Source organism: Pseudoduganella plicata (genome assembly GCF_004421005.1).
GTDB lineage: Bacteria > Pseudomonadota > Gammaproteobacteria > Burkholderiales > Burkholderiaceae_D > Rugamonas > Rugamonas plicata.
On sequence record NZ_CP038026.1, the window covers coordinates 1,665,588 to 1,723,086 of the forward strand.

General features: G+C 65.6%; 48 protein-coding genes, 1 pseudogene and 1 riboswitch (2 of these 50 only partly in view). Of the genes and pseudogenes, 26 read left to right on the top strand and 23 right to left on the bottom strand.

Annotated features, from left to right (window positions below):
* Positions 1-1,878, bottom strand: partial view of a flagellar assembly protein A gene (locus tag E1742_RS07290; protein ID WP_229466607.1) — the 5' portion only. Its footprint begins 15 nt before the window's first position; 1,878 of the gene's 1,893 nt are visible here — the first part of the coding sequence; it begins with the start codon at positions 1,876-1,878; its stop codon lies off the left edge, out of view.
* Positions 1,879-2,050: 172 nt separating this feature from the next.
* Entirely contained in the window at positions 2,051-2,371 is a 321-nt protein-coding gene (locus E1742_RS07295; protein WP_229466609.1) for a hypothetical protein, read from the bottom strand.
* 362 nt (positions 2,372-2,733) lie between these two features.
* Here E1742_RS07295 and ompR point away from each other — a divergent pair.
* The 7 genes and pseudogenes from ompR (at position 2,734) to E1742_RS07330 (ending at position 9,797) form a co-directional block, all read left to right on the top strand.
* Positions 2,734-3,434: pseudogene (ompR, locus tag E1742_RS07300) on the top strand (osmolarity response regulator transcription factor OmpR).
* A 7-nt stretch (positions 3,435-3,441) separates the two neighbouring features.
* Entirely contained in the window at positions 3,442-4,800 is a 1,359-nt protein-coding gene (locus E1742_RS07305) for an ATP-binding protein (RefSeq protein WP_229466611.1), read from the top strand.
* A 174-nt stretch (positions 4,801-4,974) separates the two neighbouring features.
* On the top strand, positions 4,975-5,475 hold the full coding sequence (locus tag E1742_RS07310; protein ID WP_229466613.1) for a VOC family protein: 501 nt from the start codon (positions 4,975-4,977) through the stop codon (positions 5,473-5,475).
* Positions 5,476-5,485: 10 nt separating this feature from the next.
* Complete coding sequence (locus E1742_RS07315) at positions 5,486-5,902, top strand: YciI family protein (protein WP_134384232.1); 417 nt, start codon at positions 5,486-5,488, stop codon at positions 5,900-5,902.
* Between the two features lie 21 nt (positions 5,903-5,923).
* Positions 5,924-6,628, top strand: coding sequence for a YciI family protein (locus E1742_RS07320; RefSeq protein WP_134384233.1), 705 nt, complete (start codon positions 5,924-5,926; stop codon positions 6,626-6,628).
* Positions 6,625-7,920 carry an RNA polymerase sigma factor gene (locus E1742_RS07325; RefSeq protein ID WP_134384235.1) on the top strand — a complete coding sequence of 432 codons (1,296 nt, stop codon included), beginning with the start codon at positions 6,625-6,627 and terminating at the stop codon, positions 7,918-7,920. The genes E1742_RS07320 and E1742_RS07325 overlap by 4 nt, the downstream gene beginning before the upstream one ends.
* 98 nt (positions 7,921-8,018) lie before the next feature.
* Entirely contained in the window at positions 8,019-9,797 is a 1,779-nt protein-coding gene (locus tag E1742_RS07330; protein ID WP_166793441.1) for a serine hydrolase domain-containing protein, read from the top strand.
* 12 nt (positions 9,798-9,809) lie between these two features.
* Here E1742_RS07330 and E1742_RS07335 read toward each other — a convergent pair whose 3' ends face one another.
* From E1742_RS07335 to E1742_RS07345, 3 genes are all read right to left on the bottom strand, one after another.
* Positions 9,810-10,223, bottom strand: a complete 414-nt coding sequence (locus E1742_RS07335; protein WP_134384239.1) for a GFA family protein — start codon at positions 10,221-10,223, stop codon at positions 9,810-9,812.
* Positions 10,224-10,236: 13 nt separating this feature from the next.
* Positions 10,237-10,698 carry an Imm26 family immunity protein gene (locus E1742_RS07340; protein ID WP_134384241.1) on the bottom strand — a complete coding sequence of 154 codons (462 nt, stop codon included), beginning with the start codon at positions 10,696-10,698 and terminating at the stop codon, positions 10,237-10,239.
* Between the two features lie 137 nt (positions 10,699-10,835).
* Positions 10,836-11,147, bottom strand: a complete 312-nt coding sequence (locus tag E1742_RS07345; protein ID WP_134384243.1) for a ferritin family protein — start codon at positions 11,145-11,147, stop codon at positions 10,836-10,838.
* Positions 11,148-11,284: 137 nt separating this feature from the next.
* Positions 11,285-11,383, top strand: a riboswitch (TPP riboswitch).
* Between the two features lie 54 nt (positions 11,384-11,437).
* On the opposite strand from E1742_RS07345, the gene E1742_RS07350 reads away from it, so the two are divergent.
* Positions 11,438-13,528 (top strand): TonB-dependent siderophore receptor, encoded by a 2,091-nt coding sequence (locus E1742_RS07350; protein ID WP_134384245.1) that lies wholly within the window; start codon positions 11,438-11,440, stop codon positions 13,526-13,528.
* Between the two features lie 36 nt (positions 13,529-13,564).
* Here E1742_RS07350 and E1742_RS07355 read toward each other — a convergent pair whose 3' ends face one another.
* A complete protein-coding gene (locus E1742_RS07355) occupies positions 13,565-14,083 on the bottom strand; it encodes an AAA family ATPase (RefSeq protein WP_134384246.1) in 519 nt (172 codons plus the stop codon).
* The gene (gene pnuC / locus E1742_RS07360) at positions 14,080-14,703 is read right to left on the bottom strand and encodes a nicotinamide riboside transporter PnuC (RefSeq protein ID WP_134384248.1); all 624 of its coding nucleotides are present in this window, start codon (positions 14,701-14,703) and stop codon (positions 14,080-14,082) included. Before pnuC ends, E1742_RS07355 begins: the two co-directional genes overlap by 4 nt.
* 167 nt (positions 14,704-14,870) lie before the next feature.
* Between pnuC and E1742_RS07365 the strand changes: the two genes are divergently transcribed.
* The 3 genes from E1742_RS07365 (at position 14,871) to E1742_RS07375 (ending at position 17,747) form a co-directional block, all read left to right on the top strand.
* Positions 14,871-15,311 (top strand): DUF1810 domain-containing protein, encoded by a 441-nt coding sequence (locus E1742_RS07365; protein WP_134384250.1) that lies wholly within the window; start codon positions 14,871-14,873, stop codon positions 15,309-15,311.
* 113 nt (positions 15,312-15,424) lie between these two features.
* On the top strand, positions 15,425-15,607 hold the full coding sequence (locus E1742_RS07370; protein WP_134384252.1) for a hypothetical protein: 183 nt from the start codon (positions 15,425-15,427) through the stop codon (positions 15,605-15,607).
* A 73-nt stretch (positions 15,608-15,680) separates the two neighbouring features.
* Positions 15,681-17,747: a LamG-like jellyroll fold domain-containing protein gene (locus E1742_RS07375; protein WP_229466617.1), complete on the top strand. Its 2,067-nt coding sequence runs from the start codon at positions 15,681-15,683 to the stop codon at positions 17,745-17,747.
* A 406-nt stretch (positions 17,748-18,153) separates the two neighbouring features.
* Here the strand turns inward: E1742_RS07375 and E1742_RS07380 are convergent, their stop codons facing one another.
* The 7 genes from E1742_RS07380 to E1742_RS07410 all read right to left on the bottom strand — a co-directional run bounded on the left by E1742_RS07380 (position 18,154) and on the right by E1742_RS07410 (position 31,898).
* A complete protein-coding gene (locus E1742_RS07380) occupies positions 18,154-19,020 on the bottom strand; it encodes a GAF domain-containing sensor histidine kinase (protein ID WP_134384256.1) in 867 nt (288 codons plus the stop codon).
* Complete coding sequence (locus E1742_RS07385) at positions 18,993-20,219, bottom strand: PAS domain-containing protein (RefSeq protein ID WP_166793442.1); 1,227 nt, start codon at positions 20,217-20,219, stop codon at positions 18,993-18,995. Before E1742_RS07385 ends, E1742_RS07380 begins: the two co-directional genes overlap by 28 nt.
* Before the next feature lie 174 nt (positions 20,220-20,393).
* On the bottom strand, positions 20,394-22,526 hold the full coding sequence (locus E1742_RS07390) for a S46 family peptidase (RefSeq protein ID WP_259772432.1): 2,133 nt from the start codon (positions 22,524-22,526) through the stop codon (positions 20,394-20,396).
* Positions 22,527-22,637: 111 nt separating this feature from the next.
* The gene (locus E1742_RS07395) at positions 22,638-24,029 is read right to left on the bottom strand and encodes an efflux transporter outer membrane subunit (RefSeq protein WP_134384260.1); all 1,392 of its coding nucleotides are present in this window, start codon (positions 24,027-24,029) and stop codon (positions 22,638-22,640) included.
* Complete coding sequence (locus tag E1742_RS07400; protein ID WP_134384262.1) at positions 24,026-27,283, bottom strand: efflux RND transporter permease subunit; 3,258 nt, start codon at positions 27,281-27,283, stop codon at positions 24,026-24,028. The genes E1742_RS07395 and E1742_RS07400 overlap by 4 nt, the downstream gene beginning before the upstream one ends.
* Positions 27,280-30,375 (bottom strand): efflux RND transporter permease subunit, encoded by a 3,096-nt coding sequence (locus E1742_RS07405; protein ID WP_134384264.1) that lies wholly within the window; start codon positions 30,373-30,375, stop codon positions 27,280-27,282. Before E1742_RS07405 ends, E1742_RS07400 begins: the two co-directional genes overlap by 4 nt.
* Complete coding sequence (locus E1742_RS07410) at positions 30,372-31,898, bottom strand: efflux RND transporter periplasmic adaptor subunit (RefSeq protein WP_134384266.1); 1,527 nt, start codon at positions 31,896-31,898, stop codon at positions 30,372-30,374. Before E1742_RS07410 ends, E1742_RS07405 begins: the two co-directional genes overlap by 4 nt.
* A gap of 445 nt (positions 31,899-32,343) precedes the next feature.
* On the opposite strand from E1742_RS07410, the gene E1742_RS07415 reads away from it, so the two are divergent.
* Both E1742_RS07415 and E1742_RS07420 read left to right on the top strand, forming a co-directional pair.
* Positions 32,344-33,411, top strand: a complete 1,068-nt coding sequence (locus E1742_RS07415) for a UDP-galactopyranose/dTDP-fucopyranose mutase family protein (RefSeq protein WP_276528548.1) — start codon at positions 32,344-32,346, stop codon at positions 33,409-33,411.
* 451 nt (positions 33,412-33,862) lie between these two features.
* Positions 33,863-34,072 carry a cold-shock protein gene (locus tag E1742_RS07420; RefSeq protein WP_134384269.1) on the top strand — a complete coding sequence of 70 codons (210 nt, stop codon included), beginning with the start codon at positions 33,863-33,865 and terminating at the stop codon, positions 34,070-34,072.
* 204 nt (positions 34,073-34,276) lie between these two features.
* Here E1742_RS07420 and E1742_RS07425 read toward each other — a convergent pair whose 3' ends face one another.
* From E1742_RS07425 to E1742_RS07435, 3 genes are all read right to left on the bottom strand, one after another.
* On the bottom strand, positions 34,277-34,945 hold the full coding sequence (locus E1742_RS07425) for a glutathione S-transferase family protein (protein WP_134384271.1): 669 nt from the start codon (positions 34,943-34,945) through the stop codon (positions 34,277-34,279).
* 222 nt (positions 34,946-35,167) lie between these two features.
* Positions 35,168-37,042: a signal peptide peptidase SppA gene (gene sppA / locus E1742_RS07430; RefSeq protein WP_134384273.1), complete on the bottom strand. Its 1,875-nt coding sequence runs from the start codon at positions 37,040-37,042 to the stop codon at positions 35,168-35,170.
* Positions 37,043-37,098: 56 nt separating this feature from the next.
* The gene (locus tag E1742_RS07435; protein WP_134384275.1) at positions 37,099-38,571 is read right to left on the bottom strand and encodes a sodium:solute symporter; all 1,473 of its coding nucleotides are present in this window, start codon (positions 38,569-38,571) and stop codon (positions 37,099-37,101) included.
* A 115-nt stretch (positions 38,572-38,686) separates the two neighbouring features.
* Here E1742_RS07435 and dgt point away from each other — a divergent pair, with 115 nt between their 5' ends.
* From dgt to E1742_RS07450, 3 genes are all read left to right on the top strand, one after another.
* Complete coding sequence (dgt, locus tag E1742_RS07440; RefSeq protein WP_134384277.1) at positions 38,687-39,913, top strand: dGTP triphosphohydrolase; 1,227 nt, start codon at positions 38,687-38,689, stop codon at positions 39,911-39,913.
* The gene (locus E1742_RS07445) at positions 39,910-40,962 is read left to right on the top strand and encodes an acyl-CoA dehydrogenase family protein (protein ID WP_134384279.1); all 1,053 of its coding nucleotides are present in this window, start codon (positions 39,910-39,912) and stop codon (positions 40,960-40,962) included. Before dgt ends, E1742_RS07445 begins: the two co-directional genes overlap by 4 nt.
* Before the next feature lie 63 nt (positions 40,963-41,025).
* The gene (locus E1742_RS07450) at positions 41,026-41,340 is read left to right on the top strand and encodes a DUF3861 domain-containing protein (RefSeq protein ID WP_134384281.1); all 315 of its coding nucleotides are present in this window, start codon (positions 41,026-41,028) and stop codon (positions 41,338-41,340) included.
* A gap of 1 nt (position 41,341) precedes the next feature.
* Here E1742_RS07450 and E1742_RS07455 read toward each other — a convergent pair whose 3' ends face one another.
* Positions 41,342-42,547 carry an MFS transporter gene (locus E1742_RS07455; RefSeq protein ID WP_134384283.1) on the bottom strand — a complete coding sequence of 402 codons (1,206 nt, stop codon included), beginning with the start codon at positions 42,545-42,547 and terminating at the stop codon, positions 41,342-41,344.
* 101 nt (positions 42,548-42,648) lie between these two features.
* Between E1742_RS07455 and E1742_RS07460 the strand changes: the two genes are divergently transcribed.
* Complete coding sequence (locus tag E1742_RS07460; RefSeq protein ID WP_134384285.1) at positions 42,649-42,867, top strand: DUF3820 family protein; 219 nt, start codon at positions 42,649-42,651, stop codon at positions 42,865-42,867.
* On the opposite strand, the gene E1742_RS07465 is transcribed toward E1742_RS07460, so the two are convergent.
* Positions 42,864-43,259 (bottom strand): PPC domain-containing DNA-binding protein, encoded by a 396-nt coding sequence (locus tag E1742_RS07465; RefSeq protein ID WP_134384287.1) that lies wholly within the window; start codon positions 43,257-43,259, stop codon positions 42,864-42,866. The genes E1742_RS07460 and E1742_RS07465 overlap by 4 nt on opposite strands.
* A gap of 289 nt (positions 43,260-43,548) precedes the next feature.
* On the opposite strand from E1742_RS07465, the gene E1742_RS07470 reads away from it, so the two are divergent.
* Positions 43,549-43,908 carry a KGG domain-containing protein gene (locus E1742_RS07470; protein WP_134384288.1) on the top strand — a complete coding sequence of 120 codons (360 nt, stop codon included), beginning with the start codon at positions 43,549-43,551 and terminating at the stop codon, positions 43,906-43,908.
* 160 nt (positions 43,909-44,068) lie between these two features.
* Here E1742_RS07470 and E1742_RS07475 read toward each other — a convergent pair whose 3' ends face one another.
* The 3 genes from E1742_RS07475 to E1742_RS07485 form a co-directional block, all read right to left on the bottom strand.
* Positions 44,069-46,204 (bottom strand): putative bifunctional diguanylate cyclase/phosphodiesterase, encoded by a 2,136-nt coding sequence (locus E1742_RS07475; RefSeq protein WP_134384290.1) that lies wholly within the window; start codon positions 46,202-46,204, stop codon positions 44,069-44,071.
* The gene (locus E1742_RS07480) at positions 46,197-47,177 is read right to left on the bottom strand and encodes an EAL and HDOD domain-containing protein (RefSeq protein WP_134384292.1); all 981 of its coding nucleotides are present in this window, start codon (positions 47,175-47,177) and stop codon (positions 46,197-46,199) included. The genes E1742_RS07475 and E1742_RS07480 overlap by 8 nt, the downstream gene beginning before the upstream one ends.
* A gap of 81 nt (positions 47,178-47,258) precedes the next feature.
* Positions 47,259-48,224 carry a LysR substrate-binding domain-containing protein gene (locus E1742_RS07485; protein WP_134384294.1) on the bottom strand — a complete coding sequence of 322 codons (966 nt, stop codon included), beginning with the start codon at positions 48,222-48,224 and terminating at the stop codon, positions 47,259-47,261.
* Positions 48,225-48,384: 160 nt separating this feature from the next.
* On the opposite strand from E1742_RS07485, the gene E1742_RS07490 reads away from it, so the two are divergent.
* Together E1742_RS07490 and ribA are read left to right on the top strand one after the other, a co-directional pair.
* Positions 48,385-49,086 (top strand): pirin family protein, encoded by a 702-nt coding sequence (locus E1742_RS07490; RefSeq protein WP_134384296.1) that lies wholly within the window; start codon positions 48,385-48,387, stop codon positions 49,084-49,086.
* Between the two features lie 111 nt (positions 49,087-49,197).
* On the top strand, positions 49,198-49,848 hold the full coding sequence (gene ribA / locus E1742_RS07495) for a GTP cyclohydrolase II (protein WP_134384298.1): 651 nt from the start codon (positions 49,198-49,200) through the stop codon (positions 49,846-49,848).
* A 60-nt stretch (positions 49,849-49,908) separates the two neighbouring features.
* Here the strand turns inward: ribA and E1742_RS07500 are convergent, their stop codons facing one another.
* A complete protein-coding gene (locus E1742_RS07500; RefSeq protein ID WP_134384300.1) occupies positions 49,909-50,490 on the bottom strand; it encodes a hypothetical protein in 582 nt (193 codons plus the stop codon).
* 249 nt (positions 50,491-50,739) lie between these two features.
* Between E1742_RS07500 and E1742_RS07505 the strand changes: the two genes are divergently transcribed.
* From E1742_RS07505 to E1742_RS07530, 6 genes are all read left to right on the top strand, one after another.
* The gene (locus E1742_RS07505; protein ID WP_134384302.1) at positions 50,740-51,348 is read left to right on the top strand and encodes a hypothetical protein; all 609 of its coding nucleotides are present in this window, start codon (positions 50,740-50,742) and stop codon (positions 51,346-51,348) included.
* Positions 51,349-51,419: 71 nt separating this feature from the next.
* The gene (locus E1742_RS07510; RefSeq protein ID WP_166793443.1) at positions 51,420-52,655 is read left to right on the top strand and encodes a cyanophycinase; all 1,236 of its coding nucleotides are present in this window, start codon (positions 51,420-51,422) and stop codon (positions 52,653-52,655) included.
* A 207-nt stretch (positions 52,656-52,862) separates the two neighbouring features.
* Positions 52,863-53,297 carry a TonB-dependent receptor plug domain-containing protein gene (locus E1742_RS07515; protein ID WP_134384304.1) on the top strand — a complete coding sequence of 145 codons (435 nt, stop codon included), beginning with the start codon at positions 52,863-52,865 and terminating at the stop codon, positions 53,295-53,297.
* A gap of 35 nt (positions 53,298-53,332) precedes the next feature.
* A complete protein-coding gene (locus E1742_RS07520) occupies positions 53,333-55,564 on the top strand; it encodes a TonB-dependent receptor domain-containing protein (protein ID WP_134384305.1) in 2,232 nt (743 codons plus the stop codon).
* A gap of 170 nt (positions 55,565-55,734) precedes the next feature.
* Positions 55,735-57,114, top strand: a complete 1,380-nt coding sequence (locus tag E1742_RS07525) for a S1 family peptidase (protein WP_134384306.1) — start codon at positions 55,735-55,737, stop codon at positions 57,112-57,114.
* Positions 57,111-57,499, top strand: the start of a protein-coding gene (locus E1742_RS07530; protein WP_229466619.1) for an FHA domain-containing protein. 616 nt of this gene lie beyond the right edge of the window; 389 of the gene's 1,005 nt are visible here — the first part of the coding sequence; it begins with the start codon at positions 57,111-57,113; its stop codon lies off the right edge, out of view. Before E1742_RS07525 ends, E1742_RS07530 begins: the two co-directional genes overlap by 4 nt.

The window sequence follows — 57,499 nt, forward strand, 5'->3', positions numbered from 1 at the left end:
CCCTTGTCGTTCGCGCGCGGCGGGCGGCCACGCCAGCGTGCCCGTGCTGCCGCTCCAGACGGGCGCACGCGTCTGCGCTTCCGCCCGCAATCGTGTCCGCACGTCCCTGGCCGGCAAGTCGTAGGCAGCGCCATGCTCCGGGTTGTACGGCATTGCGCGCATGACGGTCTCGCCGGCCAGCAGCCGTACGCGGCAGCTGGCGGCACCGGCCAGCGCATCCTTGCGCGCCTGCGCCGCGCGCGCACCCTCCTGCATCAACGCCTGCTGCGTTTGCGCCTGCCGCGCTGCAAGCGACAGCTGCGCCACTTCCTGCAGCGCCGGGCCGACCTGGAGGCGGATTTTCTGGAACGCGCGCAGCTGCTCCGGTGTCAGGACCACTTCGCGCTGGCGCACCCGCTGTGCCAGCGCCAGGTAGGCGCTGACCTCCCGGCGGCCTGTGATGACGTCGATGGCGTCCCGGTGACGCTGAGTCAGCCGCGCGTAGGACTGGCCGCGCGCAGCAAGGTCGGCGATCTCGTCATCGATCCGCGAGGTATCGGCCACCAGTGCGAACAGCATCATCTCGCCATGCTTGTGCGGCCCGGCACTCTCGATGACGATGCTGCGCGCCGCGATGGCGCAGCCGCTCGCGCTGCCGATGACTACTTCGTCCGCCATGATTTCGCAATTGATCGCAACGCCGATGCGCACACGGGTGCCGGTGATGATGCAGCTCTGGGCGCGCTGCACGGCGACCTCGCCGGCTCTCGTCTGCAGCACGGCGTTGGCCGCCACGCCCGCCACGCGGATGGCGCCGTCCGCATTGATGGCGGTGCCCCCCATCAGGTTATGGCGCAGGACGATCGTGCCGCCGCGCGAGACAATGCGGCCGAACACGTCGCCGTGAATCGTGATGTTGCCGCCTTCGACGACGCGGTTCTCCTGCACTTCGCCGAATTCCTCGTACTCGCCCGTCAGTTGCAGGTTGCCCGTCGTGCGCACGCTGACGCCCTCCCGGCTGACGATCCTGGGGCCGATGGAGATGCGGCGGCTGCGGCGGTCGACGTTGACGAAGCCCTGCACCGCGGCGACGAGGAAGTCGGTGCCGTCGAGGTGCTCGATGACGGTGCCGGTGCCGGCTACCGACGTCAGTTCCACGTCCTTCGGCACGGGCGCCTCGATGGGAATGCCGGACAGCTCGTAGCCGCGGATCCCAGGGACGGGCAGCATCTTCTTCAGAAGCCGCGTGCGTGCGCTCACCTGCGGAAAGCGGTTCTGGAAGGTGTGCAGGTCCAGCTTGCCGTTGGCGCCCTCGCGCGGTGCGTTGGATCGGTGCAGCGCTTCCGTCACTTCGACAATGGCCCCGTCCCGGCCCGGCACCGCGTCGCGCCGCCGCGCTACCAGACAGCGCCCGGGCTTGCCGTTGCCGATGGCGGCGCGCACGGCCACGGCGTCGATGCCGAAGCGGATGCCCTTCTGCCACATGTCCGCCACGAACTCGTCGAAGCGCAGCGTCTCGCCCTGGTTTGCATCCTGGGTTGCGGCGCCGGCATCCAGGAAGACGGGCTCGAAGTAATAATCGGCCTCGCCAAGGACGATCTTGACGGACTTGTACAGCGCGCGCCGCGCCAGCGCTAACGGCTCGACGGTGTCAGCGAACCGGACCGGCTCGTCCGCCTCGCCGGACGATGCGTCGTACAGCAGGTGCAGGAACAGGTCGTAGTCGAGCCCGGAAAAATACGCGCCGGAGAGGAACGTCTGGCCCACCGCGGCCTGCCGCTCGGCAGCGGTACTGGACGCACGGAAGAACACACCGTCGTCGCGCCGTTGCAGCACCGGCTCCGGCGTTGCGCCGACGGGTGCCGCTGGCGACACGCTGCTGAATGGCTGATTGCCCAAGATGCCCCCGACTTCGTTTAGATTCCATATGGAAACTATAGAAGTCCTGGCGCGACGCTGTTTAAGCCAAAACAAACAAGGACGAAACGGGACGAAGACTGCCCGCGCGATGTCCAAAAACAACGGGGCCGTTCCTGCAAACGGCCCCATGCAAAAAATTAAATACTTTCGGTTAGCGGCGCGGCGTCACGGAATACACTTCCTGTCCCGCCTCGTTGATCTGGCGCCGCAGATCGCGCCGCTCGTCCGCCGTCATCCGGCTCATGCGGCGATTCATCTCCGCATTGTTGGCGTTTTCCTGCATGATGCGGCGCTGCTCCTCGGCGCGCGCTTCGAACGAGCGCTGGTCGGCCGCGTCGCCCCAGCGGCTGTCGCGGAAATCGCGGCGGTTCTGCTGGGCTTGCTGGCTGCGGTCGTCGCGCCGCGGCGGCCCGTCGTTGGGGTTGGCCTGGGCGATGCCTGCCAGCAGGCTGACCGCGGTAGCCGCGAGCATGGCCGCAAGCAAACCGGCGGCACGCGGGCGCATCGCTGCGCCGCTCGCCCTGCTCCGATTGTTTGCCCGATCGCTCATGCTGTACCCCTCTCCTTCGGTCTTGATCATCTGCTAAACTGCACCGGATATCCGTATTGATACTGCATCCGATGGTCAAAGTGTATGCCCCTTTCCTGCCGGGGGTAAGGGGGATAGGGTAAAGAATGTAACACTTTGTAATGGGTGGTCGTCGCGACGCCCCGTCGCGCATTATGACGTTACCATAGCGACATGGTTCTGACAATTCCGACAGCCTTATGACTACCACAACCACTGACTCCGGCAACACTCCCGTTAACAGCAATGGCCACCAGGCCAAGATCATGGTAGTGGACGACGACGTCCGCCTGCGCGATCTGCTGCGCCGCTACCTGACCGAACAGGGCTTCAATGTTTTCACCGCCGAGAACGCCACGGCGATGAACAAGCTGTGGCTGCGCGAGCGCTACGACCTGCTCGTGCTGGACCTGATGCTGCCCGGCGAGGACGGGCTGTCGATCTGCCGCCGCCTGCGCGGCGCGGGGACCAGACCCCGATCATCATGCTGACCGCGAAAGGCGAGGACGTGGACCGCATCGTCGGCCTTGAAATGGGGGCGGACGATTACCTGCCCAAACCATTCAATCCGCGCGAGCTGGTGGCCCGTATCGGCGCAGTGCTGCGCCGCAAGGCGCCGGACGAGATTCCGGGCGCGCCTTCGGAAACCCCGCAGACGTTCGAGTTCGGCCAGTTCGTGCTGGACCTGGGCACCCGCACGCTGAAGAAGAATGGCGAAACGGTGCCGCTGACCACCGGCGAATTTTCCGTGCTGAAAGTGTTTGCCCGTCATGCGCGCCAGCCGCTGTCGCGCGAGAAGCTGATGGAGCTGGCGCGCGGGCGCGAATACGAAGTGTTCGACCGCAGCCTGGACGTGCAGATCTCGCGCCTGCGCAAGCTGATCGAACCGGACCCGTCGAGCCCCCTCTACATCCAGACCGTCTGGGGCCTGGGCTATGTGTTCATCCCGGAGGGACAGCCGCGCTGATCCCCGCATGAAGCGACCTTCCCTGAGCCGTCTGAGGAACGGCCTCAAAAGCGGGCTGTTCTGGCGTACCTTCCTGCTGCTCGGTGTATTGACCACGCTGTCCATGGCATCATGGATCGGCATGATCAGCTTCGTCCAGCGCGGGCCGCAGGCCCAGCAGCTGGCCGCCCAGGTCATCTCCGTGGTGACGATCACGCGCGCCGCGCTGACCCACTCCGCCCCGGAGTTGCGTACCGAGCTGCTGTTCGAGCTCGTCTCGAACGAAGGCATCCGTGTGTTCCTGCTCGAGGACGATGACGAAGTCGATCCGCCGCCGGACAACGGCCTGATGCCGGACATCGAAAAACTCGTCAAGGCCAAGCTGGGCGCGGACACGCGATTTTCCTCGCGCGTCAACGGCATGCGCGGCTTCTGGGTCAGCTTCCGCATCGACGACGACTCGTACTGGCTGATGCTGGAACGCGAACGCATCACCCGGCTGACCAGCATCCAGTGGCTGGGCTGGGCCGGCGTCGTCTCGCTCGTCTCGCTGGTCGGCGCCGCGCTGCTGTCCAGCCTGATCAATGCGCCGCTGCGCCGGCTGACGGTGGCCACCCGCGCCATCGCGCAAGGCCGCCGTCCCGATCCGCTGCCGGAAAAAGGGCCGAAGGAGATCCGGCTGGCCAACCGCAGCTTCAACCAGATGGTCGAGGACCTGCAGCAGGTGGAATCGGACCGCGCCGTCATCCTGGCCGGCATCTCGCACGACCTGCGCACGCCGCTCACGCGGATGCAGCTGGAAGTGGAGATGGCCGACCTGTCGCGCGAGGCGCGCGAAGGCATCCAGTCCGACATCGCGCAGATGGACGCGATCATCGCCCAGTTCCTCGACTACGCCAAGCCGACCGAATCGTCGTCGTTCGTCAACGTCGATGTCAGCGCGATGCTGGCGGAAGTGGCGCACGAAGTGGGCCGCCTGCCCGACGTGCGCGTGGTGACCGACATCGCGCCGGACGCCCGCGCGCTGGGCAATGCCACCGACCTGAAACGAGTCATCCACAACCTGATCGAGAACGCGCGCCGCTACGGCAAAACGCCGGGTACGGACATGGCCGAGATCGCCATCCGCTGCACCACGCGCGGCATGCACGCGGCAAAGAAGGTCGTCATCGACGTGCAGGACCACGGCGTCGGCGTGCCGGCCGAACGCATCGGCGAGCTGCTCAAGCCATTCACGCGGCTGGACACGGCACGCGGCCAGGCCAACGGCGCCGGGCTGGGTCTGGCCATCGTCGAGCGCGTGCTGCAGCGCCACCATGCCGAGTTCCAGCTGAGTAACCGGGACGGCGGCGGGCTGGTCATCCATATCGAGCTGGACGCACTGTAGTTTGGGGCGGCGCCGCGGCGCCTGTCCCGAGTTGCCGCATCCGGCGTCCGTCGCGTTCGCGCCGACGCTGTCGCCAGAATATTTTTTTTTCGCTTGTCGATCTGGCTTTTTCCCGTTCGTCGTCGATCATGAGAGCAGCGCTCTTGCAGTCCAACCACGACATAGGAGATGATCATGAACGACGCCATGCACGACGGCAATAAAATCCCCCCGGTGACCGGCATCCTGACCCCGCATCTGGTCTGCAACGACGCCAGCGCCGCCATCGCGTTCTACCAGAAGGCGTTCGGCGCCGTGGAGCAGGTGCGCATGCCCGCGCAGGACGGCAGCGGCAAGCTGATGCACGCCATGATCCGGATCGGCGACGCCAGCCTCATGCTGGCCGACGAGTTCCCCGAATGGGGCAGCGTGGGGCCGCTGACGTTGAAGGGAACGCCTGTCACCTTGCACCTGAACGTGCCGGATGTCGACAGCGCCTTCCAGCGCGCGCTCGATGCGGGCGCCACGACCAAGATGCCGGTCACCGACATGTTCTGGGGCGACCGCTACGGCGTGCTGACCGATCCGTTCGGGCACGACTGGTCGATGGCGACGCACCTGCGCGACGTGACCGTCGAGGAAGCCATTGAAGCGTCGAAACAGCAGATGTGCGGCGAAGCCGCTGTCGCGCAGTAAGGGGGCCGCGATGCGCTTCATGATCATCGTCAAGGCCAGCGCCGATTCCGAGGCCGGCAGGATGCCGTCCACCGAACTCTTGAGCGCCATGGGCAAGTACAACGAGGAACTCGTCAACGCCGGCGTGCTGCTGGCCGGCGAAGGGCTGCACCCCAGTGCCCGCGGCGCGCGCGTACGCTTTCATGGCGGCGGCCGCACTGTCGTCGACGGCCCCTTCGCCGGGACGAAGGAGCTGATTGCGGGGTTCTGGCTGATTCAGGTAAAGTCGATGGACGAAGCCGTCGAGTGGGTCAAGCGGGCCCCGATGCCCGATGGCGACGAGATCGAAATCCGCCAGGTCTTCGAGGCCGAGGATTTCGGTGCCGAACTGACGCCGGCACTGCGCGAGCAGGAGGAACGCCTGCGCGCGCAGACAGCTGCCGCCTGACATTTTCACGGGGGAGACGGGATGCAATTCATGGTGATACGGCGAGCCGACAGCGGCTCGGAAACGCCCGGCTTCCCGCCGGTCCAGCTGACCGGCGCGGTTCCTGCCGGCCGCTGGCTGCGGCCCAGCGCCAGCGGCGTGCGGCTGCGTTGTACCGGCGGCCAGTGGTCGATCCACGACGGGCCCTTCCCCGCCGACGAAACGATAGCGGGCTTCGCGCTGATCGACGTGCCGACACGGGAAGCCGCGCTGCAATGGGCGCGCGCATGGCCCGGTGCGGACGGTGAAGGCCATGTCGAGCTGGAGGTACGCGAGACGGGCTGCTCGGGCGGCTGCCACAATGTCGACACGGGCGAAGCTCCGCGGTTGACGCCGTATATGGTTCTGCTGAGGTCCGACGCCACGACGGAGCTGGACGTGATCCCGCCTCCGGAAATCATCGACAACATGAACCGGCATAACGCCGCGGGCGTGCGCGCCGGGACGGTGCTCGCAGGCGCCGGATTGCAACCCACGTCCAAAGGCGCGCGCGTGCGCTTCAAAGGCGGCCGCGCCACCGTCGTCGACGGCCCGTTCACGGAGATCAAGGAACTGATCGCCGGCTTCTGGCTGATCCAGACAGCCACGCGGCAGGAAGCGTATGACTGGATCATGACGTATCCGTTCCCCACGCTGCCCGACGTGACCGTGGAGCTGCGCGAAGTGGCCTTGCCCGCGCGGGCATGACCGCAAGCGCCGTACAACGCACGGTCGAAGCGGTCTGGCGCATCGAATCGGCGCGCATCATCGCGGTATTGACGCGGATGCTGCGCGACGTCGGCCTGGCCGAGGAGATGGCCCAGGAAGCGCTTGTCAGCGCGCTGGAGACGTGGCCGGTCCGCGGCACGCCGGACAACCCGGCCGCCTGGCTGATGACGGCGGCAAAGCACCGCGCGCTCGACTGGCTGCGCCATCGTAAGCTGGAACGGGAGCGCGAGCCGGCGCTGACCTGCGAAATCGAAGGGCTGTTGCAGGACGCGGCGCCGGACCTGGAGCGGGCCGTCGAGGACAAGATCGGCGACGACCTGCTGCGCCTCGTCTTCATCGCCTGCCATCCTGTCCTGCCGACGGAAGGCAGGGTCGCGCTGACCTTGCGCCTGCTGGGCGGCCTGACGACCGAGGAAATCGCCCGCGCCTTCCTCGTTCCCGAGCCCACGGTGGCCCAGCGCATCGTGCGCGCCAAGCGCACGTTGGCGGAGGCGCGCGTGCCGTTCGAGGTGCCGTCGGGCCACGAGCTGGTGCAGCGGCTGGAATCGGTGCTGCAGGTGATCTACCTGATCTACAACGAGGGCTATGCCGCCAGCGCGGGGGCGGACTGGATGCGGCCCGCGTTGTGCGACGAGGCGCTGAGGCTGGGCCGCATCCTGGCGGGCCTGGCGCCGCGCGAACCGGAGGTACACGGTCTGGTGGCGCTGATGGAAATCCAGTCGTCGCGCGCCCGCGCCCGCACGGACGCGAAAGGTGTCCCCGTGCTGCTGCTGGAACAGGACCGCTCGCGCTGGGACCAGCTGTTGATCCGCCGGGGTCTGGCCGCGCTGGCGCGTGCCGACGAGCTGTGCCGCGACCACGGCCGCACCCTGGGGCCGTACGCGCTGCAGGCAGCCATCGCCGCCTGCCACGCGCGCGCCCGCAAGGCCGAGGACACGGACTGGCACCGCATCGCCGCGCTGTACGACGCGCTGGCGCAGATCGCGCCGTCGCCCGTCATTGAACTGAACCGGGCTGTCGCCGTCGCCATGGCATTCGGCCCCGCCGCAGGCCTGGAAATCGCCGACGCCCTGCGGGACGAGCCGGCGCTGCGCCACTACCATCTGCTGCCGAGCGTACGGGGCGATTTGCTGGCCAAGCTGGGCCGGCTCGACGAAGCCCGAGCCGAATTCGCGCGTGCCGCCACGCTGACGCAGAACGAGCGCGAACAGGCCCTGCTGCTGGGGCGCGCAGCCGCTTGCCTGGAAGGCGTCGCCGCCCTGCGCCGCTGACCGTTACGGGCCCTGCCGCCAACGCGCGCCGGGATTTCACCGCGATTTCACCCCGTGTGCGTCATGCTGGCGCATTCTTCACCAGCGCGGGACCCATCTTGAAATACCTGATCCGATTCCTTTGTTTGCTGCTGGCGGCGGCGCCGTCGCTGGCAGGCGCCGATCCGGCACCGCACATCGCCGCGCTGCTGCAGGCACAGGGCCTTGCCGGTGCCGTCTGGAGCACGCCCGGCGGGGTCGGCGCCGCCGGCCTGAGCGCCGTGCGGCGTGGTGCGCGGATGCGAACCGACCAGCGCGTGCACGTCGGTTCTGTGGCCAAGACGGTGCTGGCGACGGGCATCCTGCGCCTGGTCAGCGAGCGGCGGCTGACGCTGGACACGCCGGTCGCCGCCTTGCTGCCCGGCATGGCATTCGACAATCCGTGGGCGGACCGCGACCCGGTACGCGTGCGCCACCTGATCGACCACACGGCGGGGCTGGACGATGTGCGCTTCTGGCACGTCTTCACGCTGCAAGCCGGCCCGGACGTGCCGCTGGCCGCCGCCTTCCCCGCTGGCCACGGCCTGCTGCGCGTGCGCAGCAAACCCGGCATGCGCTTTTCGTATTCAAACCTCGGCTATACGCTGCTCGGCATGGTCATCGAAACGGTCACGCGGCAGCGCTACGAGCGCTACCTGGATACGGCACTGCTCGCACCGCTCGGCATGCATGACAGCACGTTCGCCTTCGTCACGCAGGCCCGGGATGCCCGGCTCGCGATGGGGCATTTCGAGCGCGGCGCGCCGCATCCCGCCGTGCCGTCCTTTGTGCGCCCGGCCGGCCAGTTCACGACGACGGCAGCCGACATGGGGCGCTTCGCACAGTTCCTGATGAGCGACGGCCGCATCGACGGCCGGCCATTCATCGATGCCGCGCTGCTGCGCCGGATGGGCGAGCCGACGACGACGGAGGCCAGGCACGCCGGGCTGGCTGTGGGTTATGGCCTGGGCCTGCGCCGGATCGATCGCCACGGTGTCGTGGCGCTGTGCCATGCCGGCAACGGCATCGGCTTTCGCGCCAACCTGTGCCTGCTCCCGGCCACTCGGCAGGCAGTCTTCGTTGCGGTGAACATGGACAGCGAGACGGCCGACTACCAGCGGCTGGACGAGCTTTTGCTGCGCGAGCTGGCGGCGGCAGCCCCTGCGCCGAGTTGCACCGCCATGGGCGGCAGTCCGGCGCCGGGCGCGTGGGCAGGCATCTATGTTCCAGCGCCGAACCGGTTCCACAGCCTGCGTTTGCTCGATACGCTGCTCGACGCAGTGCACGTGTCCGGCAGCGGCCCGTTGCTGCGCCTGCGTTCGCCGCAGGCCGCCACGCTCGAACTGCGCCATGCCGGCGGCGCGCTGTGGCAGGCGCCCGGCAAGCTGCTGCCATCGCACGTGTTGCTGCGCTCGACCGGGGGCCGCAGGGTGCTCGGCACGGGAACGCAAAGCTGGGAGCAGGTGTCATTGCCGTACTGGCTGGCCCTGTGGTGCAGCGTGGTCGCCGGGTTGACCGGACTTCTCTACGTGCTTGCCGCAACGGCCGGGCGCGCGTGGCGCCGCCAACTGTCGTTCGCCACGCCGCTCCTGGCGCCGTGCGCCGGCGTGCTGGCCCTGCTGCTGCCGCTGCCACTGTTGCTGCGCCAGTCGTTGCTGCAACTGGGCGACATGACGGCGGCAACGATCCTGCTGGCGCCGGTCACGGCAGCCCTGCCGGTCACCGTGCTGGCCGGGCTGGCCATGGCATGGCGGACGGGAGGCAGCACCCGGGCGGAAGTGGCGGCGATGATTGCCGTGCTGCAAGTCAGCGCACTGCTGGCCGCCTGGGGCCTGCTGCCGTTGCGGCTGTGGGTCTAGCACGCGCAGAGGCTAAGGTTGCTGCAGCGTCCCTTCTTTGCGCGTGCGCGAATAGCGCGGCAAGCCGTCGGCCAGCGCCAGCCAGCGCAGATGACTCTGCATGAAAGTATGATCGCCGGGCGGAATGGCCTCCGGATCGTTCAGGCTGGCCGTGGTGATGTCGAGTTCATCGGGCCAGCGTTCGTCTTCAAAGGTCAGCTGCGTGCCGCAATCGCCGCAGAACCGGCGCGTGATGCCGGGACTGGAGCCAAAGCTGGCCGGTCGTCCGGCAACGAAGCGGAACTCCGAGCTGCGCACGGAGAACCAGGCGACGGCCGGGGCCCCGGTCGCGCGGCGGCACATCGTGCAATGGCACAGCGTGCTGTTGAAAGGCGTGCCAGTCACGGTATAGCGCACGCTCCCGCAGAAACATCCGCCCTGGACCATGCGCCCTCCCCGTTCAGTGTTCCAGCAACTTGGTCAGCAGCAGCTCGGTGGAGCCGTAGCCATACAGCGAATCGCTTTCCAGCCCTTCCGTTTCGTACGGGACAGACACCTCGCGTTCCGGCTTGGCCGGATCGTCCGCATAGGTGGCCTGCCACGCCCGCTTGAGCGTGTCGGAGCGGCGGATAAAGACCGGCACGGGCCAGTCGTTGCGGTCGAAGCGCTCGGCATCGCCCAGCACGGGCCAGCGTCCGTTGGCCAGCGCCATATCGCCGGTACGGATGGCCTTCAGCGCGTCCGTTGCTTTCAGTTGCCGGACTTCGGCCAGCGTCGGCATCGTCGGGCGCTTCGGCCCGAACAGGTAAGCGAGCATGATCTTGCCTTGCGGCGACATGCGGGCAACGAGGCCCGCCGCGAAACCGCCGTCGATCAGCGGTACGGCAAACCAGCTTCCTTCATGATAAGGCTGTAACTTCATATATCCCTTTTTGGTGAGGGGCCGACCAGCGGCGCGTGACACCGGCGCTCGACCGCCTCTCAACGTGCGTTATTCGTGTGTTCGCACTTGGTTTACTACCTTCGCAGCCTGTCGGCCTTGCCGACAATTCATTGACGTTACTCTAGGCCCTCATCGTAACGGTAATGCGCGGCAATCGGGCCTGCCTTGAACAGCGCGCCGCGGAGCTCCTTGTCCAGCTTCGCGTCGCGCCGGCGCGCCCATTCCAGCAGCATCGCCACGTGCTTGCGCGCCGTGTCGCGCTGGCTGCCCAGCACCAGGCGCAGCTCGGGATCGGTGCTGGCCTCGGCACGCTGGTTCAACGTGTCCAGCTCGCCCAGCTTCTCGATCAGCGCGGTCAGGCCGCGGTGCATGTCCAGCACCTGGGCATTCAGACTGTCGCGCGGTTCGACGGTGTGTTCCTGCGTCATTGCGTTCTCCGATCGTTCATCCCTTCAGATACGCGCATTGTCGGCCCTCCGCACACTTTCCTCAAGTGTAACGGTACGACCGTATGCATGGCGCACGAATTTGCGGCACGAAGTTGGTACCCGATTGTGTTAAGCTTCGCGCTCGCTAGGGGTCCTGGAAAGAATTTTCCGGGTGAGACATACCCTTCGTACCTGATCTGGATAATGCCAGCGAAGGAAAGCGCAAAGTCGTGTTCATCCCTCCTCTTTGAGTGCTCCGTCGTTGGCCCGACCAACCCGAAGAGCACACAATGTACAAGACCAATATCGCTTTTTCCGCCGCCGCGCTCGCGATTGCGCAGGCGTTTCCGACCGTTGCAATGGCCCAGGCCGACGGCCCCGTCGCCGCAGTCGTCATCACGGGCGCGCGCACGGGTACCGAGCACGCATCGGTCGCCGGCTTTTCCGACGCGCCGCTGCTGCAGACACCCGCCTCCGTCGGTGTCATCACGAGCGAGCAGATGCGCACGCTGAACATCCGCTCCACCACCGACGCCAGCCGCTACGACGCCAGCATCGGCGACGCTTACAACGCCGTCGGCTATGCCGAGCAGTTCTCCATCCGCGGCTTCAAGCTGGACAACGCGCGCAGCTACCGCAAGGACGGCCTGGCCATTTCCGGCGACACCCAGATCCCGCTGGAAAACAAGGAAAGCATCGAAGTGCTGAAGGGCCTGGCGGGACTGCAGGCCGGCGTTGCGGCGCCCGGCGGCATCGTCAATTACGTCACCAAGCGCCCGACCAACGAGACGCTGCGCTCGGTGCTGTTCGAAGTGAGCGAACGGGGCACCGTGCTGGGCACCGTCGACCTGGGCGGCCGCCTTGCCGACCGCCGCTTCGGCTACCGCGTCAACGTGGCAGGCGAGCGCCTGCGTTCGTATATCGAAGGCGCCGACGGCCACCGCAACTTCATCTCCGGCGCCTTCGACTGGCAGATCACGCCCGACGCGCTGCTGCAGATCGACGCCGACTACCAGAAGAAATCGCAGGTCTCCGCGCCCGGCTTCCAGCTGATCGGCGGTGTGGCGCTGCCGCACGTGGCGGCCGACACGATGCTCAACAACCAGCCGTGGAGCTACCCGGTCGAGACGGAGACCAGCAATATCGGCATCCGCTTCCAGTACCGCTTCAACCCGGACTGGCAGGCCATCGTCAGCGCCAACCGGCATGACTTCAAGCGCGACGACTACACCGCGTTCCCGCTGTATTGCGGCGACGTCGCCGGCTTCTGTACCAACGGCGACTACGACGTGTACGACTACCGCAGCCTGGGGGAGAAAAAGAAGCCGCTGGCCGCGCAGGCGCTGCTGCAGGGCCGCTTTGCCACGGGCGCGCTGCGCCACGAGCTGACGCTTGGGCTGTCGTACTTCCAGAACAAGGAAAGCTGGGGCGATTATCTGTATGACCCGGTCGGCACCAGCAATATCTGGCACCCGGTCGTGCTGCCGGCGGCCGGCGGTAGCAGCGGTCCCGTTTCGGAGCGCCGTGTCGACCGCGAAAGCTCCGCCTTCGTGCAGGACATCGTCGGCTTGAGCGACACCGTGAAGCTGCATGCTGGCGCGCGCTACACGAAGGTGCGCCGCTCGCAGGTCGATGCCGCGCTGCCGACGAATGCCGGCTTCTGGCTGCCCAACGTGGCGCTGGTTTACAGCCCGCTGGACAACGTGTCGGGCTACGTGTCGTATGCGCAGGGCCTTGAGCATGGCGGCATCGCGCCAATCAAGGCACGGAACCACGACCTGGCGCTGGACCCGGGCAAGTCGAAACAGGTGGAGCTGGGCATCAAGGCGCAGGTGCGAGGCATCAGCCTGGCCGCTGCGCTGTTCCAGATCGAGAAGGGCCTTGAGTACCTGGACCCCGCGTCCGGCTATTACGTGCGCAACGGCGAAGCACGCCACCGGGGGCTGGAAATGAGCGCGCAGGGCAAGGCCACTCGCGACCTGACCGTCGGCGCCTCGCTGGCCGCGCTGCACACGGAGCAGCAGGGCACGGGCCAGAGCTATGACGGCAAGCGCGTGACGAACGTGCCGGCATTGCGCTCCACCGTGTTCGCCGAATACGCGCTGCCGCAAGTGGCGGGCCTGAAGGTCAACGGCGACTGGCAGTTCGTCGGCAGGAAGGCGTTCGATGCGGACAACGCGGTGATGGTGCCGAAGTACCACGTCGTCAACCTGGGCGCGTCGTATGCGACGAAGGTGGGCGGCATGCCGCTGGTACTGCGCGCGCAGGTGCGCAATGCGCTGAACCGCTTCTACTGGCGCGACGTCACGCCGGACCTGGGCGGCTACCTGTTCCCCGGCGCCGAGCGGACGTACCGCGTCTCGGCACAGCTGGACTTCTGACGGTTCGGCCTTTCGTAACCTTGCACAGCGGGGCTTCTAAAGCCCCAGCACCGCCTCCACCTGGCGCAGCCGCTGCGCCAGCGGTCCGTGGATGCGCACGTGCGGGATCGCGCGCGCCGCCAGTGCCTCCGCCAGGATGGCATTGACGGCCGCGCTCTGGTCTTCCGGCTCGCGCTGGAGTCCGTCCGGCTGCCACGGGATGTCCGGTGCGCAGACCAGCGTCACATCATACCGGCGGCTGTCCGCCAGCAGCGCCAGCCCCGGATCAACGCGGCCGAAATAATGGCGGCTGTAGACGGCGGTCATCAGCGGCGTCGTATCACAAAACAGATAGCGCCCGGCCTGCCCCGCCGCGAGATCCTCGCGGGCCGCCTGCGTCCGGGCGATGTGCAGCTGGTCTTCCTCGGCGGGTACGCATCCGCGGGTTTCGACGAACTCGCGCAGGTATTCAGGCACCCAGACCGACCCGTAGCGCTGCGCCAGCGCCTGCGCCAGCGTCGTCTTGCCGGACGATGCGCTGCCCACGATGGCCACGCGGATGACATCCGGCCTCATTTGAGCACCATCGCCGCGCTGGCGGCGGCATCCTGCTCCATCGAGCGGCGCCACGCCCGCAGGCCCACGGCCGCCATGAACACGAACATCCCGTACAGCACCGCCGTCAGCATGAGGCCCTTGTGGATGTACAGCGCCACGTACAGCACGTCCACGATGATCCAGACGTGCCAGTTCTCCAGCCGCTTGCGCGACAGCAGCACCTGGCCCACCAGGCTGCCGGCCGTCAGGAAGCCGTCCGCAAAGGGCACGTCGGTATCGGTCAGCGCGTGCAGTCCCCACGCCAGCGCGCCAAAGGCGGCCAGCCACGCGGCCGCGGCCCAGCCCCTGCCGCGCCACGTCAGTTCCGTGACGGGAAGACGCTCGTGCGTGTCATCGCCATGCAGCCACTGGTACCAGCCCCACACGGACACGGAGATGAACACAACCTGCAGTCCCATGTCGCCATACAGCTTCGAATTGAAAAAGACGACGCCGTACATGGCCGAGGACAAGATGGCAAACAGCCACGCCCAGTGGTTCTGGCGGATGTTGAGCCACACCGTCATGACGGACAGGGCAAAGGACAGCAGCTCGAGCGGGGTGGTGGCAAGGCCGAAAAGGGTCAGTGATTCGTTCATGGCAGCGCTTAGGAGGACGCGGGATTATGCCATGGCCTCCGCGCCCGCAGCCGGTCGGCGGGTCGCAGCCCGGTTGCATCCGACTTGCATCGTTCTACCGGGCGCCACGCGCGGCGCGGCTCGGCTACACTGTCGCCCCTTATTGTCCCCTGCCGCAGGAGAGCGCGATGTCCTTCGACCTGGACCGTTTTATCACCGCCCAGGCACCTGTCTACGGCCAGGTGCTGCGCGAGCTGTGCGACGGTCACAAGACCAGACACTGGATGTGGTTCATCTTCCCGCAGCTGCGCGGGCTGGGCCGCTCCGACACGAGCCGCCTGTACGGCATCGAATCGCTGGCCGAAGCGCGCGCCTACCTGGCCGACGACGTGCTGGGCAACCGCCTGTGCGAATGCACGGAGCTGGTCAACGGCCATGCGGGCCAGCGCATCGAGGCGATCCTGGGCAGCGTCGACGCACTGAAATTCCGCTCGTCGATGACGCTGTTCTACCGCGCCACGCACGACAATGCCCTGTTCCGCACGGCGCTCAACACCTTCTTCGGCGGCAAGCCGGATGAGTCGACCCTGGAGTTGTTGCGGGCCGAGGCTGCGCTGATGCGCGGCTGAACACCGGGGCAGGCACCTGCTGCCGTTCTTGCGCAAAAGCGGGACGAAGGCTGGGCAGTAATCCGGCTGCCCTGCGCTACAATGACAGCGATGCCACCACGGAGAACCGGACCATGAAGACGTTGTTTGCTGTCGTTGTAACGCTCGGCCTGGCCGGCTGCGGCCATTATTATGCGGCCCACGATCCGCAGGCATGCGACCGCATGCCGGACTGGAACGACCGCAAGGCCTGCAAGGACAAGATGGAAACCGAGCGGACGGAATGGGAAAAAGGCCGGGACAAGCGCAAGGACTGAGCCGCGCACCGCTTCACTCTGCCGTCACAATCGATCGCTAAGGTGTGAGACTCGCCATCAGATGGAGTTTCGCATGTCTCACCCCGATGATTTCAAGGCGCGTCGCCGCCAGGTGGTCCTGGCCGGCGCGCTGGCCTCCACCGGCTTGCTGGCCGCCTGCGGCAGCGACAACGATGCCGACCCGGTCGCCCCCAGCCCTGCCCCGCCAGCCATACCTCCCGCTCCACCTTCTCCCGCACCCGCCACGATTTCCAGCTTCGGCCTGGTCGTGCTGCCCGATACCCAGTTCTATTCGCGCTATGCCACCGCGGAGACGGGCAACCAGTTCGCCAAGCGGTACGGCAGCACGCCCTACGCGGCGCAAACGCAGTGGATCGCCGATAATGCGGCGGCGTTCAGGATCCCCTTCGTCATCCACGTGGGCGACATCGTCGACCAGGTAAGGAAGCCGCAGCAATGGGAAGTGGCCGACAAGGCGATGAAGATCCTGGAAGACAAGGCCGTGCCCTACTCCGTCCTGGCGGGCAATCACGACGTGCTGACCGACGTCGGCTACGAAACCGACCGCGTGGGCGGCACGGACGCCACGCGCGACCTGGCGGCCGAACCTTACCTCAAATGGTTCGGCACCGAACGGGCGCGCAAGCAGGCCACGTTCGGCGGCCGCGATCCCAGCGGCTTCCATGAATATCACGTGTTCCAGGCCGAGGGCCAGCGCTTCCTCGTGCTGTCGCTGTCCTGGCGCGCGTCGGACGCCGGTATCGCGTGGGCGCGCGAAGTCCTGCGCGCCAATCCGACCTTGCCCGCGATTCTCGTCAATCACCAGCTGATCGCCATCGCCAACGACGGCGTGCAGCCGCTCGAAGTGGACTACGGCCTGATGCTGTGGGAAAAGCTGATCCGCGACCAGGACCAGATCTTTATGACGGTGAACGGCCACCACCACGGCGCCGCGCGGCTGACGAAGACGAACGACTTCGGCAATGCCGTGGAAGAGATGGTGGTGGACTACCAGATGGCCTACCAGGGCGGCAACGGCCTGCTGCGCTTCTACGAATTCGACCTCACCAGCAACGAGATCCGGGCGCTGTCGTTCTCGCCGTGGGTGAAGCAGAAGCCGAAAGACACGCTCAACGAGTTCGACCAGATCATGCTGAAGGACGCGAACAACGAGTTCACCGTCAAGATGGATTTCGCCAGGCGGTTCGCCCGCTTCGCGCCCGGGTTCAAGGCCGGTGCCGCGACGGGCACGTCGGTCAGCGCGGCCGTAACAGCGCAGATCATGGCCGGCTTCACGGGTACCCCGGCGGTCGCATCGCGCCCTGCCGCCAATGCCGAGGACTATCCGAAGGTGTCGAACACGGTGGCCCACTGGCGCTTCACGGGCGGCGCCGCCGGGACGGCTGTCCCGGACCGCGCCGTCATCGCCGACGTGACCGGCAATGGCAACGCGCTGACCCGCGCGGCGCTGAACGCGCCAGCTGGCAACACGGCGCAGCTGGCGGACCTGCAGTGGACTGCCGACCGCCACCGCCTGTCGTCCGCACCCGGCAGCATCGCCTTTCGCAACGCGGCGGGCAAGCGGCTCAGCTATTTCCTGACCGATGCATCGGCGGCGATGAACCGTGAAACGTTCAACACTGGCTACACGGTGGAAGCCTTCGTCAAGCTCGATAAATCCTGGACGGCAGCCAGCAACGCCTGGATGAACGTCATGACGCGGGCCGGCCGGCGCGGCAACCTGAAGGACTGGGACGACGGGCTGCCGGAATCGCCGCCACTGCAGTTCGCCATTTCGAACCTGCGCGAACTGCAGTGGGAGGTGGTGCCGCAGCTGCCCGCGCCGCCGTCGGCGCGCACCAACTGGTCCGGCGAAATCCTGCTCGACACGTGGCTGCACGTGGCCATCGTCAACGATCCGGCCACGCGGGAGACGACCATGTACGTCGAGGGCGCGCCGGTGCTGCGCAATGCCATCGACGCCGTCGGCCTGGCTTCGCTGAACCTGCCGTGGACGATCGGTGCGGGCTACTGGGACGGCGGCGCGCCGGAGAGCGGCTTTCTGGGCGCCATCGGCGAGATCCGCATCGTTGCGAAGCCGCTGGCGCCGGCACAGTGGCTGACGGCGCGCGCTTCCTGAGCGGTCCAGTTGCATGGTCGATACAGGTCAGGACGACCTGTGACACAACAATCTGTCCGCCTGGCGCAGTATCTCCATAGTGCAGCGTCGATCCCGTCGCCACGGACCGCGCGGCGCACATGGAGAACGCCATGAAGAAGCATGTTCCGGACCGGCAGCGCACCTTTGCGCTGCCGGCCTCCTGAACGAGTCTGCGCCGTCGCCCCGATGGCGGCGTTGCCGCGACCGCCCGAGCCGGATCCATCGCAGGCGACGTCATGCCGGTCAACGTCAGGACCGGCAGGTGCCTGACGATTGCCGCCGGCACCGGCACGGCCGGCAATGTCGAAGCGGTGCGGTACAACTGCGACGCTGACCCGCCGCGGCACTGGACGACCCGCCTCAGACTGCAAGGGCGACGGCCCCTTCAAACGGTGTTGAGCGTCACGGTAAACACCGACCCCGCGCCCGGCCCGTCGCTGCGCACGGCCACCTCGCCGCCGTGCATCGTGACGATATGCTTGACCAGTGCCAGCCCGATCCCCAGTCCGCCCTGGGCCCGGTCCGGCGAGCGCTCGGCCTGCGTGAACAAGTCGAACACGTGCGGCAGCAGTCCCGCGTCGAGACCGATGCCGTTGTCGCGCACGTCGATCGTCACCGTGGACGAGCCACGCGACAACGTCAGCGCGATGGCGCCGCCGCGCGGCGTGTACTTGGCAGCGTTGTTCAGCAGATTGACGAGAACCTGCACCAGCCGGTGCGAGTCGCCAACGACGCGTGCCCCCGCGGCCGTGCCGTGCACGGCGAACGCATGGTCGCGTGCTTCGATCATGGGCCGCGACTGTTCCACGGCGCCGGCCACGATGTCCATCACGTCGACGACCGCGGTCTCCAGCTGGATCAGCCCGCGCGTGACGCGCGCCACGTCGAGCAGGTCATCCACCAGTGATGTCATATGGCGGACCTGCCGGCCGATCACGTCGCTGGCGCGGCGCACGCGCTCGACGTCGGCGCCGCCCACCTTGAGCATATCGGCCGCCGACGAAATCGGCGCCAGCGGATTGCGCAGCTCGTGCGCCAGCATCGCCAGGAATTCGTCCTTGCGCCGGTCCTGCTCCTGCAGCGACGTGTACAGGCGGGCGTTCTCGAAGCCGTTGGCGGCGATCGACGCCAGCTGAACGAGGATCGCTTCGTCCTCCGCCGTGAACTCGCCGGCCAGCTTGTCCGACGCCTGAATCAGACCGATGTTGTTGCCATTGCGGTCGATCAGCGGCACCGCCAGCCAGCCGCGCATGGGGGGTGCCGGTGCGCGGCGCTGCCGAAGCCCTTCCAGGCCGGATGCGCAATCAGCTCTTCCTGCGTCAGCCGCATGGCCTGGTTGGTGCGGCAAACCTCGGCGTAGATGCCGCTGCCGTCGGTGTCGACATTGAAACCGCGATAATGCTCGTACTTGTCCGACAGCGAGACCGCATTGATCGCCTGCAGCCAGCCCTCGTCCTTCGTCAGCGAGACCACGGCCTGATGAACTTCCAGGATCTCGCGCACCTCTACTACCAGTACCTTCGCGATCTGTTCGCCAGACAGTGCCGTGTGGAGGATGCGCGACGCCTGCGCGACCCGCGCCAGCAGGGCAGAATTGCGCCGCTCGCGATCCAGACGCTGCGCCAGCTCGGACTGCGCCACAACCGTTTCGTGAATATCCGTGTTGGCACCGATCCACTCGCGAATGGCGCCGTGCGCGTCGGCGATGGGCAGCCCCTTGACGGCCATCCAGCGGTACACACCGTCCACGCGACGCAGGCGGTAGCGGGTTTCAAAGACCGTACGCGTTGCCACGCAGGCCTTCCACAGCACAGCTGTCGGCTCGCGGTCGTCCGGATGGACCGCGTCGAGCCAGCCGAACTCGCGCCACTCCTCGTAGGACTGTCCGGTAAATGCGCGCCAGGATGGCGAATCCTCGAGCACGCGCCCATCGGGCGTGTTGGTCCAGACGATCTGCGACGTGGCCATCACGAGGGAGCGGAAGCGTTCCTCGCGCACCCGCAATGCCGTCTCGGCGGCCACGCGTTCCGTAATGTCCTCATGCATCAGCATCACTTCCAGGATATTACCGTCGCCATCCTTGATCGGATGGGCGCGCGCCGTGACCCAGCGTGCCGGTCCCTCGCCGCCCAGCGCCGCGACGTCGTAACGCACGGCCGGAATGGTGACGGACTCGCCCGCGAAGGCACGTTCGAGATAGGGCGTGATCCCGCCCGCCAGCAATTGCGGGTCCGTCAGCACGTTGTACGCGTCGCTGAACACGTGTGCCATCAGCCCAGACCCGGCGCGAATGTGCCACAGGTTTTCCCACGCCTGATTGACGCGCAGGGTGCGCCCGTCCGGCGCCAGGATCTGAATGCTGACTGGCGCCTGCTCGAACAGCGCGCCGAAACGAACTTCGGGGGTGGCGCGCTGTGCGGGGTGGGAGGACGTCGAGACGGGATCGGGCATCAAAGCGGCACTGGAAAATAATCTGAACCAGTGATGATCGCACATAATATAAACGGATGGGTGTCTGGCGCTGCGACATGTGCGGGTCATCGCTACGGCGGCAGCAGGAACTGCCCCGTAAACAAGAAAACCGCCGTCCTTGCGGATGGCGGTTTCCTGTCCCGGATGGCGGAATTACTTGCGCGGGTACTTGATCGTCATTTCGCGCAGCAGGTTGTCCGCATGGTCGACTTCCTTCATCACCCACAGCATGTAGCGCACGTCCAGGTGAATGGCACGGGTGATGTCGCGGTCGAAGTACCAGTCCTTCGTGATCGACTCGTAGGTCGAATCGAAGTTCAGTCCCACCAGCTCGCCGCGCTTGTTGACGATCGCGGAGCCGGAGTTGCCACCAGTGGTGTCGGCGCTGGACAGGAAGTTCACCGGCACCGTGCCCAGGACAGGGTCCTTGAACTGGCCGTAGCGCCTGGCCTTGATCGCTTCCATCAGCTTGGCCGGGGCGTTGAACGGATCCTTGCCCGTGTGCTTCTCGACGATGCCTTCGACGGTCGTGAAGGGGCCTTTCGAGATGCCATCCTTCGGCGAGTAAGGCGCCACCGTGCCGTACGTCACGCGCAGCGTGGAGTTGGCATCCGGGTAGACCGGCTTGCCCTGCGACTTCTTCCACGCGATAACGGCGCTCATGTACTGCGGAATGACCTTTTCCAGATTGCCTTCCACTTCCTTGGAGCGGTCTTCCAGCGCGCGGTCGATGGCGTTGAGCTTGAGCGCCAGGCGGATGAAGGCGTCATCGGACTGCGCCAGCGCGGCCGCATCCTTGTCCAGCAGTGCCAGGCGCGTAGCCGTGTCACCGAGCTTCGTGCCCTTGTACAGCGCGGGCACGTCGGCGACGGCTGGCAGCAGCGCGTCCAGCCCCTGCGGACGCTTATGCAATTTCGCATAGCGCTGCAACCCTGCCACGAAGCGGGCCTGGTCGACGCCGGCCACGTACGACTGCTCCAGGCGGGTCAGGCGCGCCTTGATGAAGGTCAGGTCACGCTCCTGGTAGCCCGCCTCGCGTTCGGCGTTGGGCTTCTTGCGCTCTTCGGCGAGCCGTACCAGCGTGCGGGCGCTCTTGAACATGTCGCTGTTGGTGGCGACGTTCCACGCGAACTGCTCCTGCTCCAGCGCCATGTCGGCGGCGATCGCCGCGTCCAGTTCGGCCAGCATGGTCCGCGACACGTTCGGCTGCTTGCCATACCAGGCGCGGAACTCGGCATCCTGCACGTCCTTGATGGCGGCGATGTCCTTGCGGGCGAAACCGTCCAGCAGGCCCTGCGTCTTCTTCATGCGGTTGTTGATGGACTTGACCACCGACGCATAGCGCACTTCGTCGTCGGCCTTGGCCTTCGTCGCGGCGGCGATGGTGTCCAGGTCGGCCTGGTATTCGGCCACCTGGGCCGGGTAGCTAATCTTTTGCGCGTAGCGGATTTCCGACGGCAGCTTGTAGCGGCTGGTACGGCCAGGGTAGCCGGCCAGCAGGATCGGGTCCCCGGCCTTCAGCCCTTCGGCGGAGACGACGAGGAAGTCCTTCGATTGATAGGGCACGTTGTCCAGCGACGGCTCGGCGGGACGGCCGTCCTTGCCGACGTAGGCACGCAGGAACGAGTAGTCGCCCGTGTGGCGCGGCCATTCGTAGTTGTCGATGTCGCCGCCGTAGTTGCCGATCATGTCGGCCGGCGCGTAGACGAGGCGCACGTCGCGGATCATCATCTGGCGGATGCGGTAATACTCCAGGCCGCGGTGGAATGCCGGCACGGAGCAGCGGTAGGTCTTGTCGGTCTCGCACTCGGCGATCAGGTCCTTGATGCGGCGTTCGATCAGTTCGTGCCGCGCCTTGCCGCCCACGTTCTCCAGCCCCTGCAGCACGCGGGCGCTGACGTTTTCCACCTTGTCGGTTACGTAGACCAGCGTGTTGGGACCGCCCGGCAGCTCTTCGGCGCGCGTCCTGGCAAGGAAGCCGTCGACGATATAGTTCTTCTGCGCTGTGGAGTTGCGCTGGATCGCACCGTAGGCGCAGTGGTGGTTGGTGACGACCAGGCCGTCCGGCGACACGAACGACGCGGAGCAGCCGCCGAGCGAGACGATGGCACTCATCGGATGCTTCGACAGGTCCGAGATACGCTCGGCGGGAATCTCGATGCCGATACGTTTGAGTTCCGCTTTCAGTTGCGGCATCTGGTGCGGCTGCCACTGGCCTTCGTCCGCCACGGTGGTACCGCAGGCGGCCAGCAGCGCGGCTGGCAGTACAAGTTTTTTGAACGACAAGATGGTTCCCCCGATGGTTAGGCTGCTTGAGCCACGGCAGTATAAGCCCACTGCCCCGATGTGGAAAGCCACCCGCCCGCCGGCCCCGCCGCAGGGCGCCCGGCCTTGCGCTTACTCGGCGTGCCAGCCGCCGCCCAGCGCCTGGATCAGCGCCACGGCTGTCGTCTGCCGGTCCGCCTGCACCTGCACCATTGCCCGGCGCGCCGAAAGCGCCGTGACCTGCGCGTTCACCACTTCAGTGTAATTGACCTGGCCGGCCCGGTAGCGGTTGATCATCTGCTGCTCGACCTGGTCGGCCGCCTCCGAGGCAGCGCGACGCAGCTCCTGCTGCTGCGCCAGGGTGCGCGTGGCCGACAGCTGGTCCTCGATGTCGGCAAACGCGTTCAGCACCGTCTGGCGGTACTGGGCAATGGCGACGTCGCGCGCGGCGCGGGTCTGTTCCACGCGCGACGAGATGGCGCCGGCATTGAAGATGGCCTGCGCCGCGGACACGCCCAGCGACCACAGGTTGTTGGATGCATTGAACAGCCCCGCCGTCTGGCTGGCGCCGTAGCCGTACGACGCCGACAGGCTCAATGAGGGGAAGTACGCCGCGCGGGCGATGCCGATCTGCTCGTTGGCGATGGCCACGCGCCGCTCCGCCGCGGCGATGTCGGGTCGGCGCTGCAGCAGCGCGGACGGAACGCCGACCGGCACCTCCGGCACCGCCAGCGTCCACGGCGCCGCAGGCAGTGTGAAGTCGGCGGGCGCCTTGCCCAGCAGGATGGCAATGGCGTGCTCGTACAGCGCGCGCTGGCGGATCAGCGTCAGCTGGTCGGCCTGCGTATTGGACAGCTGCGTCTGTGCCTGCAGCAGGTCGGAGCGGGCTGTGATACCCGCGTTGAAGCGGTTCTGCGTGATCTGCAGCACCCTCTTGTAGCCTTCGACCGTCGTGTTCAGGATTTCCAGCTGGGCATCCGTCTGGCGCAGGCCGATGTAGTTGGCCACCAGCTCGCCCTGCGCCGACAGCCGCGCCGACGCAAGCTCCGCCGCGCTGGCCTGTGCGCTGGCCTGCGCGCCCGTCACGCCCGCGCGCAGCCGGCCCCAGATATCCGGCTCCCAGCTGCCGCCGATGTTGACGCGGTAGTTGTTGGCGGTACGCGAGTCGCCACCGCCCGAGCGGGTGCCGGAGCCACTGAGGCTGACCACGGGGAACAGCGCCGCGCGCTGCTCCGCCACCACGGCGCGCGCCTGCGCATACGCGGCCACTGCAGCCGCCACGTTCTGGTTGTTGACGTCGATGGCCGCCGCCAGTTCGTTCAGCGTCGCGTCGCCGAACAGCGTCCACCAGTGGCCGCGGTCGAGCGCATCGGCCGGCGCAGCCGGAACCCAGCCTTCGGCCTCCTTGAAATGCGCGGGATTGGCGGTGGCGGGCACCTCGTACTTCGGACCGACGGCGCAGCCGCTCAAGGCGGCAACGAGACAGGCAATGGCGGTCGGACGGAAAATGGCGTTCTTCTTCATGGGTTCACTGGCAGGTCGTGCCCGTCGTGCGGACGGGCGAGCTTGTGTTCGTCGGGGCTGCGCGAACGCAGCCGGTCGAGCAGGATATAGACGACGGGCGTCGTCAGGAGCGTCAGCAGCTGGCTGGCAATCAGGCCCCCGATGATGGCGATGCCCAGCGGCTGGCGCAACTCGGAGCCTTCGCCGAAGCCGATGGCCAGCGGCAGCGCGCCCAGCGCAGCGGCCAGCGTCGTCATCAAGATCGGACGAAAACGCAGCAGGCACGCTTCGCGCACAGCTTCCGCCGCGCTCAGGCCGCGCGCCCGTTCGGCGTCGAGGGCGAAGTCGATGATCAGGATCGCGTTCTTCTTGACGATGCCGATCAGGAGGAACACGCCGATCAGGGCGATGATGGAGAACTCCATGCGGAACATCAGCAGCGCCAGCACGGCGCCCACGCCAGCGGAAGGCAATGTGGACAGCACCGTGATCGGGTGCACCAGGCTTTCGTACAGGATGCCCAACACGATATATATGACCACGATCGCCGCCAGGATCAGCATGGGCTGCTGCTTGTTCGATTCCTCCGCCTGTTTCGCCTGCCCCTGGAAGCTGCCGCGCACATTGTTCGGCATGCCGATGTCGGCTTCGGCCTGTTTCACCGCCTCCTGGGCATCGCCCAACGTGGCGCCCTCGGCCAGGTTGAACGAGATCGTCGTCGCCAGCTCGCCGTCCTGGTGGTTGACGGACGTCGGCGTGGCGCTTTCAGCAAACGAGGCAATGCCCGACAGCGGCACCATGTTCGTGGCCGCCGTGCTGAGGGCCGCGCCAGTGGACGTGTCGCGCTGGCCCTGCGCATTGTTGGCGGCGCTGTTGGCGTTGGCCGCGGCTGTCACGGTCGATGCCGTCGATGTCGTCGATGTCGTCACTGCCTTCGACGGCACGTACACGTCACGCAGCGCCTCGGGACTCTGCGCATACTCCGGTGCCACTTCCATGACGACCTTGTACTGATTGAGCTCATCGTAGATCGTTGCCACCTGGCGCTGGCCGAAAGCGTTGTACAGCGCATTGTCGACGTCGCGCACGCTGAGCCCCAGGCGCGCCGCCGTTTCCTTGTCGATGGTGACGAAGGTCTCCACGCCATTGTCCTGCTGGTCGGTGTCGATATCGGTCAGCGCGGGCTGGGCCTTCATCGAATCGGCGAGCTTCGTCGCCCACGCCTGCAGATCGGCGCGGTTGTCGCTTTTGAGCGTGTACTGGTAAGTGGAGTTGGACGAACGTCCGCCCATGCGCAGATCCTGCACGGGGTTGAGGAACAGCGACACGCCCGTCACCTTCGCCAGCTGCGGGCGCAGCCGGGCGATGACGGCCTGGCCGGACTCCGTGCGCTCGTCGGCCGGTTTCAGGTTGACGAACATGAAGCCGCCGCCGGCGCGCGAGCCGCCGGTGAAACCGACGACGGTTGCCACGGCAGGATCCTTGCGGATGATGTCCACCAGCTGGCGCAGCTTCTGCTGCATGGCCTGGAACGAGATGCTCTGGTCGGCGCGCAGGCCGCCATTGAGCTGCCCCGTATCCTGTTGCGGGAAGAAGCCTTTCGGTGCTGCCGCGAACAGGTAGACGTTCAGGCCGACGACGAATGCCAGGATGAACATCACCAGCCACAGGCTGTGCAGCGCCCAGTCCAGCGCGTGTTCGTACACCCGTTGCAGCCACAGGAAGCCACGCTCGAACGCGCGCGCAATGCGGCCCGGCGGCTTGCCGTCGTGCTCCGCCTTGAGCAGCCAGGCGCACATCATCGGCGTGGTCGTCAGCGATATGACGAGGGAAATCATCACGGCGGCGGACAACGTCACGGCAAATTCGCGGAACAGCCGGCCCACCTGGCCGCCCATGAACAGCAGCGGAATGAACACGGCCACCAGCGACAGGCTGATGGACAGCACGGTGAACCCCACCTCGCGCGCGCCCAGCAGCGCCGCCTTGAACCGGTCCATGCCGGCCTCGATATGCCGCGCCGTGTTTTCCAGCACGACGATGGCGTCGTCCACGACGAAGCCCGTGGCCACCGTCAGCGCCATCAGCGACAGGTTGTTCAGCGAAAAACCCAGCAGGTACATCACGCCGAAGGTGCCCAGCAGCGAGACAACCGTCGCTATTGCCGGGATCACCGTCGCCCGCACATTACGCAGGAACGCGCTGACCACCAGCACCACCAGAATCACGGAAATCACCAGCGTAATTTCGATCTCGTGCAGCGACGAGCGGATCGAGTTGGTGCTGTCCGACGCCACCGCCAGCCGGATGTCCTGCGGCAGCTGCGCCTGCAGTTGCGGCAGCAGCGCGCGCACGCTGTCCACGGTCTCGATGACGTTGGCGTCCGGCTGGCGCCGCAGCAGCACGATAACGGCCGGGTCGCCGTTGTACAGCCCCAGCGTGTTCTTGTTTTCCGCCCCGTCTTCGACCGTCGCCACGTCGCGCAGCCGGATCGCCGAACCGTCGCGCCACGCCACGACGAGGTCGCGGTAGTCCGCGGCCGAGGGCCGGCCCGGTTGCGAACCCGCGCCGGAGGCAGGCGCCGAATAGATCTGCAGGCGCCGGTCGTCGCCTTCCAGCGCACCCTTGGGCCGATTGGCGTTGGTCGCCTGCAGCGACGCGCGCACGTCCTCCATCGACACGCCGTAGCGATTGAGCGCATACGGCAGCAGCTCGACGCGCACGGCCGGCAGCGAACCGCCGCCGATCTCCACGTCGCCCACGCCCTTCACCTGCGCCAGCTTCTGCTGCACGATATTCGACACGGCCTCGTAGATCTGGCCCGGCGTGCGCGTGGGCGACGTCAGTGCCAGGATGATCACGGGGGCATCGGACGGATTGGCCTTGCGGTACGTTGGATTGCTGCGCAGCGTGGATGGCAGGTCGGCGCGCGAGGCATTGATCGCTGCCTGCACTTCGCGCGCGGCCGCGTCGATCTTGCGATTCAGGTCGAACTGCAGGTTGATGCGGGTCGATCCGCTCGACGAACTGGACGTCATCTCGTTCACGCCGGCGATGACGCCCAGGCGCCGCTCCAGTGGCGTCGCGACGCTGCTGGCCATCGTGTCCGGGCTCGCGCCCGGCAGGCTGGCCGACACGGAGATTGCGGGGAAATCGACCTGCGGCAGCGGCGAGACGGGCAGCACGAAGAACGCGCCGATACCCGCCAGCGCGATGCCGATGGTCAGCAGCACGGTGGCGATGGGCCGCCTGACAAACGGTTCGGACAGGTTCACGACGCCACACCCTCCACGCGCCGGTCACCCTTGCGTCCGAAGCGCTGGCCCAGCCGGTCGAACGCCAGGTAGATCACCGGCGTCGTGTACAACGTCAGCATCTGGCTGACGATCAGGCCGCCGAAGATCGCCAGCCCGAGCGGGCGGCGCAGTTCGGCGCCCTCTCCCCAGCCCAGCATCAGCGGCACGGCGGCAAACAGGGCGGCCAGTGTGGTCATCAGGATCGGCCGGAAGCGCAGCAGCGCGGCCTGGTGGATCGCCACCTGCGGCGCCTTGCCTTCGTCGCGTTCGGCCTCGATGGCGAAGTCGATCATCATGATGGCGTTCTTCTTGACGATGCCGATCAGGAGGATGATGCCGATGATGCCGATCACGCCCAGGTCCTGGCCCGAAATCATCAGGGCCAGCAGCGCGCCGACACCGGCCGACGGCAACGTCGAGAGGATCGTCAGCGGGTGGATATAGCTTTCGTACAGCACACCCAGCACGATATAGACGCAGACGACGGCGGCCAGGATCAGCCACAGCTGGTTCGTCAGCGACGCCTGGTAGGCGCCGGCCGCGCCAAGGAACGTCAGCGTGACGGAACCCGGCAGTTTGATTTCCTGTGCCGCGGCACGGATCTCGTCCACTGCGCGGCCCAGCGAGACGCCCGGCGCCGTGTCGAAGCCCAGCGTGGTGGCCGGGTACTGGGCCACGTGCGTGATCTGCAGCGGCGCCGGCTGCTCGACGATGGTCGCCACTGCCGACAGCGGGGTTGGCTTGCCGCTGCCGGTGCGGATCTGCAGGTCGCCAAGCGACGCCGGCGTCGTCAGGCTACCTGGCTCCGCTTCCAGGATCACGCGATACTGGTTCGTCTCGGTGAAAATGGTCGAGACGATGCGCTGGCCGAAAGCGCTGTACAGCGCATCGTCGATGGCGGCAGCCGTGACGGACAGGCGCGATGCGGTATCGCGGTCGATGCTGACGTATGCCGCGGCGCCCGTCGCGCCGGCGTCGGACGTGACGTTGCGCAGCTGCGCCTTGGCCTGCATCTGCGCCGTCAGCTTGTTGGCCCATTCCGTCACGGTGGCCGTGTCCGCGCCTTCCAGCGAGACGCGGTACTGCGTGGGGCCGGTCTCCGCGTCGATGGTCAGGTCCTGGGTCGGCTGCAGGTAGATCCGCACGCCGGCCACTGCCTCCACGCGGCGGCGCAGCCGCTCCATCGTCTCCGCCTGGTCGCCGCGGTCCCGCTTGAGGTTGATCAACATGCGGCCCGTGTGCAGCATCGTGTTGTTGGCCGCATCCACACCCACAAAGGAACTGATGGACTCCACGGCCGGATCCGCAAGGATCGCTTCGGACGCCTGCAATTGCAGGTTCGCCATGCGGCTGTACGAAACGGCCTGCGCCGATTCGATGCGGGCCTGCAGCTGGCCCGTGTCCTGCGTGGGGAACAGCCCTTTCGGGATCAGCATATATAACAGCACCGTCAGCACCAGCGTGCCCAGCGCCACCAGCAGGGTCAGGCCCTGGCGTGCCAGCACCCACTGCAGCGAGCGGTCGTAGTGGAACACGACCTTGTCGAAGAAACGCTGCACGCGTGCGCCGAAGCTCCCAGGTTCGTCGTTCTTGTGGCTCGTCAGCCAGCGGCCGGCCATCATCGGCACCAGCGTCAGCGAGACGACGGCGGAGATGAGGATCGTGATCGACAGCGTGATGGCGAACTCGCGGAACAGCCGGCCCACGACGTCGCCCATGAACAGCAGCGGAATCAGCACGGCGATGAGCGAGACCGTCAGCGAGATGATGGTGAAGCCGATCTGCTTGGCGCCCTTCAGTGCGGCGGCCATCGGCGTCTCGCCCTCCTCGATATAGCGGGCGATGTTCTCGATCATGACGATCGCATCGTCGACCACGAAGCCGGTGGCGATGGTCAACGCCATCAGCGACAGGTTGTTCAGGCTGTAGCCCAGCAGGTACATGACGCCGCAGGTGCCGATCAGCGAGATCGGCACGGCCAGGCTGGCGATGACGGTGGCGCGCACACTGTGCAGGAAGAAGAAGATGACGAGAACCACCAGCACAACGGCCAGCAGCAGCTCGATCTCCACGTGTTCGACGGAAGCGCGGATACCCGTGGTGCGGTCGCTCAGCACGTCCACACGCATGGCCGTCGGCAGGCCGGCCTGCAGCTCCGGCAGGCGCGCCTTGATCGCGTCCACCGTGGCGATGACGTTGGCGCCCGGCTGGCGCTGCACGTTCAGGATGATGGCAGGCTTCAGGTTGGCCCACGCGCCCAGGCGGACGTTTTCCGCGCTGTCCACCACGCGCGCGACGTCCAGCAGGCGCACCGGGGCGCCATTGCGGTAGGAGACGATCAGGTTCTTATAGTCGTTGGCGGTCAGCAGCTGGTCGTTGGCGTTGATCGTGAACGAGCGGGTAGGACCGTCGAACGAGCCCTTGGCGCTGTTGGCATTCGCGTTCGAGATTGCAGTACGCAGCGTGTCCAGACCCAGGCCGTAGCTGGCCAGCGCCAGCGTATCGGCCTGGATGCGCACCGCAGGACGCTGGCCGCCGGACAGCGTGACGAGACCGACGCCCGTCACCTGGCTGATCTTCAGCGCCAGGCGGGTGTTGACGATGTTCTGTACTTCCGTCAGCGGCATCGTGTCGGACGTGATGGCCAGTGTCAGCACGGGCGCGTCGGCGGGATTGACCTTGGCGTAGACGGGCGGCGCCGGCAAGTCCGTCGGCAGCAGCGAGCCGCCCGCGTTGATGGCGGCCTGCACTTCCTGTTCGGCCACGTCGAGCGTCTGGCCCAGGCCGAACTGCAGCGTGATGATGGAGACGCCGGCCGCGCTGGTGGAACTCATGCGCTGCAGCCCGGACATCTGGCCGAACTGGCGCTCCAATGGTGCAGTAACCGTCTGGCCCATCACTTCGGGACTGGCGCCCGGGTACAGCGTCTGCACCTGGATGGTCGGGAAATCGACCTGCGGCAGCGCGGAGAGCGGCAGGAACCTGAAGCCGACGAGGCCCGCCAGCACGATCGCCAGCATCAGCAGCGCCGTGGCGACGGGGCGCTGGATGAACGGTGCCGATGGACTCATCGTGCGTTGCCCGCCGCCGGCGACTGGCCCTGGGGTTGTCCGCTGACGCCGCGCGCCGAACTGGAGCCGTCCGCCGCGCTGCCCGGGCCGCTGCGGCCGCCCTCTTCCGGCATCGTGCGTTCGCGCCCGCCCGGCGACTCGCCCGTACGGTGCGGCCGCATCTTGGCCGCATCGGTGGCGACGGAGCCGGGTGCCACGTCCGGCGTGCCGGCCGGTGCGGTGGACGCGCCGTCCGCGCGGCGGCGTTGGTTCTCGCCTTTTGCGCCGTCGCCACGTCGCCCGGCACCCGGTTTATCGCCCGGCAGCGTTACTTTCGCGCCGTCCTTGAGACGGTCGGCGCCTTCCGTGATGACCTGCTCGCCGGCCTTGACGCCTTCGATGATCTGCACCTTGTCAACGGTGGCCTGGCCCCGCTTGACGGTGCGCAGCGATACGGTGCGGTCGCCGTTCAGCACATACACATAATCGCCCGTGCTGCCGTGGCGCAGCGCCGTCACGGGCACCATCACCGCGTCCTTGATCCTGCGCAGCTCCAGCCGCACGTTCACGAACTGCATGGGGAACAGCGTCATCTTCGCATTGTCGAAGCGGGCCTTGGCCATGACGGTGCCCGTCTGCGTATCGACCTGGTTGTCCAGCGCCGAGAAGCGGCCTTCGTCCAGCACCTCGGTGCGGGTGCGGTCGTATGCCATTGCTGGCAGCACGGCGCCCGTGGTGGCGCGGTTCATGATGTCCGGCACGCTGTCCTGCGGGATCGCGAATTCCACGTCGATGGGCGACTGCTGCGTGATGACGGCGATGCCGGTCGCATCGCCGGCGCTGACCAGGTTGCCGACGTCGACGACGCGCAGGCCCACGCGGCCCGTGATCGGTGCCACCACTTTCGTATAGCCCAGGTTCAGCCGCGCCGTGCCTTCGGCCGCGCGATCCGTCATGACGGTACCCTGCAGCTGCTTGACGAGTGCCGCCTGCGTGTCCACTTCCTGGCGCGCGATCGAATCCTGCGACAGCAAGGTGCGGTAGCGTTCCAGGGTCAGGCGGGCGTTTTCCAGCTGGGCCTCGTCGCGCTGGCGCTGGCCGGTAGCCTGCAGCAGCGCCATCTCGAACTGGCGCGGATCGATCTGCGCCAGCACCTGGCCGGCCTTGACCAGTTGCCCTTCCTTGAACAGCACCTTTTGCAGGATACCGGAGACCTGCGGCCGCACGGTCGTCGTGGCCGCGGCGGTGACGGTGCCCAGCGCATCGAGCGTCACGGGCAGATCGGCCAGTTCGGCTGTCGCCACCCCCACCGTCGTGGCCGGACCGCCGCGCCGGCCGCCGCCAGGGCCGCCGGGGCCGCCCGGCCCGGCCATCGCGCCCGCGCCCTGTGCCGGAGGACGATGCGTCAGGTGCCATGCCAGCCAGCCCAGGCCGGCCATGGCCACGATGGCGATGACGCCGCCGATCACGCGCGCGCGGCGGCTGCGGGGTTTCTGGCGAGGTTGAGGTTGACCGGGAGGGTTCGAGGGCGCTGCTGGCGTCATCGTGGAAGTCCTTGTTTTTGCTGTGTTTCGATAGTGGTATGCCGATAGCCGAATCGACTCTAACACAGCGTATTGGGCACTCCGCACGGGTTTGCTTATCTTTACAGAGTGGAAACAATACGTTACCAAGTGATCGGTTCTGCCGACCGGCGGGATGCGAACGGCGGCTGGTGCCTGTCACCGCTGTGGCGTCTTGTTCCGCTGCTGAAAGCGGCCTCGTCAATACAACCGCTTCCTGTGGTCTATTGTGCAACGCATTTTCGACGGTCGTGCTAATCTGACCACGTCCTGCTGCCCGGATTTCGCTGGCAGCTTGCCAATATTGTGGCATCCACCAAAACTAGAAGTGAGTACGCGAGATGAGTAAAAACGTAGCAATCATCGGGCCGGGTTTTCGGGCGCAGTCATTGCGAACCAGCTTGCCAAGGCAGGTTATCAGGTCGAAGTGTTCGAATCGCGTTCGCATATCGCGGGCAATTGCCATTCCGAGCGCGACAAGGAAACGAACGTGATGGTGCACGTTTATGGCCCACATATTTTCCACACCGATAACGAGCGGGTATGGCAATTCATCAATTCGTTCGGCGAGATGAAGCCCTATACGAACCGCGTCAAGGCCATCACGAATGGCCGCGTGTTCACGCTGCCGATCAATCTGCTGACGATCAACCAGTTCTTCGGCAAGACGTTCCGGCCGGCCGAGGCGCAGCAGTTCCTCACGTCGCTGGGCGACAAGACCATTGAAAACCCCGTCACGTTCGAGGACCAGGCGCTGCGCTTCGTGGGCCGCGAACTGTACGAGGCTTTCTTCAAAACGTACACCGTCAAGCAATGGGGCATGCAGCCGAGCGAACTGCCGGCCAGCATCCTGAAACGCCTGCCCGTGCGCTTCAATTACGACGACAATTATTTCAGCCACAAATACCAGGGCATGCCGGCCAATGGCTACACGGAAATCGTGGAAAAAATGCTGGATGTGCCGGGCATTACCGTCCACCTGAACACGGCATTCGATCCGGCACTGAAAAGCGATTATTCGCACGTGTTCTACAGCGGCCCGATCGACGCATGGTTCGGCCACCAGGAAGGCCGCCTGCCTTACCGCACGCTGGATTTCGAGGTACTGCGCGACCAGGGCGATTACCAGGGCACGGCCGTTGTCAATTATTGCGACAATTCGCAGCGCTATACCCGTATTACCGAGCACAAGCATTTCTCGCCATGGGAGCAGCATGAAGGCACGCTGTGCTATTTCGAATACAGCCGCCAGTGCGAAGAAAAAGACACGCCGTATTATCCGATCCGCATGGCCAACGACAAGATCCAGCTGGAGAAGTACATCAATATCGCCGAGCAGGAAACGAATGTGACGTTTGTCGGCCGCCTGGGCACGTATCGCTACCTGGATATGGACGTCACGATCGACGAAGCGCTGAAAACCGCCGAAAAGTTCCTCGAGTGCGCCAACAGCAAGACCCAGATGCCGGCATTCGTCATCAATCCGCTGGGTTGATATCGTCGGATTCAGCGGGCTTCGGCACACGCCAGCACGGTGCTGTCGGAACGGGGCGTTGACGAGCTTGCCTTCCCGGCGGCGCCGATGACCGTCATCATCCCGTCATCGGCACCCGTATGGATGATTGAGCAACTGGCAGCAGTGCGGAGACGGAAGTTTCGGCAACATAGAATGACGGGCGGATATCCGCCGCTGTCGGCATTTGCACGCACGCGCGCCCGATATAATTGCCGCGTTGTTTGCACGACAACGGACTGTCGATATCATTGGTCAAACGGCCCGGTCCCCGTATATATTCAAATCTCGCACATCAAGTAAAGCGAGTCATCGTTGGCCTGTGTCCCGTCTTGCCCGTCCGGGCAATTCCTGTCCGATCCCCTTGCTCCTTTTAGTTGTCTGGTGCGCCATCCGGGCCCTGCCCATCCATCGATTAACCAGAGGATCAGACATGACTGTACAAACCGGCACTGTAAAATGGTTCAACGACGCAAAAGGCTTCGGCTTTATCACCCCTGATGGCGGCGGATCGGATCTGTTCGCCCACTTCAAGGACGTGCAGGCGGAAGGCTTCAAGAGCCTCTCGGAAAACCAGCGCGTCTCGTTCGAACGCACGCCCAGTCCCAAAGGCGAAAAAGCCAGCAATATCCGCGCGATCTGACCGATCCGCGCCCTGATGAAGCCCGCTTGCAGCGGGCTTTTTTCATGATGAAGCGGTTTTGTCAGGCAACCGTCGTGCTGCGGTGTCAGGCGGCAGGCACCGTTGCCTGGAAACTGGTGCCTGTCACCGGTTTTTAAAACCACCGACAGGCACCGGTTTCCTCCGTTTCGCGTCCGTGACAGTTCCGCACCGCGCGCGACCGGGTCAATCCTGCTCCGGGGCCCCCAGTGGGAAATACGGCCGGAACGGCCGCGCCTCGTCCACGGCGCGGGCGAACGATGGCCGTTGCAGCAACCGCGCGCGGTAGTCCCGCAGTACCGGATAAGTCTCGGCAATGGGATGCGTCCAGTCGGCGTAGAACAGCGCCGGGGCTGCTGCGCAGTCGGCCAGCGTGAACGCCTCGCCTGCCGCCCAGGTCCGGCCGGCCAGCGTCCCCTCCAGCCACGCGTACGCGCGCTCCAGTTTCTCGACCGACTCGGCCAGTCCGTCGCGGCGCTTGACGGGATCGCCCGTGAGCGCGCCGTTAACGGCAATCTGCATGGCGTTCATGACGTGCAGGTCGAAGAAGCGGTCGAGGAAGCGCACGTCCAGTGCCGGCATCGGGTCCGCCGGCAGCAGCGTCAGGCGGCCCGGATGCCGGAGCTGCAGGTATTCGATAATGATGCTGGTTTCGACGACCGTGCGGCTGCCGTCGGCCAGTACCGGGAAGCGACGCAAGGGCCACAACCGCAGCCACTCGGCTGCCGCGTTGGCGCCGTTCGGCGCGTCCGGACCGATCCAGCGGAACTCGAACGGGGTGGCGTTTTCGTACAGTGCGATCAGCACTTTTTGCGTGTACGACGAGAAGGGGTGACCGTATAGCTGGAGCGGCATGGCTTTCCTCTTTCTTCCGGGTTGTTTCGTGCCCATGGCGGCGGACATCGGATGAAAAACCGGCGGTGGAGCGCCGGCTAAAAACCGGCGCTCGAACGCTGGCTGGAAACCTGCGTTGAACGCCGGCTAAAAACGGGGGTCAGTCCCCTGGCCGGGCCGACCAGCGCATCGTGGGCCGCCACTTACCAGGGACAGACCCCAGCGGGAACAAACCCCAAGCTGCTACTCAGGCGACGCGCACAGGCAGTGCGTCAGCACCGTGAACGGCTTTCTCTGCGCCGTCATTTCGTTCAGCCAGTTCAGTTCCTGCGCGGCGTTCTTCGCCACGCCCAGCGGTACGCCCGTCGTGGCCAGCGCCACGCCGGCTTCCTGGGTGAACACCTTCGCCAGCGCACGCGCGGTGGAGCCGCCAAAGAACTCCACCAGCTTGTCGAACTTCGAGCCTTCCCGCTCGATATAGACGATGCGCGTGTCACCCGTCAGTCTGGCGCGTTGCGCGGCCGACTTCAACGCGTCGCCGAAGCTGCCCAGCGTGTCCACCAGGCCGCGCTCTTTTGCCTGCGCGCCCGTCCACACACGGCCCTGCGCGACGGCGTCGATCTTCTCCGGCGTCGTCCGGCGCGCCTTGGCGGCACGGCTTGTGAAGTCGCCATAGACGTGGTTGACCGATGCCTGCAGCACCTGGCCGAAACGCGGGTCGAGGGGACGGGTGGGATTGCCCGCGTCGCCCAGCCACGTCGTCGGCTGGCCGGCGCTGTGGATGCCCAGCTTGTCCATGACCTTATCCACGGTCGGGAACAGCGCGAACACGCCGATCGAGCCGGTGATCGTCGTCGGGTCGGCGATGACTTCGTCGGCCGCCATCGAGATCCAGTAACCGCCCGAAGCGGCCACGTTACCCATCGAAACGACAACAGGCTTGCCCGCGGCGCGGGTCAGTTCCAGCTCGCGCCGGATCAGCTCCGAGCCGAACGCGCTGCCGCCGGGCGAATCGACGCGCAGCACGATGGCCTTGATGCTGTTGTCCTCGCGCGCCAGGCGGATCAGGTTCGACGTCGACAGCCCGCCGATGGCGCCCGGCGCCGCGACGCCGTCGCCGATCTCGCCGACAGCCATGACGACGCCGATGGCGTCGCCCGTCACCGGCTGGCGCAGGCGCGCCAGGTATTCGTCGAACCCGACCTGGCGGAACGACTTGCCTTCCGCATCCGGCATCCCGCGTCCCATGACGAGTTCGCGGATCTGGTCGCGCGTCTTCAGGCCATCGACCAGCTTCACCTGCTGCGCCAGTTTCGCCAGGTCGCCGCCGTTGGCTTCCAATGCCTGCGGCAGGTTGTCGATCGTCTTCATGATCAGCCCTTTCGGCATCTTGCGCGCCGTCTCGACTTCCTGCGTGTAGCGGTTCCACAGGTCGTTGTTCAGGTAGGCGTCCGCTTCGCGGGCCGCGTCGGACGGACCGTTGCCGATGAACGGCTCGGCCGCGCTCTTGAACGTACCCACCTTGATCAGGTTGACGGTGACGCCCACCTTGTCCAGCGCGTCGCGGTAGTAGTTGCGGTAATGACCGAAGCCGTCCAGCATGACGGCGCCCATCGGATGCAGGTAGACCTCGCTGGCATGCGCGGCCACCTGGTACTGGCGCTGGTTGTAGCTGGAGCCCCACGCGACGACAGTCTTGCCGCTCGCCTTGAAGCGGTCGACGCCGGCCGCGATTTCACGCAGCATGGCCTGGCCGCCGCCTTCCATCTCGTCCATGACGAGGACGGCGCCCGCGATCTGCGGATCGCGCGCGGCCGTGTCCAGCACCTTCAGCACGTCGCGCAGCTGGATGAAGCGGCGCGCGTCCTCGTCGCCGATATTGGCCAGCTGCGCCAGTTTGGCGCCCCCCGGCGTCTGCTCGACCAGCTGGCCGTTCAGATTGAGCACCAGCGTCGTCTTGTTCCCCAGCGGCTTGGCGCCGCCGCCGAAGATGGCATACAGCAGCGCCACGACGATGGCGAGGAAAATCAGGTTCAGCACCGCGCGGCGGCTGACGTCGATGAAACGCCAGATGCGGCCAAGGCCGCCGCGCAGGTAGGATGCTACGGATCGGGACATCGGAACTCCTGCAAATGTTGGTTGTATTCGACTTTAACAGGCGATTGCGAAATTGACTATCGCGCCACGGCGACAGCCGGGTCGCGGACGGCCGGCATCGAGATCAGCCACAGCCCCGCCATGACGAACAGCCCGTTGATGAGCAACAGCTCGAGGCCCAGGCGGTAGCTGCCGAACAGGGCGCCCTGCTGCCATTCGAGCAGCGCGCACAGCGCGGGACCTGCCAGCACCACGGCGGGAACCCAACGGTCGCGCACTTCGCGCCGGCTCAGGAGGCCGAAGCCGAACAGCCCGAGCAACGGCCCGTACGTGTAACCGGCCAGCTTCAGGATCACGCCTATCATGCTGGCGCTGTCGATCCATTTGAATACCATCACCAGCGCGAGGAACAGCGCGCAGAAGCCCAGGTGCACGCGATGGCGCCAGCGCAAGCGGCTGGTCTCCGGCAAGTCCCGCCGGCGCTGGATACCCAGCAGGTCGATGCAGAACGACGACGTCAACGCCGTGATCGCGCCGTCGGCGCTGGGGAACAGCGCGCTGACGAGGCCAATGAAGAAGATCAGCTGGATCGCCGCCGGCAGGTGCTCCATGACGACGGCCGGGAACAGCTTGTCGCCCGTGGCCGTGACGCCGGCTTGCGAAGCGTACAGGTGCAGCAGCCCCCCGAGGAACAGGAACAGCGCCAGCACCATCACGAGGATGAACGTCAGCAGCAGCATGTTCTTTTGCGCGTCCGGCAGCGTGCGCACGGAGATATTCTTCTGCATCATCTCCTGGTCCATGCCCGTCATCGCGATGGTGATGAACGCGCCGGCCACGACCTGCTTCCAGAAGTAGGCGGGGCTGTCCACGTTCCAGTCGAAGATGCGCGCAAGACCTGCCGACTCCATCCGCGCCAGGCTGTCCGGCACATCGAGATCCAGTTGATGCAGCATGAACCACGTGCACGTGATGAGCCCGGCCAGCATGCCGGCCGTCTGCAGCATGTCGGTCCAGACGATCGTGCGCACGCCGCCTTCGTAGGTGTACAGCAGGATCATCGTCAGAATGACGAGGTTCGTCGCCCAGAACGGCACGCCGAGGCGGTCAAGGATCGTCGCCTGCAGGATGTTGACGACGAGGTAGAGGCGCGCCGTGGCGCCCAGCGTGCGCGAGACGATGAAGAACGCGGCACCGCTCTGGCAGGCGCGCCGGCCAAGGCGGATACCCAGGTAGTGGTAGATCGACGTCAGGCGCAGCCGGTAATACAGCGGCAGCAGCACGAAAGCCACGAGCAGGTAGCCCAGCACATAACCCAGCGTGAGCTGCAGGTAGCCAAAGCCGTCGCGGCCCACGGCGCCCGGCACGCTGATGAAGGTGACGCCGGACAGCGTGGTACCCACCATGCCGAAAGCCACCATGCCCCAGCGCGAGCTCTTGTTACCGATGAAGAAGCTGTCGTTGTCGGCGTTGCGCGACGTGCGCCAGGCTACGGCGAGCAGCAATGCGAAGTAGCCGAAGATGACGAAAAAGAGTAAAGCGGGAGACATGACCATCCATCCAGATTCAATTGGGCAGCAAAATGGGCAGGAATATACACCGGCCGTCGATGTACACGCCAAGGCGCCTCGTCTAGAATCGCGGTGTCCACGAAAGGAAGCCGCCATGTACGACGAAGCCACCAAAGCCTATGCCCGCGAACAGGAGCGGCGCATCCTGCCGCTGGAATACCGCGCCCACGCGCAGAAGGACGGCCGCGCCGAGGGCCGCGAGGAATGCATGCGCGACTACGCGCGCGTGCTGTACTCCGCATCGTTCCGCCGCCTGCAGGGCAAGATGCAGCTGCTGGGCGTGGACGCCAACAACTTCAACCGCAACCGGCTGACGCACAGCCTGGAAGTGGCGCAGATCGCCCGCTCGATCGCCGCCGACCTGGGCCTGGAACGCAGCGTCGTGGCCGAGACCTGCGCACTGGCGCACGACCTGGGCAACCCGCCCTTCGGCCATTACGGCGAGAAGATCCTCAACGAGCTGGGGAACGACTGGGGCGGCTTCGAGGGCAATGCGCAGGCGTTCCGCATCCTGCGCACGCTGGAGAAGAAGCACCATGCCTACGCAGGCCTGAATCTGACGGTGCGCTCGCTGGCGGGCATCACCAAGTATTTTTATACGCGCGCCGAAAACGAACGCAAGTTCCTGTATGACGAGGACCACGCCTTCCTGTCCGGCGAACTGGCGCGCCATGGCCTCGATATCCGCAAGAGCATCGATGCGCAGATCATGGACCTGTCCGACGAAATCGCGTACGCCGCGCACGACCTGGAGGATGCGCTCAGCTTCGGCATCATCACGTGGGGCGAGATCCTGCATGAGTTCAAGATCAGCCAGAAGTTCGCCGACGCGTTCGAGCCGTTCTCGCGCATCGCCCACGGCGCCCACGAGGAAGCGCTGAAGTCCGAGGCACAGGCCAGCTCGGAGGAATACTCCATCGTGCTGCGCAAGGAGATGACGTCGCAGATCGTCCACGAGCTGTGCCGCGACATCGGCGTCGTCGATGGCGAACATGGCCCCGAACTGGGCTACCGCTCGATGGGCGCGCTGGCCACCGGCCTGAAAAGCCTGTTGTGGAAGGCGATCCTGCGCAAGAAGGACGTGCAACTGTACGAGAAACGGGGCGAGAAGATCATCCGCGGGCTGTTCGAAGTCCTGACGGACAAGGCGTACAACAAGGACAACGTGCTGCTGCCGCCGGAGCTGCGCTGCCTGACGGACTCGCGCGAACGGCTCGTCATCGACTACATCGCGGGCATGATGGATTCGTCCGCCGCGCAGGAATACGAAAAATACTTCGGCAAGGGCAGCCTGGACGAGATCTACTGGAAGGCCCGATGATCGACGAGGCGGCGTGCCGCGCGGCGGACCTTGAGGGCTGGCTGGCGCCGGCGCAGCAGGCCCTCATCCACCGGGAAGGCTGGCTGCGCATGCTGGCGCCGCGTGCCTGCGGCGGTGCGGAGCTGCCGCTGCCGGACGTGGTACGGCTGGAACAGGCCATCGCGGCGCGCGATGGGAGCATGGGCTGGGTCGTCACCTTGTGCGCGGGCGCGCTCTGGTTCGCCGGCTTCCTTGCGCCGGAACGCGCGCGCGCGATCATGGCCACGCCCGACGTCTGCGTGGCCGGCAGCGGCGCGCCCACCGGCTACGCGGACAAGGAAGGCGACGGCTTTCGCATCACGGGCCGCTGGGATTACGCCAGCGGCGCGCCGATGGCGACGCACTTCACGCTGAACGCCGTCCTGCGCGAACGGGGCCAGGTGCTGCTCGACGAAGCCGGCCGCCCGCGCATCCGCGCCTTCATCGTGCCGGCGCGGCACGTGACGGTGGAGCCCACATGGCGCAGCATCGGCCTGCGCGCATCCGCCTCGCACAGCTATCGGATCGACGATGCCTGGGTGCCGGCCGATCACGGCTTTGCCATTGCGCCGGAAGCGGCGACGGCGCCCGGACCGCTGTACCGCTTCCCGTTCATGCCGCTCGCGTTCGTCACGCTGGGCGCCAACCTGCTGGGCATGGCGCAGCACTTCTTGGCTCTGGCCCGCCCGCTGCTGACGGCACGGCGGCATCCGGCGACCGGCCTGGCCGTCGTCGAGCTGCCGGCCGTGGCGGCGCGGTTGGCCAACGCCACCGCGGCCATGGACACGGCTCAATGCGAATTCTACGCGGCGCTGGACGCCGCCTGGGCGGCCGCGGTGGCCGGCGCCGAGGTCGACAGCGTCGCGTTACAGAGGGTCGCACTGGCCATGGTGGAAACCTGCCGGCAGGCAGTCGATACGATCTACCCGTATTGCGGCCTGCAGGCGGCGCACGGCGACAGCGACATCAACCGCGTCTGGCGCGACTTTCATACGGCCACGCAGCATGCGATGCTGGTGCCCGCAGGATAAGCGGCAAGCATGCGCTGGCCCGGCCGCGGCGGCGCTATACTGGGCGGTTGAAAGGAGGCCATCATGAAACAACATCGATATCGTGTCACACTGGAACACCTGACGGACGCCGAAGGCGCCCGCTCCTCCCACGAGCCGCTGCAATTCGACGTGGGCAACCATGACGACATCATTGCCATCGTCCGCCGCATGCGCAGCCGGGGGGATTTCGACGAGCATTCCGCCACGTCGTTTGCCGTCGGTCTGAAACTGTTCAGCGAGGTGATGCTGGAGCAGAAGGACCATCCGCTGTTTGCGTCGTTCCGTCCGCATTTCCAGCAGTTCATGAAAGAACTGAAAAAAGGCCCGGCGTTGCCGGCCGAGCCCATACCGAAATAACTCAGTGCGCTGCGACGGTCCGCTCGGTCCGGGTTGCGGCCGGGCGGGGATTGAGCCGGTCCAGCCGGCCGGACAGCGCCGTCAGCCCGAACGCACCCAGCACCACCAGCGCGCCGATCCAGCCCGTGTGAACCAGTCCCAGCTTTTCGACGATATGGCCGCCACCCCAGGCGCCGCCGGCAATGCCGAGATTGAACGCAGCAATGTTCAGGCCTGAAGCGACATCCACGGCGCGCGGCGTGAAGTGCTCGGCCTGCTGCACCACGTAGACCTGCAATCCCGCCACGTTACCGAACGCCACAGCGCCCCACAGCAGCACCGTCAGCACGACCAGCCATTGATCGGCGGCCGTAAAGGTCAGCAGCAACAGCACGGCCGCCAGGCCCAGGAAGATGATCTTCAGGGCACTGATGGGCCCGCGTCGGTCGGCCAGCCTGCCGCCCCAGATATTGCCGAACGCGACCGACACGCCGTACACCAGCATCACAAGAGAAACAGCGTTGGCGCCGAAGCCGGCTACGCGCTGCAGGATCGGCGCCAGGTACGTGAAGGCGATGAACGAGCCGCCGTAGCCGACAGCCGTCATGGCGTACACCAGCAGCAGCCGGGGCTGGCCCAGCACCTGCACCTGCTGCAGCAGCGACGCCGGCGGCGCGTGGCGGATCGTCTTCGGCACGAACAGCAGGCTGCCAATGAAGGCAATCACCCCCAATGCAGACACGGCCAGGAACGTCTCGCGCCAGCCGAAGTGCTGGCCGATGAACGTCCCCAGCGGCACGCCCGTCACCAGCGCCACCGTCAGGCCGGTAAACATGATGGCGATCGCGCTGGCTGCCTTCTCTTTCGGCACCAGCGACGTGGCGATCGTCGAGCCGATCGAGAAGAACACGCCGTGGGCGAGGCCGGTCAGGATGCGGGCCGCGACCAGCGAGGTATAGCCGGGCGCCTGCCACGCCAGCAGGTTGCCGGCGGTGAACAGTACCATCAGCGACAGCAGCAACAGCTTGCGCGGCACCTTCCCCGTCAGGGCGGTTAGGACAGGGGCGCCGACAGCGACCCCGAGGGCGTACAGGCTCACGAGCAGACCGGCGGAGGGCAACGTCACGCCCAGGTCGGCGGCAATGGTGGGCAAGAGACCGACGATGACGAACTCCGTGGTCCCGATGGCGAAGGCGCTGATCGTCAGCGCCAGTAGGGCAATAGGCATGGCAACTCCTGTTAAAGTCGAGGCCATGCAGTATCCGGGTTTTTATTGTTTCGAAAAATACCGGCTCAGACAGAACATATTTGACTCCATCGCAATAATAAATGATCCCGCAATCGCTTTCCCTTCTCCTCACCCGTGAGATGCCCTACGGTAAATATCAGGGACGCAAACTGGCCGACCTGCCTGGCCATTACCTGGGCTGGATGGCGCGGGAAGGCGCCTTTCCCAACGGGGAGCTGGGTGCGCTGCTGGCCCTGATGTACGAGCTGGACCACAACGACCTGCGTGGCCTGCTCGACCCGCTGCGCCGGATGCCCTAGGCGGGCCGGATCGTCAGCTCCGGGTAACCCGTGGCCGGGTCGTGCTCGCGTGCGAATGCGTGCCCGGGCAGCAATGCCATCAGCAGCTCCGCCGTCGTGCGGACGATGCAGCCCGGACCGACGTGGCCGCCGTGTACGTGACCCTGCGCGTCGGAAACGCTCATATGCAGGTGCACGCCGTCGCGCGACACGCTGCCCGCCAGCGTCAGGATTTCCAGGTCGCCCCGCAGTTCGGCGCAGGCCGGTTTCCCGGCATAGCGCAGCTGCGCGACTGACAGGCTGCCGATGCCCTGGAGGACGAACGCGGCAGTGGCACCGTGCGCGGCCAGCGCCCCTCCAATAGCGGCGCGCAGATCGGTGCCGGGCATTAATCTGAGCGGTACAGGCTGCATTGTGCTGTCTTTCCGGTGACGTTATGGCGTTCTTTCAACCCGACTTTACGAGGCATTGTCAGCACTCAAGGGCACGTGGATCTGTGAAATATTGCAATTGCTGTGTTACTTTTTGGTTGGCTTTTGTCCTACAAAATACCCTCCTGAGCTCTTATAAAAAGGACCAGCCCTCGGGCCTAAGATGAGCGCTCCTTTACCCAACTTGCACCAGCGACGACGAGCAATCGGGCTTCCGACCCGCCGGTCGAGTAAAGGATGTGCAATATTCAAATCATACAAGGAGAGAACCATGGCATCATCCAACCAAGGCGGCGGTAACAAGGAAGGCGGCAAAAAGGGTAACAGCCAGAGCGGCGATACCAGCAATCGCGGTTTCGCTTCCATGGATCCTCAACGTCAGCGCGAAATCGCCAGCGAAGGTGGCCGCGCCGCACACGCATCTGGCAATGCGCACGAATTCACCTCCGAGGAAGCACGCAAGGCCGGCAGCATGAGCCACAAGAACGACGGCAACCGTCAGAGCGGCTCGCAGGGCTCCGGTGGCGGCGGGGGCAACAATGCAGGCAGCGGCGGGAGCACCCGCGGCGGCACGCCTGAGCAGCACGCAGCAGCGGGCCGTCAAAGCAGCAAAAACGACGACAAGCGCTAAGCGCGGGCCGTCACGCAACGCGCCCAGGCGCACTGTCCCCGCCGGGGACAACAAAAGCCGCTCACGAGAGCGGCTTTTGCCGTGGTGGCCGCAACAGAAACGGAAACAGAGACAGCCAATCCGTGTCCCCCCTGAACGCGGGCTCAGCCATACTCGGACGTCAGCGCCCCGTGAACGCGAGCCGCTTTCCTTCGCGCAGCATGCGCTCGAAGTCGGCGGCCGGCACGGGTTGGCTGAACAGGTAGCCCTGCAGCTGGTCGCAGCCCAGCCCGCGCAGGAAGTCCATCTGCTCCATCGTTTCGACGCCTTCGGCCACGATTTCCTGGCGCAGCTGCTGACCCATCGTGACGATGGCGCGGGCGATGGCGCAATCGTTTTCCTCGTGCGGCAGACCCACAACGAAAGCGCGGTCGATCTTCAATGTGCTGATCGGGAACTTCTTCAGGTAAGCCAGGCTCGAATACCCGGTGCCGAAGTCGTCCAGCGCCAGCGCCAGCCCCATCGCGACCAGCTCATTCATGATGGCGATCACTGTCTCGGCACCCCGCACCAGCAGGCTCTCCGTGATTTCCAGCATCAGCTGCTCCGGATTCACGCCATAGCGCTCCAGCGCTTGGGCCATCCGTTGCGGCAGGCCGCGGTCGAACTGCCGGGCCGACAGGTTGACGGCAATGGGCGGCATGATGACGTTCGCTTCGCGCCATTGCTGGATCTGGCGGCACGCCTCCTCCACGACCCAGTTGCCCAGTTCCGTGATCAGTCCCGTCTCTTCCGCCACGGGAATGAACACGCCTGGCGACACCAGTCCGCGCACCGGGTGACGCCAGCGCAGCAGCGCCTCGGCGCCGACGATGCGGCCGCTGCGCAGGCTCACCTTGGGCTGGTAGTACAGCATCAGCTCGCCGTTGGCCAGCGCGTCGCGCAGTTCGCTTTCGATGCGCAGGTGTTCCTTGGCACGCTGGTTCATCTCTTCGCTGAAGAAGAGGATCGCCGGGTCGTCGCTCTGGCCGGCCCGGGCCGCTGCCACGTCGGCGCCGCGCAGCAGCGTGTCGGCATCGCCCGCATCCTCCGGGAAGACGGCGATGCCAACGTGCGTGCCCACCTGCAACGTATGGGCACCGACCGCGATCGGTGCCGACAGCGCGTCGATCAGCTTGCGTGCCACCAGCGCCGCGTGTTCGCGCTTCTCCACCCGCAGCAGGCCGACGGCAAACTTGCCGCCGCCCAGGCGCGCCAGCAGATCGCCCTCGCGCAGCCGGCCGCGCAACAGGCGCGCGATCTCGGCCAGCAGCGCGTTGCCGACATCGTGCCCCAGCGTGTCGCTGATCGAACCCAGCCGCGCCACTTCGACCACCAGCAGCGCGCCATGCTCGCGGGTGCGGCGCGCCTCCGCCATTGCCTGCCCCAGCAGTTGCAGCAGCAGACCGTGGTTGGGCAGGCCCGTCAGTGCGTCGTAATTGGCCAGGCGCTGCATGCGCACCTCCGCATCCTTGTGCGAGCTGATGTCGGAAAACAGCGAGAACGTATGGCTGACGCGGCCACGCTCATCACGTACGGCACTGACCGTCACGGACTGGGGGAACAGCTCGCCGTTCTTGCGCTTGCCGATGATCTCGCCGCGCCAGGCGCCGTTGCCCTGCATGGCCGCGCGCACTTCGGCGCGCAGGTCGGCGTCGGACACGCCCGCGCTCAGCAGATCGGGGGTGCGGCCGATCACTTCCGCCATCGCATAGCCGGTAATGCGCGTGAACGCGCCGTTGATCGACACGATCCGCTCCTGCGCATCCGTAATCAGCACGCCCTGGTCGCTGTCTTCGATGATGCGGGCGTGCAGGCTGTTCTGTTCGTACTCCGCCCGTGCGCCGGTCGCTGGTGCCAGGCGGATCGTCATGCCGGACGGCTCGCTCGCGGTGTCCCGGATCGCTTCGATCGACAGCCGTACCCAGATCACGTCGCCGGACTTCTTGCGCCGGCGCACGTCCGTCACGGTGCCGGCGGGGTCGGCGAGCAGTTCCGCGATCTCGCCCGCCTCATCGTCCTCGGCGTACAGGAACAGCACGTGGCGGCCGACCGCTTCGGCGGCCGTGTAGCCGAACAGCTGCTCGGCGCCGGCGTTCCAGCCCATGACGTAGCCTGCCAGGTCCAGCCGCATCGCCGCGGTCAGTTCCTGCTGGCGCAGCAGGACCGCTTCCAGCTCGGACAGCGTATGCGCCAGGGCCGGCGCGTCTTCTTGCGCCTGCTGGCTGCGCGCGGACCGCACGAGATCCAGGCAATGGTCGATGGCCGGCTCAAGCATCGCGCTTGCCTCCAGTCTCCTGCCCGATGTCGCTGATGACGCCCAGCATCCACAGGTGGGCGTCGACGACCATGCCGTTGAAGTCGGCCACGTCCAGGCCCGCGGCACCCAATCCGACACCGACGCTCGCCCCATCGCAGCGCTCGGCGGCACAGACAATGGCCAGCAATGCCCCCAGTTCGCCGTCGCCGACCAGCAGCGCGCGCTGGACGGCGTCGCCGATGGCCAGCGGCGCCAGCACGTCCTGCAGCGGGCTGCCGAACAGGACACCCAGCAGCGAGAACATTCCGGTCATGAACGCCCCCTCCTGGTTGTGCTTGTCGAGGCCCGTCGCGCGCGCCAGCAGTTCCATCAGCCGGGCCCGCACCGACACGCGCGCCAGCAGCATCGCCGAGCGCACGTCCCCTTCGCGGGCGGCGAACAGCATCAGGTTCAGCCAGCGCCGCAGCTGGTGCCGGCCAAGAATCAGAATCGCCTGCGAGAAGCTGGTGATTTTGCGGGCCGTGCCGCCCGTCATGCCGAGCGAATTGACGAGGCGCAACAGCTGGTAGGACAAGGTTGGATCGCGTCGCAGCAATGCTTCGATTTCATGCGTGTCCGCGTCGCAGCTGACCAGCTGGACCAGTTGCAGCGCCAGTGCGCGCGAGGCGGCGTGCTTGCCGCCAGCACTCGCTGGCGGGGCCAGCGGCCAGTCGCCTTCGACGAGCTTTACGCCCGGCGGCACGTGCGCAAAGGGCGCATCGGCGCACAGCACGGCATCGACCGGCAGCGGTTGCCATCGGGCGTTGTCCAGCGCCTCCGCCATGTCCGGCGACACGCCGACGCGGTAATAACAAGGCAGCTGCCCGGGGAGGTCGGCCAGCAGGGAGGGCAATTGTGCCGCCGTGGCGTCAGCCGGCGCGCAGAACGCGAGCGCGGCCGGCTTGCCGGCACGATCGGCGAGGAGTTGCAGGAAGACAGGCGGAGTATTCATGAGCGGGCGGAGGCTGGGCGCGCGTGGCAGGGAACGGCTATGGTACCCCAAACAGTTGGCACTCGTCAACACTTTCCCCGCTCAGCCGTTGATCGCATTGCTCTTTTCTTGACTCACCGCAATGGTTGGCAGCGTCGGCACGTAACGGCACAAGTGTTCGAACAGCGCGGGGCGGCGCATGCGCTCCAGCCACCAGTTCAGCGCGGCACCGGCCTCGCCCGTGCGCCACGCCAGGTAGAACGTTTCGGCCGGTTTCGGCTCTTCCACCGCCTTCTCGACCAGCAGACCGGCCGCGACCGCCGCTCGCGCACATGGTTCCGGCAGGAAGCCAAAACCCAGCCCCGCCAGCTGATACTGGAATTTGGCCGTCATGTCCGGCACCGTCAGCGTCTCCTGCCCCAGCAGCAGTCCCACGGTACGGGGCGCCATCTGTCGCGCCGAGTCGGCCATGACGATGGCGCGGTGGTGCTGCAGTTCGTTGCGTCCCAGCGGGCCGGGCACGGCCGCGAGCGGATGCGTCGGCGCGACGGCGAACACCCAGTCCAGCGTGCCGATGGGCTGCGACACATAGCCGCCGCCGGCCGGGCCGTCGCCGGGCACGCCGACGATCAGGTCGACGCGCCGGTCCAGCAGGGCCTCCCAGCCGCCGGACAGCGCCTCCTGCACGATGCGCAGGCGGGTCTGCCGCGCCAGATCGTAGAAGGCTCGGATATCGATGTCGAACGCCATGCTGGAAAACATCGAATCGTGGCCGATGGCCAGCTCGGTCTCCCAGCCGGAAGCCACGCGGCGCACGCGATGCTCGAGGTCCTGTGCCGCCTTCAGGAGATAGCGTCCCTCCTTCAGCAGCTCGCGGCCCGCACGGGTCAGCTCGACCCGCGGCCCGTTGCGTTCGAAGACCTGCACACCCAGGTCGTCTTCCAGCTTGCCGACGGTGTAGGAGATGGTGGACGGCACGCGGTGCAGCTCCTTGCCGGCGGCGGAAAAAGAACCGCGCCGGTCGATGGCATCGACAATCTGCAAGGCTTCAAGGCTTAGTCGGAGCATGTTCGATTTTTTCGATAATAGGACGACAAATTTTCCGTTTTTTTACAACGGACAGGCAGGTCTATACTGCTTTCATCGAGGCAGGAAACAGAAACACCATCCTTCGAAACGATCGCAAATTGCTGCAAATTATCGCATAACCTAATCAAAGGAGCTCACCATGCTGCAAGTACGTAAATCGGACGACCGCGGTCTCGCCAACCACGGCTGGCTCAAATCGCGCCACACATTCTCGTTCGGCAGCTACTACGACGAGGAGCACACCGGTTTCGGCCCCCTGCTGGTCATCAACGAAGACCGCGTCGCCCCCGGCCAGGGTTTCGGCACCCACGGCCACCGCGACATGGAAATCATTTCGTACGTCCTGGAAGGGGCACTGGAACACAAGGACAGCATGGGCAACGGTTCGGTGCTGCACTACGGCGACGTGCAACGGATGACCGCCGGCACCGGCGTGCGCCACAGTGAGTTCAACCATTCGAAAACGGAAGGCCTGCACTTCCTGCAGATCTGGATCCAGCCGGGCAAAACCGGCATCGAGCCCGGTTACGAGGAAAAGCACTTCACGCCGGAAAGCAAGGCAGGCCAGCTGCGCCTGATCGCATCGAACGATGGCCGTGATGGTTCCGTCGTCATCCACCAGGATGCGGCGATCTACGCGACGATCCTGGACGGCACGGACGCGGTCACGCACACCCTGGCGCAAGGCCGGACCGCGTATGTGCACGCGATCCGCGGCAGCGTCACCGTCAACGGCACCGCGCTGGCGGGGGGCGATGCGCTCAAGGTCACGGCCGAAACGGTCATCACGCTGGGCCAGGCCGAAGCGGCTGAAGTCCTGCTGTTCGACTTGCCGTACTGAGGGCCGGCGGCCCGGGGAGGTGGCCCCGGGCCGTCATGCCAATCTTTGCTATGATGACGGGTGCGTTCTACGCACCTCGTCTTGTTTTGTCCGATCCGAAAAGAGCAACCTATGCAACCCGCCGCCCCTGCCCCTGTCACCGATCTCGCTTACGTCACGTCCTGCGCGCTGCCCACCCCGTGGGCGGAATTTACGCTGCATGCGTTTGTCGAGCACTCGACCGGGAAGGAACACCTGGCGATGGTGCTGGGCGATATCGGCAACGGCGCACCGGTGCTGGCACGCGTGCACAGCGAATGCCTGACGGGCGATGTGCTGTTCTCGCAGCGTTGCGACTGCGGTGCCCAGCTGGAAGGCGCCCTGCAGCGTATTGCCGCCGAAGGCCGCGGCGTGCTGCTGTACCTGCGCCAGGAAGGCCGCGGCATTGGCCTGCTGAACAAGATGCGCGCCTACCGCCTGCAGGAAGCGGGCGCGGACACCGTCCAGGCCAACGAGCAGCTGGGTTTCAAACCGGACCAGCGCAGCTACGAACTGGTGGCGCCTATGCTGCAGCAGTTCGGCGTGCAGAGCCTGCGGCTGATGACGAACAACCCGCGCAAGATCGCCGCGATGGAAAAGCTGGGCGTGCCGGTGTCCGAACGGGTGCCGCTGCTGGTCAACCGCAACGTCTTCAACCAGCACTACCTGAATACGAAGGCACTCAAGCTGGGGCACATGATGACGCCGGTCGTGGCGACTGCGACGACGGACGGCGAGCAGTAAGGTATCGTCGGGAACGGGCGCCTCGGGTGCCTGGCTCCCCCCGGCTGCACAATCGGTGGTTCACGGTTCGACACGCACGGCCGACGTGACCAGCACTTCGCGCTCGTAGCCGCCGATGTGGCCATAGCGCCCCTTCGGACTCAGGTATCCCACGATCCGTACGCGCGTTGCCGGCGCCCTCCTGTCGGCCTGCGTCAGGCCCACCTCGTTCCACGCCCGGCCGCCCAACGTGGTCATCCACCACCCTGCTTCGCCAGCGACGCCTGACGCAAAAACACTTTTCTCGAATCCTTGCGACCAGACGCCTTCTCGCTCGACAACCGTATAGCCGTACTGCGCCATCATCCTGCCGCGTTCAAAGGGATGCTCACGCCACCAACGCTGGCCACGTGCGCAGGCGTCCCGCATCAGGCTGGAGCCCGGTGAAATCCTATTGTGTGGATGCGTCATACCCTGAAAAAACCAGGTCGCGTATTCTTCGTGCAGGCTGCGGCCCGGACTTAACTGATCGGACAGTCCGTTACCGGCCTGTGATTGGGTGAACGTATCGGCATACTGGATGACAATATCCGGGACTTCTTCCGCGGCGGCCGTTGCGGCGAGAAGGGTCGATATCAGCAGCGTGAAAAAATTCCTGAACACAGCGTCTCATTCCTCTCGTATCGGTCATTGCCGTTCAGTGCATATTACCAACATCCGAGGCAAGTTTCGTTTCTCTTCCATTCGCTAGCCCGATTATTTTCCCGGCATCGACGATTCGCCAGCACGAGATAGCTATACAATGAACTTGTATCGTGCAATCGGCGCCCATCAAGCTCATCCGGATCCCGATACCGACCTTCCCATCAGATAGTTTGCCAGATTGCAGTGGTATTTATTCAGGGAAATATCATGACAGAGACTAACGTGATGCGGTACCTGCTGGCGTTGCTGGTGGCTGCTGCGGCAATGAGTGTCGGCACGGTGCAGGCAAAGGGCTTCGGCGTAGAGGGATTAACTGCTCAGCAAACTGCAACGCATGAACTGGTGGTCGACACCACCGGCATCCTGAACAATGACGAGCGAGGCGCTGTCAGCAATGTCATTCTGGACTTTTACGTGGGACCCAGAGCATCCATCACCAGCCTCAGGTGGGACGTCAACGTAACGGCTTATGCCGGCAGCTACCTGTCCGAAATGAAGATTACCTTCAGCGATACCCTGGGCAACGGCGTGACTTTCACACCTGGCAATGGCGACGATTTCGACGGCACCGCGGATTACGCGGGCTTCCAGGAGCTGGGCGAACTGGGTCGGATTTTTGCCGTGGGCACCGATGGCATCCTGCGCCTCGAATTCCATGACGGCTTCAAGGATCTGGCATTCGACGAGCCCGAGGGGGTATGGAACTCCGGCACACTGACCTTCGGTATTGCTCCAGTGCCCGAGCCGCCGGCTGTTGCCATGATGCTGGGCGGCCTGCTGTTGGCCGCAACCGCCTTCGGGCGGCGTCATTCATAACAAAGGCGCCCTTCAATGTCCGGATCAGTTGTTTTCCCCCGCCACATCGATCGTTACCGGAGCCCGACACCATGTTGACACGCTTTTTCCACCAATTGCTCGTCGGGTTATCCGGCGGTCGGCGCTGGATCGTTCTCCTCCTGGCATCGGTGTTTGCCGCCAGCCCGGTATCTGCGGAACCCACTTTCGAGCCTGCCCATCCAATCCCTCTTTATTCCTATTTCGCCACGGGCGATGTCGATGCCGTTGTCACCGCTCCGTCGGCTCTCCCGACGCCATCGTTCGTATTGATGGGTGGCGGTCCCGACGTGGATTCTGCCTTCCGATGGTTGATCCAGCGGGCTGGCATCAGACCGGGCACCGGTGGACGCTTTGTCGTGATCCGGGCTACCGGGACGGAGGCTTACAACCCGTATATTTTCTACAGTGACGATACATTGTCGACCGCGGACACGATTGCCGAATTGTGGGTAGGCGGCGCCTCGCTGGGTCTGACATCCGTGGAGACGCTGGTGATTCCAAGCGTCAAAGCGGCCAACAGCCCGGCCGTCAACGCCATCCTGTCCAGGGCCAACGTCGTCTTTATCGCCGGTGGCGACCAGAGTCATTACATCCGCTTCTGGAAAGGCACGGCACTGGAACAGACGTTGAACGCGCTGATGAAGAAAAACGTCCCTGTCGGCGGTACCAGCGCAGGGTTGGCGGTGCTTGGACAATTCGATTACTCGGCGCTCTATAAATCAGCCACATCGGAGTTATCGATGGCTGATCCTTACTACAAGGACATTACTTTCGATCCAGCTCCGCTGAGTCTGCAAGGCGGCTTTATCGCGCCCCCAGCACTGGCAAGCCTGATTTTCGATTCGCATTTCGACACCCGCGATCGCATGGGCCGTTTCATCGCGTTTATTTCACGGATCGTGGCGCCGACGATCACGCCCACCGGTACCGTCGGATGTCCCGGCGGTGTACTTCCCGCATCCTCCAGCGGCAAAACGACGGCACGCGGTATCGGCATCGGTGTCGAGACGGCATTGCTGGTACAGGGAAATGGCAGCGGGAAACCAGTGACGGCAAAACGGGTCAGCAACCCTTCGGCCACAACGGAAAGTGCCGTCTATTTTGTCCGCCCCTCGGTCCCGCCAGGCGTGTGCGCACCTAAAACACCGCTGACTGTTTCCGACGTTGAGGTAAGAAAACTGGCGGACTCGAATACTGTTTTCAATCTTACCGACTGGACCGGCGTGCCGTTGTATAAGCAGCTGGATGTCACCTCTGGCACCTTATTCCCGGCGGACTGGTATTAAGCGCCATCGACATCTTCGCGAGCCTGTTCCGTATTCGCCGGGGTGCACCCGTGTAAGGGCACCCTGAACGCGCCCGGCTTCCGCATCTTATCGGCGCCAGAATGTCTTATTTTTTACACATTGTGATCAATAAGTAAAAATCGAACGGAATCCATTGATCAATTGCCCGGCCCGCGCTAGTGTAAAAGCACGAGCCAGGGGGATTGAATGTCATATCAGCACGGGAACCGGCCGGTTCCAAAGCGTATCGCCATCCGTTTATTTGAAACCTTCAGCATCACCGCTACCGCGGGCTTGCTGGCGTTGCCGGCCGCCGCGCAGGAGGCGCAACCGATGCAAAGAGTCGAAATCACCGGCTCTTCGATCAAGCGCCTGAATGCCGAAACCGCGTTGCCGGTGCAATTGATCACCCGCGCCGATATCGAAAAGAGCGGCACCACCACGGCGGCTGAATTGCTGTCGAAGGTGTCCGCCAACACGGCCGCGCTGACCGACGGCGCCAGCTTCAGCGACATTGCCGGCCAGCGTGGTTTCAACGGCGCCAACCTGCGCGGCATCGGTGTTTCGTCAACTCTCGTGCTGCTCAATGGCCGGCGCCTGGCCAACTTTGCTTCCCCGGCGGCAACGCCGGCGTCGACCTGAACGCAATCCCGTCGGCGGCAATCGACCGGGTCGAAGTGCTCAAGGACGGTGCGTCGGCCATTTACGGTACCGATGCCATCGGCGGCGTGATCAACTTCATCACGCGCCGCAATTACGAAGGCGTGGACGCCAGTGCTTACTATGCCGACACCCAGCACGGCGGCGCGCGCAAGGCGATGGCAACCCTGTCGGGGGGCATCGGCAATCTGGCGACGGACCGCTACAACGTGCTGGCCGTGCTGGACTACCAGGACACGGGCAGCCTGCGCTCTTCGCAGCGCAGCTGGATCGGTTCGGCCTATCAGCCCGATATCAATCTCGATTCGGGCAGTTCCAATACGTTTCCCGCCAACTTCCGCCGTACGCGCGCCAATGGCATCACCGCCACCGGCCCGCGGATGAATCCCAGCGCACCGGCCTGCAATCCACCGGCCACCGTGTACGCGCCGGACAGCTTCGTCGGCCCGGCTGCCTGCATGTACGATTACATGCAGGACACCGAGCTCTTCCCGGATTCGAAGCGTGTGTCGCTGCTCACGCGTGGCCAGTATGCGCTCGACAAGGACACGACCTTGTACGGCGAATTGCTCGTCAACGAAACCTCGACCACCTACCGCATCAGCGCGTTGACGATCTCCGGCGAGATCTATCCCCTGGCCGGGCAATACTATCCCCATGCCATGGTGACGAGCGACAAGACACCGCTCAACGTCAACATGCGCCTGGTCGAAGGCGGACCGCGCACGAACGACATCGACGCCACGGCCACGCGCATGGTGCTCGGCGGTAAGGGACTTGCGCTGGGCTGGGACTACGACATGGCGCTCAATCACAGCGTCAACAAGGTCGACGACAAGTACGTCGACGGTTACGTCAGGACTTCGCTGTTCGACGCGGCGTTCGCGACCGGCAAGATCAACCCGTTCGGCCCATCCGGTCCCGAAGGGCAAGCCTTGCTGGCCGCGGCCAAGATCAACGACCTGGCGCGCCACTCGCGCGGCACGACCGACTCGTTCGATATCAAGGCCACGCGCGACCTGTTCGACATGGCCGGCGGCAAAGCGGCCCTTGCGCTCGGCGCCGAATACCGACGCGAGAAGATGTCGTTCACGCCATCGGCGCTGCTGGCGGCCGGGGAAATCCGCGGCGAAGGCGAGGCGACGCCCTTCTCGGGCGGGCGCAATGTCAAGGCCGTGTATGCCGAATTCAATCTGCCGGTGCTGGCAAGTCTGGAAGCGCAGCTCGCGCTGCGCCATGACCGCTACAACGACGTGGGCTCGACGACCAATCCCAAGGTTGGCGTGCGCTGGGACCCGTTGCAGCAGCTGGTCGTGCGCGGCTCGTTCGGCACGGGCTTCCGGGCGCCCTCCCTTGCCGACCTGTACAGTCCGGTGCGGCTGGGCCAGGCCAACGGCATCTACAACGACCCGCTCGGCTGCATCAAAGTCGGGGCCATCGACAACACCGACAATCCCGATTACTGCGGCCTGCAGCCGGACAAGCTCAGGGGCGGCTCGGCATCGCTGCGCCCGGAGGAATCGAAGCAGTATTCGCTGGGGCTGGTGTTCGAGCCGCAGCGCGACATCACCGCAACACTGGACTACTGGCGCATCAAGAAAACCGATGTGATCGTCTCGCCGGAAGGCTCCTACTTCACCGATCCGGTGCGCAATGCCGCCTACATCCTCCGTGGGGATCCCGATCCGGCCCTGCCGGGTATCCCGGGGCCGATCCTGTCGATCGATTCGCGGCTGCGCAACATCGGTTCGCTGAAAACGTCGGGCGCCGACCTGGGCATCAACTGGCGCCTGCCGGCCACCGGCTTCGGCAGATTTGCCGTATCGCTCAACGGCACTTATGTGTTCGACTACAAGACGCGCGAAACGACCGAGGGTCCCGATATCAGCGCGCTGGGCATCTATACCAACGACCAGATCATCCAGCGCTGGCGCCATACGGTCAGCCTGGACTACGAACGCGGCCCGCTCAACCTGACCCTGCAGCAAACGTATCTGAGCGGCTATCGCGACCAGAACCTGCTGGCCGACGGGTCGGTCCACCGCGTCGACTCGTATTCGCTGCTCGACCTCACCGGCGGGTATCAGATTTCGGCCGGACTGAAACTGCGGGCCGGCATCAAGAACCTGCTCGACAAGAATCCCCCGCGCTCGAACCAGCTGTTCAGTTTTTCGGTCGGCTACGATCCCAGTTATACGGATCCGCGCGGGCGCCAGTTCTACGGCGCGCTGGCATATTCGTTCAGATAATCGGCATCGGCCCCGCTGTCGCGCCGTACGACAGCGGGGCTTCAAGCGTCGGACGGCCTTAAACCTCCCTTAAGCCCGGCGCGTCTTTACCCGCCTTTGCACCCTGGCCTGCCGCACTGCAAGTTTCATAAGGTACACTGTTTCGGATACCACCGAAGCTCAGGAACCGCATGAGACTGTCCAGGCTTGCCCGCACTCTAACCTCGTTGACCCTCCTCGGTTACGCCAGTGCCGCGCTGGCCGCGCCGTCGCCTGCTGCCCGACCGGCAAAGCCTGTCCTGCCCGCTCCCGCAGCGGCGCCCGGCCAGCCACAATTGCCGACACCGTCGTCCGCCGCACAGAAGCTGTACTCGGCGGCCAAGGCCGACCTGCTGCAGGTGCGCTCGCTGCTGAGAAGCGGCCGGACGCAGTCGTCGGTGGGCTCCGGCTTCCTGGTCGGCACGTCGAATCTGGTGCTGACCAACTACCACGTCGTATCGCAGTTCGCGCTCGACCCGGAAACGTACACTGGCGAATGGGTCGACACGGCGGGGCAGCGCGGCAATATCGAGCTGCTGGCGGTGGACGTGCTGCACGACCTGGCCGTCGTGCGCGTCAACCGGTACGGCACGGGGTCCTTCAAGCTGGCCGACGGCACCGTCAGGCTAGCGCAGGGACAGTATCTGTACTCGCTCGGCAATCCGCTCGACCTGGGCTTTGCCATTTCCGAAGGCGCCTACAACGGCGTCATCTCGCGCACGTTCTACGATCAGCTGATGTTTTCCGGCCCGATCAACGCGGGCATGAGCGGCGGCCCCGCCGTGACGGCCGATGGCGAAGTGGCCGGCGTCAACGTGTCGAAGCGTCTGGACGGGGAGCTGGTCAGTTTCCTTGTACCGATCCGCTATGCCCAGGAGCTGCTGAAACGCGTCGATCCGAACGCGAAGCCGCCGCAGGACTTCACGGGCATCGTCACGCAGCAGTTGCTGGCACACCAGAAGGCGATGGTGGACCAGCTGCTGTCCGGCTCCCTGACAATGAAAAGCATGGGCCCCTACCAGGTGCCGGTGCGTGAGTCCGAGCAGATGCGCTGCTGGGGCGAATCGAACGCCGAAGCGAATGCGCGTGGCGAGAAGCCCTTTGCCGTGGACAACACCAGCTGCGCGATGCAGTCGGCCGTCTATGTCTCGGATTCGCTGCAGACGGGCCAGGTCGGCATCCGGCACCAGTTCATGCGCAGCACGGGGCTGGACCGCATTCGCTTCGCCCAGCTGTCGTCGGCGTCGTTCAAGAACGAATCGCTGGGCAGCCATACGGACAAGCGCCTGACGGGTCCCACCTGCACGGAACAGTTCATCCGCAACAAGTCGATGCCGATGCGCGCCGTGATGTGCGTGCGCGCCTACCGCAAGTTCGCCGGCCTGTATGACTTCACCGTGCTGACGGCAAGCACGGACGACGCGCTGATGAACCTGCAAAGCCGGCTCGACGTGCGCGGCGTCTCGTACGACAACGGCATGCGCAGCGCGCGTGCGTTCGTCGAAGCGCTGGCGCGCGAGGACAAGCGATGACGGCCCTGCATCTTCCGTGCTTCGTCGAAGTCCTGGCGCGCAATGGCGACGTGCTGTCGCGCCAGCGCTGCGACACACTGCCCGTGACGATCGGGCGCGGCTACGACAACGACGTCATCCTCGACGACGCCCACACGGCACCGCACCACGCGGTGCTGGAAGCGGGCGAGGATGGCGGACTGCTGCTGCGCGATGCGGGCAGCCAGAACGGCATCGTCCTGCACGGCAGGCGGGAAAAGGCCGTGCCGCTGGACGGCACGACGATCGTGCGGCTGGGGCATACGCGCGTGCGCGTGCGCGACGCCCGCTTCCCCGTCGAGCAGGAAGTGACGGATACCACGATGCATGCGTGGGAAGGCGGCGTGCCCGCCGTGGCCGGCGTGGC

Excerpts from the sequence above, each read along its gene's own strand:
- E1742_RS07295 (WP_229466609.1), bottom strand. The coding sequence starts at position 2,371 with ATGCTCGCGGCTACCGCGGTCAGCCTGCTGGCAGGCATCGCCCAGGCC.
- E1742_RS07305 (WP_229466611.1), top strand. The coding sequence starts at position 3,442 with ATGAAGCGACCTTCCCTGAGCCGTCTGAGGAACGGCCTCAAAAGCGGG.
- E1742_RS07310 (WP_229466613.1), top strand. The coding sequence starts at position 4,975 with ATGAACGACGCCATGCACGACGGCAATAAAATCCCCCCGGTGACCGGC.
- E1742_RS07315 (WP_134384232.1), top strand. The coding sequence starts at position 5,486 with ATGCGCTTCATGATCATCGTCAAGGCCAGCGCCGATTCCGAGGCCGGC.
- E1742_RS07320 (WP_134384233.1), top strand. The coding sequence starts at position 5,924 with ATGCAATTCATGGTGATACGGCGAGCCGACAGCGGCTCGGAAACGCCC.
- E1742_RS07325 (WP_134384235.1), top strand. The coding sequence starts at position 6,625 with ATGACCGCAAGCGCCGTACAACGCACGGTCGAAGCGGTCTGGCGCATC.
- E1742_RS07335 (WP_134384239.1), bottom strand. The coding sequence starts at position 10,223 with ATGGTCCAGGGCGGATGTTTCTGCGGGAGCGTGCGCTATACCGTGACT.
- E1742_RS07340 (WP_134384241.1), bottom strand. The coding sequence starts at position 10,698 with ATGAAGTTACAGCCTTATCATGAAGGAAGCTGGTTTGCCGTACCGCTG.
- E1742_RS07345 (WP_134384243.1), bottom strand. The coding sequence starts at position 11,147 with ATGACGCAGGAACACACCGTCGAACCGCGCGACAGTCTGAATGCCCAG.
- E1742_RS07350 (WP_134384245.1), top strand. The coding sequence starts at position 11,438 with ATGTACAAGACCAATATCGCTTTTTCCGCCGCCGCGCTCGCGATTGCG.
- E1742_RS07355 (WP_134384246.1), bottom strand. The coding sequence starts at position 14,083 with ATGAGGCCGGATGTCATCCGCGTGGCCATCGTGGGCAGCGCATCGTCC.
- pnuC (WP_134384248.1), bottom strand. The coding sequence starts at position 14,703 with ATGAACGAATCACTGACCCTTTTCGGCCTTGCCACCACCCCGCTCGAG.
- E1742_RS07365 (WP_134384250.1), top strand. The coding sequence starts at position 14,871 with ATGTCCTTCGACCTGGACCGTTTTATCACCGCCCAGGCACCTGTCTAC.
- E1742_RS07370 (WP_134384252.1), top strand. The coding sequence starts at position 15,425 with ATGAAGACGTTGTTTGCTGTCGTTGTAACGCTCGGCCTGGCCGGCTGC.
- E1742_RS07375 (WP_229466617.1), top strand. The coding sequence starts at position 15,681 with ATGTCTCACCCCGATGATTTCAAGGCGCGTCGCCGCCAGGTGGTCCTG.
- E1742_RS07380 (WP_134384256.1), bottom strand. The coding sequence starts at position 19,020 with ATGCGCGGCTGGCTGGCGGTGCCGCTGATCGACCGCAATGGCAACAAC.
- E1742_RS07385 (WP_166793442.1), bottom strand. The coding sequence starts at position 20,219 with ATGCCCGATCCCGTCTCGACGTCCTCCCACCCCGCACAGCGCGCCACC.
- E1742_RS07395 (WP_134384260.1), bottom strand. The coding sequence starts at position 24,029 with ATGAAGAAGAACGCCATTTTCCGTCCGACCGCCATTGCCTGTCTCGTT.
- E1742_RS07405 (WP_134384264.1), bottom strand. The coding sequence starts at position 30,375 with ATGAGTCCATCGGCACCGTTCATCCAGCGCCCCGTCGCCACGGCGCTG.
- E1742_RS07410 (WP_134384266.1), bottom strand. The coding sequence starts at position 31,898 with ATGACGCCAGCAGCGCCCTCGAACCCTCCCGGTCAACCTCAACCTCGC.
- E1742_RS07420 (WP_134384269.1), top strand. The coding sequence starts at position 33,863 with ATGACTGTACAAACCGGCACTGTAAAATGGTTCAACGACGCAAAAGGC.
- E1742_RS07425 (WP_134384271.1), bottom strand. The coding sequence starts at position 34,945 with ATGCCGCTCCAGCTATACGGTCACCCCTTCTCGTCGTACACGCAAAAA.
- sppA (WP_134384273.1), bottom strand. The coding sequence starts at position 37,042 with ATGTCCCGATCCGTAGCATCCTACCTGCGCGGCGGCCTTGGCCGCATC.
- E1742_RS07435 (WP_134384275.1), bottom strand. The coding sequence starts at position 38,571 with ATGTCTCCCGCTTTACTCTTTTTCGTCATCTTCGGCTACTTCGCATTG.
- dgt (WP_134384277.1), top strand. The coding sequence starts at position 38,687 with ATGTACGACGAAGCCACCAAAGCCTATGCCCGCGAACAGGAGCGGCGC.
- E1742_RS07445 (WP_134384279.1), top strand. The coding sequence starts at position 39,910 with ATGATCGACGAGGCGGCGTGCCGCGCGGCGGACCTTGAGGGCTGGCTG.
- E1742_RS07450 (WP_134384281.1), top strand. The coding sequence starts at position 41,026 with ATGAAACAACATCGATATCGTGTCACACTGGAACACCTGACGGACGCC.
- E1742_RS07455 (WP_134384283.1), bottom strand. The coding sequence starts at position 42,547 with ATGCCTATTGCCCTACTGGCGCTGACGATCAGCGCCTTCGCCATCGGG.
- E1742_RS07460 (WP_134384285.1), top strand. The coding sequence starts at position 42,649 with ATGATCCCGCAATCGCTTTCCCTTCTCCTCACCCGTGAGATGCCCTAC.
- E1742_RS07465 (WP_134384287.1), bottom strand. The coding sequence starts at position 43,259 with ATGCAGCCTGTACCGCTCAGATTAATGCCCGGCACCGATCTGCGCGCC.
- E1742_RS07470 (WP_134384288.1), top strand. The coding sequence starts at position 43,549 with ATGGCATCATCCAACCAAGGCGGCGGTAACAAGGAAGGCGGCAAAAAG.
- E1742_RS07475 (WP_134384290.1), bottom strand. The coding sequence starts at position 46,204 with ATGCTTGAGCCGGCCATCGACCATTGCCTGGATCTCGTGCGGTCCGCG.
- E1742_RS07480 (WP_134384292.1), bottom strand. The coding sequence starts at position 47,177 with ATGAATACTCCGCCTGTCTTCCTGCAACTCCTCGCCGATCGTGCCGGC.
- E1742_RS07485 (WP_134384294.1), bottom strand. The coding sequence starts at position 48,224 with ATGCTCCGACTAAGCCTTGAAGCCTTGCAGATTGTCGATGCCATCGAC.
- E1742_RS07490 (WP_134384296.1), top strand. The coding sequence starts at position 48,385 with ATGCTGCAAGTACGTAAATCGGACGACCGCGGTCTCGCCAACCACGGC.
- ribA (WP_134384298.1), top strand. The coding sequence starts at position 49,198 with ATGCAACCCGCCGCCCCTGCCCCTGTCACCGATCTCGCTTACGTCACG.
- E1742_RS07505 (WP_134384302.1), top strand. The coding sequence starts at position 50,740 with ATGACAGAGACTAACGTGATGCGGTACCTGCTGGCGTTGCTGGTGGCT.
- E1742_RS07510 (WP_166793443.1), top strand. The coding sequence starts at position 51,420 with ATGTTGACACGCTTTTTCCACCAATTGCTCGTCGGGTTATCCGGCGGT.
- E1742_RS07515 (WP_134384304.1), top strand. The coding sequence starts at position 52,863 with ATGTCATATCAGCACGGGAACCGGCCGGTTCCAAAGCGTATCGCCATC.
- E1742_RS07525 (WP_134384306.1), top strand. The coding sequence starts at position 55,735 with ATGAGACTGTCCAGGCTTGCCCGCACTCTAACCTCGTTGACCCTCCTC.